The 56,489-nt window shown below is 64.9% G+C and carries 53 protein-coding genes and 2 pseudogenes (2 of these 55 cut by a window edge); 21 read left to right on the top strand and 34 right to left on the bottom strand.

The window, feature by feature from the left end:
* The 3 genes from CFB40_RS02510 to CFB40_RS02500 all read right to left on the bottom strand — a co-directional run.
* Window positions 1–1,582, bottom strand: the 5' portion of a protein-coding gene (locus CFB40_RS02510) for a M61 family metallopeptidase (RefSeq protein ID WP_089430554.1). The gene continues 218 nt to the left of window position 1, outside the view; only the first 1,582 of its 1,800 coding nucleotides appear in the window; its start codon is at window positions 1,580–1,582; its stop codon lies beyond the left edge, outside the window.
* Between the two features lie 103 nt (window positions 1,583–1,685).
* Window positions 1,686–2,414, bottom strand: coding sequence for a DsbC family protein (locus CFB40_RS02505; protein ID WP_089424391.1), 729 nt, complete (start codon window positions 2,412–2,414; stop codon window positions 1,686–1,688).
* A 94-nt stretch (window positions 2,415–2,508) separates the two neighbouring features.
* Window positions 2,509–3,687 carry a UbiH/UbiF family hydroxylase gene (locus CFB40_RS02500; protein WP_089424390.1) on the bottom strand — a complete coding sequence of 393 codons (1,179 nt, stop codon included), beginning with the start codon at window positions 3,685–3,687 and terminating at the stop codon, window positions 2,509–2,511.
* Window positions 3,688–3,933: 246 nt separating this feature from the next.
* Between CFB40_RS02500 and CFB40_RS02495 the strand changes: the two are divergent.
* Both CFB40_RS02495 and CFB40_RS02490 read left to right on the top strand, forming a co-directional pair.
* Window positions 3,934–4,035, top strand: a pseudogene (locus CFB40_RS02495) (GTPase); the annotation flags it as partial.
* A gap of 320 nt (window positions 4,036–4,355) precedes the next feature.
* Window positions 4,356–5,384, top strand: coding sequence for a site-specific integrase (locus CFB40_RS02490; protein ID WP_089430553.1), 1,029 nt, complete (start codon window positions 4,356–4,358; stop codon window positions 5,382–5,384).
* 199 nt (window positions 5,385–5,583) lie between these two features.
* Here CFB40_RS02490 and CFB40_RS02485 read toward each other — a convergent pair whose 3' ends face one another.
* The 12 genes from CFB40_RS02485 to CFB40_RS39465 all read right to left on the bottom strand — a co-directional run bounded on the left by CFB40_RS02485 (window position 5,584) and on the right by CFB40_RS39465 (window position 16,140).
* Window positions 5,584–6,831 carry a hypothetical protein gene (locus CFB40_RS02485; RefSeq protein WP_143329805.1) on the bottom strand — a complete coding sequence of 416 codons (1,248 nt, stop codon included), beginning with the start codon at window positions 6,829–6,831 and terminating at the stop codon, window positions 5,584–5,586.
* Between the two features lie 117 nt (window positions 6,832–6,948).
* Window positions 6,949–7,470 carry a hypothetical protein gene (locus tag CFB40_RS02480; RefSeq protein ID WP_143329804.1) on the bottom strand — a complete coding sequence of 174 codons (522 nt, stop codon included), beginning with the start codon at window positions 7,468–7,470 and terminating at the stop codon, window positions 6,949–6,951.
* A 125-nt stretch (window positions 7,471–7,595) separates the two neighbouring features.
* The gene (locus CFB40_RS02475; protein ID WP_089430550.1) at window positions 7,596–8,000 is read right to left on the bottom strand and encodes a hypothetical protein; all 405 of its coding nucleotides are present in this window, start codon (window positions 7,998–8,000) and stop codon (window positions 7,596–7,598) included.
* A gap of 79 nt (window positions 8,001–8,079) precedes the next feature.
* The gene (locus CFB40_RS02470; protein WP_089430549.1) at window positions 8,080–10,992 is read right to left on the bottom strand and encodes a glycoside hydrolase family protein; all 2,913 of its coding nucleotides are present in this window, start codon (window positions 10,990–10,992) and stop codon (window positions 8,080–8,082) included.
* A 69-nt stretch (window positions 10,993–11,061) separates the two neighbouring features.
* On the bottom strand, window positions 11,062–11,595 hold the full coding sequence (locus tag CFB40_RS02465; RefSeq protein ID WP_179255243.1) for a virion core protein, T7 gp14 family: 534 nt from the start codon (window positions 11,593–11,595) through the stop codon (window positions 11,062–11,064).
* A gap of 43 nt (window positions 11,596–11,638) precedes the next feature.
* The gene (locus CFB40_RS02460; RefSeq protein WP_089430547.1) at window positions 11,639–12,016 is read right to left on the bottom strand and encodes a hypothetical protein; all 378 of its coding nucleotides are present in this window, start codon (window positions 12,014–12,016) and stop codon (window positions 11,639–11,641) included.
* 242 nt (window positions 12,017–12,258) lie between these two features.
* Window positions 12,259–12,672 carry a hypothetical protein gene (locus CFB40_RS02455; RefSeq protein ID WP_089430546.1) on the bottom strand — a complete coding sequence of 138 codons (414 nt, stop codon included), beginning with the start codon at window positions 12,670–12,672 and terminating at the stop codon, window positions 12,259–12,261.
* A gap of 345 nt (window positions 12,673–13,017) precedes the next feature.
* Window positions 13,018–13,161, bottom strand: a complete 144-nt coding sequence (locus CFB40_RS38525) for a hypothetical protein (protein ID WP_179255242.1) — start codon at window positions 13,159–13,161, stop codon at window positions 13,018–13,020.
* Between the two features lie 88 nt (window positions 13,162–13,249).
* On the bottom strand, window positions 13,250–13,483 hold the full coding sequence (locus CFB40_RS02450; protein WP_256976511.1) for a transcriptional regulator: 234 nt from the start codon (window positions 13,481–13,483) through the stop codon (window positions 13,250–13,252).
* Window positions 13,484–13,676: 193 nt separating this feature from the next.
* Complete coding sequence (locus CFB40_RS02445; protein ID WP_089430545.1) at window positions 13,677–14,264, bottom strand: recombinase family protein; 588 nt, start codon at window positions 14,262–14,264, stop codon at window positions 13,677–13,679.
* 115 nt (window positions 14,265–14,379) lie between these two features.
* A complete protein-coding gene (locus CFB40_RS02440) occupies window positions 14,380–14,775 on the bottom strand; it encodes a hypothetical protein (RefSeq protein ID WP_089430544.1) in 396 nt (131 codons plus the stop codon).
* 240 nt (window positions 14,776–15,015) lie between these two features.
* Window positions 15,016–16,140, bottom strand: coding sequence for a tyrosine-type recombinase/integrase (locus tag CFB40_RS39465; protein ID WP_089430543.1), 1,125 nt, complete (start codon window positions 16,138–16,140; stop codon window positions 15,016–15,018).
* A gap of 161 nt (window positions 16,141–16,301) precedes the next feature.
* Between CFB40_RS39465 and ychF the strand changes: the two genes are divergently transcribed.
* Complete coding sequence (ychF, locus tag CFB40_RS02430; protein WP_089430542.1) at window positions 16,302–17,396, top strand: redox-regulated ATPase YchF; 1,095 nt, start codon at window positions 16,302–16,304, stop codon at window positions 17,394–17,396.
* A 141-nt stretch (window positions 17,397–17,537) separates the two neighbouring features.
* Here ychF and CFB40_RS02425 read toward each other — a convergent pair whose 3' ends face one another.
* The 5 genes from CFB40_RS02425 to CFB40_RS02405 all read right to left on the bottom strand — a co-directional run bounded on the left by CFB40_RS02425 (window position 17,538) and on the right by CFB40_RS02405 (window position 23,396).
* Window positions 17,538–18,599 carry a radical SAM protein gene (locus CFB40_RS02425; protein WP_089424388.1) on the bottom strand — a complete coding sequence of 354 codons (1,062 nt, stop codon included), beginning with the start codon at window positions 18,597–18,599 and terminating at the stop codon, window positions 17,538–17,540.
* Window positions 18,600–18,638: 39 nt separating this feature from the next.
* On the bottom strand, window positions 18,639–19,541 hold the full coding sequence (locus tag CFB40_RS02420; RefSeq protein WP_256976508.1) for an alpha/beta hydrolase family protein: 903 nt from the start codon (window positions 19,539–19,541) through the stop codon (window positions 18,639–18,641).
* 316 nt (window positions 19,542–19,857) lie between these two features.
* On the bottom strand, window positions 19,858–21,249 hold the full coding sequence (gene gabP / locus CFB40_RS02415) for a GABA permease (RefSeq protein WP_046544846.1): 1,392 nt from the start codon (window positions 21,247–21,249) through the stop codon (window positions 19,858–19,860).
* Between the two features lie 416 nt (window positions 21,250–21,665).
* Window positions 21,666–22,010: an MmcQ/YjbR family DNA-binding protein gene (locus CFB40_RS02410; protein ID WP_089424387.1), complete on the bottom strand. Its 345-nt coding sequence runs from the start codon at window positions 22,008–22,010 to the stop codon at window positions 21,666–21,668.
* An 81-nt stretch (window positions 22,011–22,091) separates the two neighbouring features.
* A complete protein-coding gene (locus CFB40_RS02405; RefSeq protein WP_089430541.1) occupies window positions 22,092–23,396 on the bottom strand; it encodes an MFS transporter in 1,305 nt (434 codons plus the stop codon).
* A 192-nt stretch (window positions 23,397–23,588) separates the two neighbouring features.
* On the opposite strand from CFB40_RS02405, the gene gcvA reads away from it, so the two are divergent.
* From gcvA to ettA, 3 genes are all read left to right on the top strand, one after another.
* Window positions 23,589–24,506, top strand: coding sequence for a transcriptional regulator GcvA (gene gcvA, locus CFB40_RS02400; protein ID WP_089430540.1), 918 nt, complete (start codon window positions 23,589–23,591; stop codon window positions 24,504–24,506).
* 80 nt (window positions 24,507–24,586) lie between these two features.
* Window positions 24,587–24,895, top strand: a complete 309-nt coding sequence (locus tag CFB40_RS02395; protein ID WP_089424385.1) for a DUF3761 domain-containing protein — start codon at window positions 24,587–24,589, stop codon at window positions 24,893–24,895.
* Between the two features lie 204 nt (window positions 24,896–25,099).
* On the top strand, window positions 25,100–26,767 hold the full coding sequence (gene ettA / locus CFB40_RS02390) for an energy-dependent translational throttle protein EttA (RefSeq protein ID WP_089424384.1): 1,668 nt from the start codon (window positions 25,100–25,102) through the stop codon (window positions 26,765–26,767).
* A gap of 138 nt (window positions 26,768–26,905) precedes the next feature.
* On the opposite strand, the gene CFB40_RS02385 is transcribed toward ettA, so the two are convergent.
* From CFB40_RS02385 to CFB40_RS02370, 4 genes are read right to left on the bottom strand one after another with little or no spacing between them, the layout of a single operon-like run.
* Window positions 26,906–27,529 carry an HAD family hydrolase gene (locus CFB40_RS02385; RefSeq protein WP_089430539.1) on the bottom strand — a complete coding sequence of 208 codons (624 nt, stop codon included), beginning with the start codon at window positions 27,527–27,529 and terminating at the stop codon, window positions 26,906–26,908.
* Window positions 27,526–28,077 carry a cysteine hydrolase family protein gene (locus CFB40_RS02380; protein ID WP_089424382.1) on the bottom strand — a complete coding sequence of 184 codons (552 nt, stop codon included), beginning with the start codon at window positions 28,075–28,077 and terminating at the stop codon, window positions 27,526–27,528. The genes CFB40_RS02385 and CFB40_RS02380 overlap by 4 nt, the downstream gene beginning before the upstream one ends.
* A gap of 44 nt (window positions 28,078–28,121) precedes the next feature.
* Window positions 28,122–29,936 (bottom strand): aminopeptidase P family protein, encoded by a 1,815-nt coding sequence (locus tag CFB40_RS02375; RefSeq protein WP_089430567.1) that lies wholly within the window; start codon window positions 29,934–29,936, stop codon window positions 28,122–28,124.
* A gap of 18 nt (window positions 29,937–29,954) precedes the next feature.
* Window positions 29,955–30,209: a hypothetical protein gene (locus CFB40_RS02370; protein WP_039352130.1), complete on the bottom strand. Its 255-nt coding sequence runs from the start codon at window positions 30,207–30,209 to the stop codon at window positions 29,955–29,957.
* Between the two features lie 312 nt (window positions 30,210–30,521).
* On the opposite strand from CFB40_RS02370, the gene CFB40_RS02365 reads away from it, so the two are divergent.
* The 7 genes from CFB40_RS02365 to CFB40_RS02335 all read left to right on the top strand — a co-directional run bounded on the left by CFB40_RS02365 (window position 30,522) and on the right by CFB40_RS02335 (window position 36,478).
* A complete protein-coding gene (locus CFB40_RS02365) occupies window positions 30,522–31,145 on the top strand; it encodes a response regulator transcription factor (RefSeq protein WP_256976507.1) in 624 nt (207 codons plus the stop codon).
* Window positions 31,146–31,171: 26 nt separating this feature from the next.
* A complete protein-coding gene (gene hemA, locus CFB40_RS02360) occupies window positions 31,172–32,470 on the top strand; it encodes a glutamyl-tRNA reductase (RefSeq protein WP_089424380.1) in 1,299 nt (432 codons plus the stop codon).
* 81 nt (window positions 32,471–32,551) lie between these two features.
* Entirely contained in the window at window positions 32,552–33,634 is a 1,083-nt protein-coding gene (prfA, locus tag CFB40_RS02355; RefSeq protein WP_089430537.1) for a peptide chain release factor 1, read from the top strand.
* A 7-nt stretch (window positions 33,635–33,641) separates the two neighbouring features.
* A complete protein-coding gene (prmC, locus tag CFB40_RS02350) occupies window positions 33,642–34,484 on the top strand; it encodes a peptide chain release factor N(5)-glutamine methyltransferase (protein WP_089430566.1) in 843 nt (280 codons plus the stop codon).
* Window positions 34,485–34,551: 67 nt separating this feature from the next.
* Window positions 34,552–34,863, top strand: coding sequence for a Grx4 family monothiol glutaredoxin (grxD, locus tag CFB40_RS02345; RefSeq protein ID WP_006477066.1), 312 nt, complete (start codon window positions 34,552–34,554; stop codon window positions 34,861–34,863).
* A gap of 16 nt (window positions 34,864–34,879) precedes the next feature.
* Window positions 34,880–35,476, top strand: coding sequence for a UbiX family flavin prenyltransferase (locus CFB40_RS02340; RefSeq protein ID WP_048251007.1), 597 nt, complete (start codon window positions 34,880–34,882; stop codon window positions 35,474–35,476).
* A 210-nt stretch (window positions 35,477–35,686) separates the two neighbouring features.
* Window positions 35,687–36,478: a DODA-type extradiol aromatic ring-opening family dioxygenase gene (locus CFB40_RS02335; protein WP_089430536.1), complete on the top strand. Its 792-nt coding sequence runs from the start codon at window positions 35,687–35,689 to the stop codon at window positions 36,476–36,478.
* Between the two features lie 112 nt (window positions 36,479–36,590).
* Here CFB40_RS02335 and CFB40_RS02330 read toward each other — a convergent pair whose 3' ends face one another.
* On the bottom strand, window positions 36,591–38,189 hold the full coding sequence (locus tag CFB40_RS02330) for an APC family permease (protein WP_089424377.1): 1,599 nt from the start codon (window positions 38,187–38,189) through the stop codon (window positions 36,591–36,593).
* A 420-nt stretch (window positions 38,190–38,609) separates the two neighbouring features.
* On the opposite strand from CFB40_RS02330, the gene CFB40_RS02320 reads away from it, so the two are divergent.
* Window positions 38,610–38,813: a cold-shock protein gene (locus CFB40_RS02320; protein ID WP_006477070.1), complete on the top strand. Its 204-nt coding sequence runs from the start codon at window positions 38,610–38,612 to the stop codon at window positions 38,811–38,813.
* A 99-nt stretch (window positions 38,814–38,912) separates the two neighbouring features.
* On the opposite strand, the gene CFB40_RS02315 is transcribed toward CFB40_RS02320, so the two are convergent.
* The 3 genes from CFB40_RS02315 to CFB40_RS02305 form a co-directional block, all read right to left on the bottom strand.
* Entirely contained in the window at window positions 38,913–40,163 is a 1,251-nt protein-coding gene (locus CFB40_RS02315) for an Hsp70 family protein (protein ID WP_089424376.1), read from the bottom strand.
* A 188-nt stretch (window positions 40,164–40,351) separates the two neighbouring features.
* The gene (locus CFB40_RS02310; protein WP_089430535.1) at window positions 40,352–40,957 is read right to left on the bottom strand and encodes a nitroreductase family protein; all 606 of its coding nucleotides are present in this window, start codon (window positions 40,955–40,957) and stop codon (window positions 40,352–40,354) included.
* A 165-nt stretch (window positions 40,958–41,122) separates the two neighbouring features.
* Entirely contained in the window at window positions 41,123–42,406 is a 1,284-nt protein-coding gene (locus CFB40_RS02305) for an MFS transporter (RefSeq protein ID WP_089430534.1), read from the bottom strand.
* Window positions 42,407–42,625: 219 nt separating this feature from the next.
* Between CFB40_RS02305 and CFB40_RS02300 the strand changes: the two genes are divergently transcribed.
* A complete protein-coding gene (locus tag CFB40_RS02300; RefSeq protein WP_089424373.1) occupies window positions 42,626–43,246 on the top strand; it encodes a TetR/AcrR family transcriptional regulator in 621 nt (206 codons plus the stop codon).
* Window positions 43,247–43,301: 55 nt separating this feature from the next.
* Window positions 43,302–43,874, top strand: a complete 573-nt coding sequence (locus CFB40_RS02295) for a DUF1415 domain-containing protein (RefSeq protein WP_041492730.1) — start codon at window positions 43,302–43,304, stop codon at window positions 43,872–43,874.
* Between the two features lie 83 nt (window positions 43,875–43,957).
* Here CFB40_RS02295 and CFB40_RS02290 read toward each other — a convergent pair whose 3' ends face one another.
* From CFB40_RS02290 to CFB40_RS02280, 3 genes are all read right to left on the bottom strand, one after another.
* On the bottom strand, window positions 43,958–44,848 hold the full coding sequence (locus tag CFB40_RS02290) for a class I SAM-dependent methyltransferase (protein ID WP_089424408.1): 891 nt from the start codon (window positions 44,846–44,848) through the stop codon (window positions 43,958–43,960).
* Between the two features lie 89 nt (window positions 44,849–44,937).
* Window positions 44,938–46,071: a methyltransferase gene (locus tag CFB40_RS02285; protein WP_089430533.1), complete on the bottom strand. Its 1,134-nt coding sequence runs from the start codon at window positions 46,069–46,071 to the stop codon at window positions 44,938–44,940.
* A gap of 138 nt (window positions 46,072–46,209) precedes the next feature.
* Complete coding sequence (locus CFB40_RS02280) at window positions 46,210–46,704, bottom strand: LEA type 2 family protein (protein ID WP_089424371.1); 495 nt, start codon at window positions 46,702–46,704, stop codon at window positions 46,210–46,212.
* Between the two features lie 643 nt (window positions 46,705–47,347).
* On the opposite strand from CFB40_RS02280, the gene CFB40_RS02270 reads away from it, so the two are divergent.
* Window positions 47,348–49,516, top strand: coding sequence for a M1 family metallopeptidase (locus tag CFB40_RS02270; RefSeq protein WP_089424370.1), 2,169 nt, complete (start codon window positions 47,348–47,350; stop codon window positions 49,514–49,516).
* A 123-nt stretch (window positions 49,517–49,639) separates the two neighbouring features.
* Here the strand turns inward: CFB40_RS02270 and CFB40_RS02265 are convergent, their stop codons facing one another.
* Entirely contained in the window at window positions 49,640–50,560 is a 921-nt protein-coding gene (locus tag CFB40_RS02265) for a LysR family transcriptional regulator (protein ID WP_089424369.1), read from the bottom strand.
* A 162-nt stretch (window positions 50,561–50,722) separates the two neighbouring features.
* Here CFB40_RS02265 and CFB40_RS02260 point away from each other — a divergent pair, with 162 nt between their 5' ends.
* Together CFB40_RS02260 and CFB40_RS02255 are read left to right on the top strand one after the other, a co-directional pair.
* Entirely contained in the window at window positions 50,723–51,700 is a 978-nt protein-coding gene (locus tag CFB40_RS02260; RefSeq protein WP_089430532.1) for a quinone oxidoreductase family protein, read from the top strand.
* Window positions 51,701–51,727: 27 nt separating this feature from the next.
* A pseudogene (locus tag CFB40_RS02255) lies at window positions 51,728–51,874 on the top strand (DUF1427 family protein); the annotation flags it as partial.
* A gap of 35 nt (window positions 51,875–51,909) precedes the next feature.
* Here CFB40_RS02255 and CFB40_RS02250 read toward each other — a convergent pair.
* Both CFB40_RS02250 and CFB40_RS02245 read right to left on the bottom strand, forming a co-directional pair.
* Window positions 51,910–52,935, bottom strand: a complete 1,026-nt coding sequence (locus CFB40_RS02250) for a transporter (protein ID WP_089424367.1) — start codon at window positions 52,933–52,935, stop codon at window positions 51,910–51,912.
* A gap of 208 nt (window positions 52,936–53,143) precedes the next feature.
* On the bottom strand, window positions 53,144–54,115 hold the full coding sequence (locus tag CFB40_RS02245) for a phage tail protein (RefSeq protein ID WP_089424366.1): 972 nt from the start codon (window positions 54,113–54,115) through the stop codon (window positions 53,144–53,146).
* A gap of 121 nt (window positions 54,116–54,236) precedes the next feature.
* Here CFB40_RS02245 and CFB40_RS02240 point away from each other — a divergent pair, with 121 nt between their 5' ends.
* Together CFB40_RS02240 and tssM are read left to right on the top strand one after the other, a co-directional pair.
* Complete coding sequence (locus CFB40_RS02240) at window positions 54,237–55,082, top strand: M15 family metallopeptidase (protein WP_069247001.1); 846 nt, start codon at window positions 54,237–54,239, stop codon at window positions 55,080–55,082.
* Window positions 55,083–55,383: 301 nt separating this feature from the next.
* Window positions 55,384–56,489, top strand: the beginning of a protein-coding gene (gene tssM, locus CFB40_RS02235; RefSeq protein WP_089424365.1) for a type VI secretion system membrane subunit TssM. Its footprint extends 2,839 nt past the window's final position; the window shows 1,106 of its 3,945 coding nt (coding positions 1–1,106); the start codon lies at window positions 55,384–55,386; the stop codon falls past the right edge of the window.

Raw genomic sequence — 56,489 nt, 5'->3', positions numbered from 1 at the left:
TCAGCGTGTCGCCGGCCGACAGCCCCGCGCGATGTGCGGCGCCGCCTTCGTAGACGGCCGCGAACGTGCAGTCCGCGCCGCCGCGCAGGCGCGCGCCGATCGTCGGCTTCGCGAGCGCGCCGTTCGCCACATCGGGCGCGAGCGTCACGCCGAACGGTGCGAGCAGTTCGGCGAGCGGCAGGTCGCGCGTGCCGTGCACGGCATCGGCGAACAGGCGGCCGAGCGCGACGCCCGTCGCCTCCTCGATCAGCGCCTCGACTTCGTTCTCCTCGACGCCTGCCTGCTTGCCGCGATAAAAATCGCGGCCGTAGCGCTGCCACAGCAGGCGCATCACGTCGTCGAGCGACTTCTTGTTGCGCGTCTGCGCGCGGATCGCGAGATCGAAGGCGAGCGCGACCAGCGAACCCTTCGTGTAGTAGCTGACGATTGCATTGGTCGCGTTCTCGTCCTGGCGGTAGTACTTGATCCACGCGTCGAACGAGCTTTCGGCGACGCTCTGCTTCAGGCGCCCCGTGCCGCGCAGCACGCCGCCGACCGTTCGGCCGAGCGCCGCAAAATATTCGTCCTGCGACATCAGCCCGCTGCGCACCAGCATCAGGTCGTCGTAATACGACGTGAAGCCTTCGAACAGCCACAGCAGCGACGTGTAGTTTTCCTTCGACAGGTCGTACGGCACGAACGCCGCCGGCTTGATGCGCTTCACGTTCCACGTATGGAAGTACTCGTGGCTGCAGAGCCCGAGATACGTGCGATAGCCTTCCGTCGTTTCGGGCCGCCCCTTCACCGGCAGGTCGGTGCGGTTGCAGATCAGCGCGGTCGACGCGCGGTGCTCGAGGCCGCCGTAGCCGTCGCTGACCGCCAGCGTCATGAACACGTAGCGGTCCATCGGCGCTTTCTTCGATTTCGGCTCGAACAGCGCGATCTGCGCTTCGCACACGCGCTTCAGGTCGGTGCGCAGGCGCTCCAGGTCGAGCTGCGTCACGCGCCCCGCGATCACGATGTCGTGCGGCACGCCGTGCGCGTCGAACGTCGCGAGCGCGAATTCGCCGATCGTCACCGGATGGTCGGAGAGCTCGTCGTAGTTCGCTGCGCGATATGCACCGAACCCGTAGCGCTTGGTGCCGCGCGCCTCGGGCAGCGACGTACCGACGCGCCATGCGCGGAACGCCGCACCGGCCGGCTTCGCGATGTCGACTTCACACGGCGCATCCTCGCGGCCCGCAACGCTCAGGAACACGGCCGTCGCGTTGAAGAAGCCGCCCGACTCATCGAGATACGCGGAGCGCACCGACAGGTCCCACGCATACACGTCGTAGCGCAGCGTCAGCGTGCCGTTCACGGGTGCGGCCTGCCACGTGTGCTTGTCGGTCTTCGCGATCCGCACCTTGCGGCCCGCGTCGTTGAAGGCGCCGAGCGTCACGATGTTGCGCGCGAACTCGCGCACGAGGTAGCTGCCCGGAATCCACACCGGCAACGAAAAGCGCTGGCCTTCGGGGTCGGGATCGGTGACCGTCACCGACACTTCGAACAGGTGCGCGGCAAGATCTTTCGGAACAATCGAATAGCGGATCGGCTGAGTCATCGTGGCAATCGGTCGGTCGAATACGGCGGCGGAAACGAAGAGAGGCGCCGGCAGATGCGGGCGCCCCTCGCTGGCCAGGCCATGCGGCCCGGCGGGTGGTCGGTTACTTGCTCGAGGCGAGCGCCTGGTTGAGCTGGTCGGCCGACACGGCGCCCGGCAGGCGGCGGCCGTCCGGCAGGAAGATCGTCGGCGTGCCCGTGACGTTCATCCCACGGCCGAGTGCGAGGTTCTTGTCGAGCGCGGTCGTATCGCAGGTACCGGCGCCGGACGGCGCGCGGTGGTCGAGCATCCAGCCCTGCCACGTTTTCGCGCGATCGGTCGCACACCAGATCGCCTTCGACTTCGCGGTCGAATCCGGCGACAGCACCGGGTACAGGAACGTGTAGACGGTCACGTTGTCGACCGACTGCAGCGTCGTCTCGAGCTTCTTGCAATACGGGCAGTTCGGATCGGAGAACACCGCGATCTTGCGGGCACCGTTGCCCTTGACGACCTTGATCGCATTCGCGAACGGCAGGCTCGCGAAGTCGATCTTGTTGATTTCGGACAGGCGCGCGTCGGTCAGGTTCTTGTGCGTCTTGGTGTCGACGAGATCGCCGAGCAGCACGTAATCGCCTGCCGCATCGCTATAGATGATCTGCGAGCCGAGGTTGACTTCGTAAAGGCCGGCGACCGGCGCTTTCGACACGCTCTTGATCGGCGCGTCGCTGCCGAGGCGGGCCTGCAGCGTTGCTTTCAGCTTGTCGGTGGTCTGGTCGGCCTGCGCGGTGCAGCCAAGCGTCGCCATCGTGACGGCCAGCGCCAGCGACGCGATGCGGATCGTTTTTTTCATCGAATTCTTCCTTCAGCTCAATCGGAGTGCACGGCACAGTGTACGCCGTAACGGAACCGTGTCCGACCGGCGAAGCGGCCGAAGGTTCGATCGATCAGCCGAGCGCGGCTGATACGAGCCAGCGCTTTACCAGCGGCTGCGCGCCGACGAAGGCCATGCCCGCGTTGCGCACGGCCTTCGCGAGCGAGCCCGGCACCGCGAATAGCCGCTGCAGCCCGTCGGTCGCGACCATCAGCGCGCGGATGTCTTCGCGACGCGAACGCTCGTAGCGACGCAGCAGCACCGTATCGCCGAGGTTGCGGAAGCTTTCCTTGCCTGCGATCGCGTCGGCAAGCGCCGCGACGTCGCGCAGGCCGAGGTTCATCCCCTGCCCCGCGAGCGGGTGGATCAGGTGCGCGGCATCGCCGACGAGCGCGACGCGCGGTGCGATCAGCTTGTCGACCGTCTGCAGCGCCAGCGGGAAGCCGGCAGCCGGCGTCACGCAGTCGAGCGTGCCGACCTGGCCGTGCGACACGCGCTCGACTTCGGCCGCGAGCTGCGCCGGATCGAGTGCGAGCAATTCGTCCGCATGCGCGGTGTGCGCGGACCAGACGAGCGACACATGGCCGTCCGGCAGCGGCAGCAGCGCGACGATCTCGCCTTCGTGGAACCACTGGTAGGCGGTCTCGCGGTGCGGCAGCGATGCCTTGAAGTTCGCGACGACGCCGGTTTGCCGGTAGTCGCGCCGCTCGACCTTGGCCCCCATTTGCGAGCGTACCCACGAATGCGCGCCGTCCGCGCCGACGACGAGGTCCGCTTCCAGCACCTGTCCCGACGACAGCGTGAGCACGGCCGCGTCGTCGCGCACGTCGAAGCCCTGTGCGCGCGCATCGAACCACGTGAGGTTCGGCTGGAACCGCAGCGCGGCGTCGAGCGACGCCTCGACCAGCGACGATTCGGCGATCCACGCGAGCTGCGGCACGGACGCCTGGTACGCGGAGAAATGCAGTTCCGCGTGCGCGTCGCCATACACGCGCATGTCGTAGACCGGCGCAAGCCGGCTGTGATCGAGCGCCTGCCAGACGCGCAGCCGCTCGAGCAGCGCCTGCGAACTGGAGGACAGCGCGTAGACGCGCGTGTCGAAGGCGAGATCGGCGGGGCGCGGCGTGGCCGGCTGGGCGAGCAAGGCTGTCTTGTAGCCGGACTGGGTCAGCGCGAGCGCGGCCGTCTTGCCGACGAGCCCGCCGCCGACCACGGCGACGTCGAAGGTGTGGTGGGCAGTCATGGCGGGCATTATAGCCGCGGGGCCAAACCCTTACGCGGCCGGACTTTGCGGGAAATCAGCAGAATCGCAGGCCGATGCGGCAGCGCGGCGGCCCGCCGCATCGGCCGTTCGGCGCCCGCCCGGATTCCGGGGCGTCGGCACGGTACAATAGCGACTTTGACCGTCGGCCCGCCGCGCCCCACGCGCCGGCCGCCCTTTTTTCCCGCGCCGCCGTGCCCTGTCCGGCCGCGCCGCCTTACCCGTCCGAAGGATTCCATGAGTCTCAAATGCGGCATCGTCGGCTTGCCCAACGTCGGCAAGTCCACCCTGTTCAATGCGCTGACCAAGGCCGGCATCGCCGCCGAGAACTACCCGTTCTAACAGCGGGGCTCGCTTCTTCCTTCGAATCAATCGGTTAGGCAACCGAGCAAAAAACCAGAGACAAAACTAGTACAAAATCTGGACGCACCTGCCGCCCTCTTAGCGGCCTCCTGATGATAGCGAATTGAGATGCTTTCGGAGCCGGCGCGTGTTGTTTTTTTTGGCTTCGTGAAGCATGCGGGAACCTGCGCACTGAGTGCTCCACTAGAGGATTGCTGCCCCAGCTCAAGCGGTTATCCACTGTACCCCACGGGGTTACGCAAGGCCCTATCCCATTGCTACCGTGCATCCCCTGACAATCAATCAGAGAGGCAGCAATGGAACACATCACCGAACTCCCTAGCGGGCGGTTTCAGGCCCGCATATCCTACTCGGACAGGAAGGTAAAGACGCGCAGCTTTGCCACTATTGAAGAGGCCGAGCAGTGGCTACAGGATCATCTTCCAGGAAAGATGCTCCCCGTTAGAACACCGATCAACCAGCAAGCGAAGGCGACCACGTCTGTCGTGCAGCTCCCAGCCCAGAGCAGCGACATCACGCTAAGGGAGGCCCTCAACAAATATGCGCAAGAGGTAACGCCGCTCAAGAAAAGCGCCCGTACCGAGATGAGCGTCATCAATCAATGGCTCAAGCATCCCCTAGCAGACCGCCCCTTTTACAGTATCAGGGGCGCAGACTTGACCGCGCATATGAATCAGCGCTTAGCGCGCGGCATCGCAATTGCCACCATACGCACCGAGATTGCATTGATCTCCCACTTATACGAAGTTGCGCGTACTGACTGGGGCTATGAGGACCTGCAAAACCCCAGGAAAGCCATGCGCAGAATCAAGCAGGGGAACGTTAGAGACCGCCGCCTTCGGCCCGGGGAGTTAGACAAGCTCATGGCGTGGTGCGACCGGAACGGAGACCAATGGCTCAAGGTCGCCATAATTGTCGCGGTGGAAACAGCGATGCGAAGTGGTGAGATAGCCACGCTCACTTGGCAGAACCTCAACCTGGATAGTCAGCTTGCATATCTCCCCGACACCAAGAATGGCACACCCCGCACGGTCCCTCTGTCACGTGCAGCAGTGGCAGCCCTCCGAACACTCCCAGTGAACCCCGACCGGTACGTATTTGACATCCTGAGGGGCAGCATAGCGCGGCGCTTCAAGCCAGCCCGCATTGCTTGCGACATGGAGGATTTCAAATTCCACGACTTCCGGCATGAGGCAGTATCTCGCCTATTCGAAAAGGGATTCAACATGATGGAGGCTGCGGCCATCAGTGGTCACAAGACTCTTCAGATGCTCAAGCGCTATACGCACCTGGACCCTAGGAGCCTGCTCACACGGCTCGGTTAGTGCCGCTCCTTACGCGCCCTACTAAGGTGGCTGAGGGTGAACTAATGATATAGGGAGAGAGGTGGGTGGGTGTGTGCTCGTGAGTATTGCCCATCACAGACCCACACTCAGTCAGCCCAGTGAAGCACGCCGCAGGGGCTTCAGTAGTCAGCCTGAAGATTGACCTATGCTCCGCTACTGGATTCCATGCGGTCGGCCATCAAGCAATGCTCACTGCTGCATCCAGCCCAGTATGGGCTTGAAACTCTTCTAGCATGATGGCCTTGGCCTCCCCCACACGACCGGCAGCCACGATAGCAGCATCGTGAACGGGTAATGCGACGGTGCCAGCGGCCTTCATGCGCAGCAACGCAGAGACCATAATCTGGCTTTCTTGGAACATGACCGCCAAACCTCTCTGTCTATGGAAGTGGTCAGCAATGGCCGGGTGGTGTCTCAGGATTGCGCTACACACGCTTGTCACCTTGGCTCCCCGTGGGAAGAGTTCCCGGGTCTTCGCAGGGAATCTGACGAGCGGAGCGCCGGTGTTGATCATCGCCGCGAATAGTTTCTTGATTCCATCTCGATTGGATTCGTAGCCGGGGACAGCATACGCATCGCGGTCCATCTTGGTCGCGGCCATGCCGTAAAGGATTCGCGGACCGACTTGGCTGAAGTCCAGCTCCACCGCCTGCTCTCCGTCGATAATCAAGCCCTTTCGCTCGGCCTTGGTCATTCCCTGCCAGAAACCGCCAAAGAGCCGTCCGCCCAGTTCAAAGCTGCCCGCGTTGAAATAGCGCTTAAGATACCGATTCCCTAGGTCTACGCCCTGCCCTGATACACCGGCCATCTTGATGTCAGCACTGCGCAACCATCCATTAATCTCGCGCACCTGCTCACGGTATCTGTTGGTCTCGTCGGTGTCCGCATACTCCAGTCGCTCCGGGTCACTCCAATGGTCTTCCCGTGCCTCTTTGAGGACAATGACCTCTTCCCCCTCCAGCCTGTCAAAATCGTCCCAACCAATGCCAAGGCGGAATGCCTGAGCAAGTAGTGCTTCGGAAGCTCTGAACGTCGTCTGCGGGCCTCGCGCGAATGCTGACGGCTCACCCTTGCGCTGCTCCAGAAGTCCCACTGAAGCCCCGGAAAGGGCATCCAGTACGGTGGCGATACTGGCTCGCAGCACGGGAGCCCGATAACGGCTTTCTTGTCCGAGCTTCGTTTTTGCTCTGGGGATTGTCACCCACTGCTCCGAAGCCTCCAGCTCGCGATAGATGGCCTCGCACACAAGCGCTTCAACCTGAGCCTCGAACATCTGCTGGTCCACCACGCGCCGTGCCCGCTTCCTCGGCATAGCCGCTTCGACTTTGCTCGTTACATCGCGAACAAGCTCATCCATTTGCTCACTTCCCGAAACCAGGAAGCCGCTGAAGTGCCGGTCGCGCGCCTCGGATTCATCGACCACCACGCCACCCATATCCATCCTCTCTAGAAAAACGAAAGCCCCCACCTAAGTGAGGGCTCAAATTGATTTGATGCCATTCGTTGCGCGCGCATCTTTCCTTGAAATTCAGGCGAATCTTGACTAGCCTGCTACCGGCAGGCTACGCAGCGACCGACGTTCATGAAGCGCTCCACGTCGCTGAATACATTCTTCGATGGTCTGGTCGAGCTTGGCCAGGACGGCCGGCTGACTTGCTACCAGTGCTGCCCTCTCTGCCTCCCGCTTATCCTTCGCTGCCTTGCGCGCCCTCTCCCGCCTCTTCTTTTGCTGAGGCGTAAGTGGCTGCTTAGTCAGAGCTTTGGTCAGCTTCCCGTCCCTCTTGAGCTGCTTGATTAGCTCCTGACCGGCTGGCGTGACATACAGCGCGTGGCCCCGATCCACCTTGACGCTACGAAACCACTCCGCATCGCCATACCTCCGGGAGCGCTGCTGATAGTGGCCCGCTCTGTGGGTCAGCAGGTCAGCGGCTAGAAGGTCCTTGAAGATGGCCACGCTGTTGAGTCCGCCCAGGCTGCGGACGAACGCGCTGATTTCCGGGAGGTCTGGCGGTGTGGTGTCGCTGGGCGCATCGGCATCGCATGCGGGCGTCTTCGCGGAGGCCATAGGCTGCACCTCAGCCTCTATAGGCCTCCCGCCGTTAGCTAAGCAGGCATGCTGAGCGGCCAACGCATGAGCCTTCGCCTCCACCAGCTCATCCTCCCCTTCCCACGGAAGCAGCCCTGCGTTACTCACGCGCCCTCCTTTGCTTCGCCGCTGTGCTCGATGAAGGCCACGTGACCCAGGCCCTCCAGCACCGCCAGTTCCCTGGCCAGTTCCTGCCGGTCAAATCCGGCCAGCGCCAAGAACTCATCAGAGATTCCCGTGTGCTTCCCGAACCCAGCCACCTGAAGCTCATCCCGATGCCTCTCCCAGCCAGGGAAGCCCCACGCCCAACGCGCTGTGCCTTCACGTTTCGCGATGGCCACGGGTGGGTTACTGCGGATAATTGATGCGAGCTCGAAGGGGCTCTGAGCTCGAATGGTTGTGCCGTCATCGTTGAACACTGCGGCCCCGTCCGTAGCCGTAGCGACTACAGACAGCAGCGGCGCAAAGGCTCCATCGAGAGCCATGAGGGTTTCGTTACGTTGGTTCATAGGTTTCCTGAGGTTGAAAAAGAAAAGCCGCCCTCACCATCACTGGCGGGGCGGCATGGGTGGGAGCGGATGGACAGGGCTATTTCGCAGTTCGCTTTGCTTCCGCGAGCCCCTGTGTCCAGGCTGAGATACCGTTAATCATCAGAGAACGAAGATTGTTCCTACGCTGATCTTCGCGGCGGGTGCCATCGTCAGCCAAGTAGGTGACTTTCAGCGCTTCGTTAAAGCCCCCGATGTCCTTCCGAGCAAGAGCTCCAATAGCCTTTTGGAATTGCCCCACATCTCCGACCTGATACGCCACATCAGTCAGTGCAGCACGCTGACCCGCACTAATCGTGTACCAAAGCCCCGGACGCGCGGCGTCTACAGCTTGCTTGGCTCGCTGCTCGTAACGCGGCAGTGATACCTCCAGGAGCCGCGCGGCCTGCTCAGGGGTAATCTGAACGGTGCCCGCCTTGATACCGTCGATGCGGTCGGTGGGAATGCCAGCGCGGCGGAAGTCTTCCCCGATGGTTGCGTCATTTGCCCTGAGGTTGTAGCCGTAGCCGACATTCAAGCCCGCCTTAGGGTTCGGGTCAGGCGTTGCCTTGAGTACCAGCCCCTCGCCCATAGCAGTAAGCGAAGCTGCCAAGCTGGTGGATTCGAGTGGATTGAGGCGATTGACGCTGAAGAGGAAATCTTCAGCCTGCTTCACCTGAATCTTCGAACCTTGGCCGGTGAGGCGAGAACCTGACAGCCCCGCAAAGCTCGCGGGCGTGGTCGGAAAGTTGAATACGTTACTCAGCGCTCCATTGAAAGCTCCCTCCCGAACCTTCGCAATTTGCCCACGCATCGTGTCGTTGATCTGGTTGAGGTTGTACGCCTTCGCGAGCACTGCGGAATTCTCGATGAGGTCCTGAGAAGTAGCCGTGTTGGTTACGAGTTTCTGATGCAGCATGGACATTACCGCACGCTCATCCTTCGTCAGGAGCTTGGTGTCAGCCGTCTCCTGCATGATCTGGCTGAACGTAACATCCGCCAGTTTGTGAACCGGCGCACCGTTGATGAATGCGGCCAGCGTGTACTTACCATCCTTGCCGTAGATGAGGCCGGGGCTGTTGTCTTCCCCGTACTTATCGCGCGCCTTCTCTAGATAGTTCGTAATGGCCTCCTGCGTCTTTTCATTCGCCTGATTCGGAGGGACTTGAAGGTCCATTTTGTTTACCGAGTCGTAAACGAAATTTGACTGAACCTGTTGCTGAATCCACGCCTTGGCTTGATCTTGCGTGGCGCTTGGGTTGCGCAAGTAGTAGTCGTGGAGCTGAAGGCGTGCCCATGTACTGGTTGCCTCTTCGTTTTGCGGTGAACCTCCGAAAAGCCTCCCGACGATCCAGACCCGCTGAAGCAGTCCGGTAGTTAGTCCGGATACATCTTTGGCCACCTGAGCCTTCCATTGCGGATCACTGGTGAGCTCATTCGCGCGCTTCTGCGCTTCAGGCGATAACGTCCGATACGCCGTCTCGTATGCCGTTCCATCTGACACACCAGCCGCAACCTGCTTCGTATATGTACGGAACAGATTGCTTGCCTTCTCGTCAAAATAGAGCGCCCGCATTTGGTCCGGTAGATGAGCATAAAGGGACGCGGCAATCCTAAACTGGCTGGAAATCCACCCGTCGCGCGTTGGGGCAGCATTGACCGTCCCATCAATGAGAGCCTTGAGCTTGCTGTTTGCGATGTCGCTGCGGCCGGACAGAGACGTAGTACGGATGATTTGATCTACCGCTTGCTCCACGGCTGGCACTCTTGAAAAATCCCCCGATTCGACAGCACTAGCAGCACCTAGCATGGCCCGCACTGCTGGCTCCTGGATTGAATCAAGCGCTGCCTGAGCCTCCTTTTGGCCTAGAGCCCAAGCGGTCCCCGTGCTAACCGCGCGCACTGCTTGCTGAGCCTGCAACGCGCTATCAGCCATGCTCTGAAGCCGTCGATACTCGCCCAGAGCCGCGCTTGCGCTCTTGAACTGATTCAGCGGGCCGATGCGGTTCACGAAGTCATTGATGTCCGGCTGCTTGCCCTGACTCGCTGCCTCTTCATCCGCCACGGTCCTCTTGAAGAAGTCCGTCTGCTGCGACTGCTCGATGCGCTGGTTCTGCTCTTCGAGAGCCCGATGCTGGAGGCGGGTGGCTTCAGATTGAATCTTCGGGTTCATCTGCTGGAGCGTCAGGCCCGTGTGAGGGTCCTTGAACTGCGTGAACAGGTCGAACAGTTCCGGCCGGCCACCGGCTTGCGAGGAAAGATTGTTGATCTTGTCCAGGAGCATGTCGGCCATCTCCGGGCGGGTCATCATGCCCATCTGACCACGCATCGGTTCCAGCGTCTGCTGAACCCCATCCCACATCTGCTGGAGGCTCTTGGTCGGGTCCAGGACGCCATCAGCGACGGCGGAGAAGTTGCCGAATGCGGTTTCCTTCAGACGCTGGAACTGGACCTGAGCGTAATCCTTGCGGACACTATCGGCCGTCGTAGCGACGCTTTTGGAGACCTGATCGACAATCGCGGGGTCAGTGAGGCCAGCTGTATGCTGCGCTACCTGCTCGTGGAGGAACTTCTCTGGGTCGAACCCATCCTGGTTCTTGTGCTCCTGATAGGCGCTCAGGATGTCCGTCTGTACCTGATTGCCAATCTTCAGACCGACCGCGTTGCGATAGCCCTGAGCGAACGTATCGGTGAACGCGGGGTCCACGCGGGAGTCAGCGGACGGAGGCGGAACCTTGATACCTCCGGTCTGCGCGTCGATGAGCCCAGCGTCACTGAGCTGGCCCGCTGAGGTGCCTGCTTTGAAGGCCTGAGTGGCGTCCTTCTGGTTCTCCAGGTTGACGTACTCCTGGAGTGCAGGATTGAACGTCTGGAGCCCCGTAAGGAGCCCGTGAAGGGTTGAGTCCTGCTGCGGTGCTGCGTAGGTATCGACAGGACGCTCTTGAGGCTGAGCGAAGACCTGACGGCCCGTCACGGGAACCTCAGGGCGGCTGGTGATGGACAGAGGGGGGTTTGGTGATTGCGGCATGGTGGGATGAGGTCGTTAGGTCGATGACCCAGGCATCTTGAAACCGTAGGTGTTGGAGCCTGGGACTCCGCCCGTAACGCGGTTCTTGATGGATTCCTGGGAGGTGTATGCGCTGAGTGCGCCACCGGCAATCTGGAGGCCTGTACCAATGAGGCTCGGCTGTTGGATGCTGGCCGTTCGTGAGACCGCTTGTGCGTAGCTGCCATTGAGCTGGCTGACCATCTGGCGCTGCTGAGAAAACGCGTTGGCCTGCATGGCCGCAATGTCCTGTCCAGCGTTGAAGTTCGCTTCGTTCGTCACGCGGTCATTGCTGCCGCCACCGTTGGTCCCAGAGTCAGCCGCTAGGGCCTGAAGGTGTCCCGTTTCGACCATCGCTTGGCGAGCTCGCTCAGACATCTGCTCGGCCGCTGCTTGACCCTGCTGGGTCATCTCGTTTCGGGTCTGCGTTACCTGCGAGTCGTAAGCAGCCTGGGCGGCGTCACCCTGGCGCTTCGCTGCTTGGCTCTGCCCCACATAACCGGCAATCGCAGTAGCCGCGCTGGCTGCCATGCTGGCCATAGTGAGGGTGGTAAGGCCGCTGATAGTCGCCGGTTCACACATGGCGCGGTGCCTCATAGAAGAATCGGAAGCTGCCCGGAGGCCCCTGGTTTGGTGCTGCATCGCCAATGACAAAGCCCAGGCGCTCCAGAAGCTTGTGAGCCTCCGTATTGCCTGAAGCCACGGTGTTGGCCAGCGGCACGTCAGTAACGCGGACGCTATCAAGCCACGCGCGCGCATGCGCCAACAGCTCGCGGGTATGACTTGCAACCGCAGCGGAACAGCGCATCCAAGGGACATTGACCAATGGGTAGCTGACGAGCCCAAACAGGGCCTCAATCTCGCCGTCGATCAGCAGCGCCCAGGACTCAGCCGATGTCCGGACGGATTCGGCCAAGCGCGCTTCCGGCGAACCGGCCCAGGTCAAGGACATCTCAGCGATGTCCGACTGGCGAAGCTTAGGGGCCAGCTCGGTGGCGTCTTCGGGAGTCGCTGGGCGGTACGTGATGCGGCCGGAAGGGGAAACCGGAGGCCAGCCGGATGGAGGTGTGGAGGTAGTCATATGGGGTCCTGAGGTGGGCAGAGGATGGACGCGACCAGCCCTGCCCGGTGGGCATGGAAGCGAGAGGGATGGGATTGAGGAAAGACCCCACGCAGAACACGCGGGGCGAGGGGCTAGATAGCAACTAGTTTGTTGACTTTTTTGGCCGTCTCGATGGTGAGCCGAGCGCGGGGCGCGGGGGAGGTTGACAGGTCAACTTCAGGGGCCGGGGGGGACGGCTCGTCCTTCGAACGGGTGCGGATGGCTGTGGGGTGCGTGTCTCCCGTTTTCCAATTGTTGGAAGACGACCAGTTAGCAGCCAGCCACATCGCATCGGAGCGAACACGGGCATCCATATCGAATCCCATCTCCACGCACCACTTACCGAACTCTTGGTTGCTGGTGTGCTCTTTTCGGCCAACCATCAGCGCCTCACCCACCTCCTTCCAGAGCTGGCGCTGTTCTGCTGCGGTTGCTTTGATTCGGCCCCAGGCCCGCTGTCCGCGAAGGACTACGGCTGAGGTGAGGGGGATGGGTAGGGTGTTCATGGTCGTTTTCAGGTGAGTGGCTGCTGGTTCAAAAAATAGGTGTGCTCAGCCACACGCTTGAACATTCGGGCGGGGCTACTCGCGAGAGTCTGGGTTTAGCCGGTGCTGGTCGTCCCGCCCCTCCAGCACGTAGGGCGAGAGTGAGTTTTTAGCGTGCGGGTTTAACCGTACATATCCTTGCGATGCCCCGCCGGGTATGGGTCAGAGCGTCTTGTAGAGCGAGAGTCGGTGTATAGGCGTGGGAATCAGCCTGTAGCCCTTGCCCAGCTTGGCATCCGGCCGATTGGAAACAAAAAAGCGCCAGCCGTTTCCGGGAGGCGCTTTTGCGATGAACTGCGGAGGTGCTCAGGAGATGTCGAATCCCCAGAAGCCACCATACCCACGGTCAGGGTGAATCCAGGTGAGCTCTCGACGCAGGATGCGGAGATAGAAGGTTCTCTGGTGCAGCTCAATGCTGAAGAATTTGGTGTCGATACTGAAGTCGAACATCTGAACACTCCTGGGAGCAAGTGCGCTTAGCGGGCTGCTTCGCGTCACGGTGATACCATAATACATACGCTGTATGTATCAAGTCAACTCATTTGCGGGCCTTGTATTCCGGATGCTCGCCCAGCTTGATCAGAAGTAACTCCCATGCAGCGAGGGGCATCGGCCGGTGATTCGAGCTACCCTCTGGTGCGCTCCAGGCGTGCCACGCGGTGATCGATGCGTGTACGAGCTGGGCTGCCTCCCCACGCGTTAGGCCGTGCCTCTTGATGGTCTCTCGCAATTGCTCAGGGCTGGGCTTGGTAATTTCGGTCATGGCGTTCATGCTGTTCGTGATGTGGAACCGAAAGTTTACGCGCCGGGGTAAACCGGTGTCACGGAATACCATAGCGAAACATCGGCATTGCCGTTGTTAGATGGGGTAGCGCGCCACCACCCCATGACCCCAAAAGCAAAAGGCCGGGAATCACTCCCCGGCCCCTCTCATCACGTCACGGGCTTGTATGCTTGCCAGTGTGTCAGGCACCGGCTGTAGCCTTCTCCCGAAGCCGCATGATGGTCTGACGGCTGGTCTTAAAGGCCCGCGCCAGGGCTGCTACAGCCTCGCCCTTGGTCAGTCGCTCAGCTACTTCCGCTTGCTGCTCTCTCGTCAGCGCTGAAGGCCTGCCGAACTGTTTCCCCTCAACTCGCGCGCGCTGGATGCCTGCGTTGGTCCGCTCAATCAGCAGGTCCCGTTCAAACTCAGCTACGGCGTTTAGCACCTGCATCGTCATCTTCCCTGCTGCGCTGGTCAGGTCTACCCCGCCCAGGGCAAGACAGTGGACCTTCACCCCCAGCCCCGCCAGAGCCTCCACGGTGGCCCGCACGTCCATCGCATTGCGGCCAAGCCGGTCCAGCTTGGTGACCACCAAGACATCGCCTGACTCCATGCGGTCCACCAAGCGCGTGAAGCCGGGGCGCTCGGAGGCAGCTACAGAGCCGCTAATGGATTCCTCAACGATGCGGCGCTTGTCGATAGCGAACCCTGCCCGCTCAATCTCTAGGCGCTGGTTTTCGGTGGATTGGTCATGGGTGGACACACGGCAGTAAGCGAAGACGCGGGACATAGCGGACACCTGTACGAAAGAGATGTACGAATCTTATGCTATGTCCGAATAGTTTACAAGCACACTTTCGTACATCCCTGACATCCCATGTCCGAAAGGGAACGGTTTTGGATGCTCAAAGTAAGCGGTGCTGCCGCAGCTCTTTCGCAACCGCATCACACCATCCGATCAAGTCATCGGGACATCGCTGAGGGCTGGTTAGAAGCATGTCCTCATAGCAGAGCGCTAGATTGCTGAGGTACGAGAGCCGTTCTGAGTTGACGGTACGCGTCAAGCTACTGGCAGTCATCACGGCAAAGGTGATGATGCTGCGCTGGCGGATAGCGCCAAGTGTTTTAACCGCCCCAGCCGATTGCTGGATCAGGTACAGAGCCGCCCCAAGTCTCTCCTTGAGCGCGCGCCTATCCGGAGCGTGATGAGATACCGCGCCCGCCAACTCTGCTGAAACCAGCAGCGTCGCCACGGCGGCGGTCTCTTGATGTGTGAGCGTGTTACTGACGAACAGTCCCATGGCTTCCCCGGAATCGGCTCTAGTGGCCCGAGGCACCATCCTACCGGACCCGGCCCCATCGTGCCCCTATTGTCGACCTAATGAGATGCGCGCGCCCGCATCAAGGTATCGCGCGGGTTACCTGATGCGCGTCAGAGGGGCTGCGCGTGTGACCTGCGCGCGGGAGGGCCACCGGGGGGAATTTCGCGGCGGGACTTTATCAGATACCCTCTCGGAAATTTCCGAAATTTTATTTGGACCTCATCGAGCACAATTTAGCGCTACCTGAACGGCCGTCAGTGCTCGTACAACGTCACGCGCTGCGAGACTCACATAGTGCCGATGCAGTACATCACCACGCTTCGGCGCATGTCCTAGGATTCGCCTGAGTACCGCATCTCCGATCCCCAAGCGAGCCCCCACACTGGCCAGCAGTTTCCGTAAGTCGTGCAGCGTGAATGTGGGAGCGCCGGTCCGCTCTGCCATCTCTGTTACGTGATCCGCTGAGACCCCATCAAACAGCATTGCGCCCGGCTCCAGCCCATCACAGCGGGTCTCCAGAATCTCCCTCATGAGCTCCGTTATCGGCAACGTGTGAGGCTTCCTCCCTTTGGTCTCGGGGATGTTGAGAACCCCTGCAACCAGATCCACGTCCTGCCGCTTGATCCCGGTCCCTTCATTCTTGCGAAGTCCAGTCAGCAGCATTAATCGTAAATAGTCCCGCTGGCGCTCGGGGAGCGTGGCCACGGCCTTATGCCAAAGCGGTAGGTCCCCCTCAGTCAACTTCCTCACCCTGGCCTCTGGACGCCCCGGTAACAAGCCAGCAGCCCCCAGCCTGACAAACGGGCTCTCGATGGTCACCCCATAAACCGCTCCTAGGTAGCTGGCGATTGACCCGATAATCGCGCGCCCCAGGTCCACCAGCGCCGCCCCCTTGCTCCGAGCGAACTTATGACAGTGATCCCCAAAGGCTGACTCACGCAGAGCGGAGACAGGCCTATCAAGCCACTCGTGGAAGTGGGTTCGTAGGAGCGACTCATACCGGGTCAGGCTGGACGGCTTCACCTTCTTCGCCCTCGCGTACTCCCCCAGCGCCTGCCGTAGGGTTGGCGATTGGACCCGTACCGCTGCTGCCGAGTATTCACCAGCACGGCACTTGCGAAGAATCGGAAGCGCCAGCTCACGGGCCTCAGCAACGGTAATCAGCGGCCACCGTCCCAGCGTCACCCTGACCTGCTGCCCTCGAACACTGGTCGCCACGCAGAAGGTCTGCACCCGCCTTCCGACTCGGACGCACAGTCCGCACAAAACTTTGTCTCTCAAGATGGTCCCAGGCTTACCCGCCTGCCTGCCAAGAAGCACGTCCGAAAGCGTTACAATTGACATTTTCGTGGGCAAAACTCGTACAAAATCGTTGGCGTAACGCCCAGATTTCTGTCCTTTGTCCCGTCCCCGGATTCGTCCAGCGGTTGCTACGCATGCCCCTACAGGAGCGCTTGAGGCAACTCACGGGACAGCCGTAACCTACTGAATTTCCGAAGGATTCCATGAGTCTCAAATGCGGCATCGTCGGCTTGCCCAACGTCGGCAAGTCCACCCTGTTCAATGCGCTGACCAAGGCCGGCATCGCCGCCGAGAACTACCCGTTCTGCACGATCGAGCCGAACGTCGGCATCGTCGAAGTGCCCGATACGCGCCTGAAGGCGCTCTCCGAGATCGTCAAGCCGGAGCGGGTCGTGCCGGCCGTCGTCGAATTCGTCGATATCGCAGGCCTCGTCGCGGGCGCGAGCAAGGGTGAAGGCCTCGGCAACCAGTTCCTCGCGAACATCCGCGAAACCGACGCGATCACGCACGTCGTGCGCTGCTTCGAGGACGAGAACGTCATTCACGTCGCCGGCAAGGTCAGCCCGATCGACGACATCGAAGTGATCAACACCGAGCTCGCGCTCGCCGACCTCGGCACCGTCGAGAAGGCGCTCACGCGCTATTCGAAGGCGGCGAAGTCGGGCAACGACAAGGAAGCGGCGAAGCTCGTCGCGGTGCTCGAAAAAGTGCGCGCGCAGCTCGACCAGGGCAAGGCCGTGCGCGGCCTCGAATTGTCGGACGACGAAGAGGCGCTGATCAAGCCGTTCTGCCTGATCACCGCGAAGCCGGCGATGTACGTGGCCAACGTGAAGGACGACGGTTTCGAGAACAACCCGCACCTCGACGCGGTCCGCAAGTACGCGGAAAGCGAGAATGCGCCGGTGGTCGCCGTGTGTGCGGCGATCGAGGCGGAAATCGCCGATCTCGACGACGCGGACAAGGAAGCGTTCCTCGCCGACATGGGCATGGAAGAGCCGGGCCTCGACCGCGTGATCCGCGCGGGGTTCAAGCTGCTCGGCCTGCAGACCTACTTCACCGCGGGCGTGAAGGAAGTGCGCGCGTGGACGATCCATATCGGCGACACGGCCCCTCAAGCGGCCGGCGTGATCCACACCGACTTCGAGCGCGGCTTCATCCGCGCGCAGACGATCGCATTCGACGACTTCGTCACGTACAAGGGCGAGCAAGGCGCGAAGGAAGCCGGCAAGATGCGCGCGGAAGGGAAGGAATATGTCGTGCACGACGGCGACGTGATGAACTTCCTGTTCAACGTCTGAGCGTTGCGTTATCGCTTCAGTGAAAAGCCCGCTTTGTGCGGGCTTTTTTCTTTTCGGCGCACCGGTTACGTCACGACCGGCGTTGGCCGTCCGATTTCGATCCGGCTATGCATGGCGGCATGGTGACCACCCAGTGCCGCCTCATTGCATTGCGCAATTCGACGTACGCGCCATACGGTTGCGCGGATGGTATTTCGACCAGACAAACTGACTGAAATAGCTTTCAGCAACCTCCGTCCATGTCCGAAGTCCGTCGTCTTCCTGCAGTACATGCCTCGCGTTAACCAGCAACCAGGAAATCACGGCCTGGCTGTCACGGCACTTCGCACATTCTCCTGATGTACAACAGCGCGCAAGCGAGACAAAGTCGGCACGATATGCATTGAACCTGGGCAGCGAGGGCCACCCCGATGCGAACCGATCCACGTTTTGCGGATGATCCTCGCTAACGCTCGGACAACTCGCACCATTGAATGCTCCCCAAGCTGTCTCGCCCCTCATCAGGGCCGCCAGATAATAGGGATGGCTTGCGACGGTTTCAGGGTATTTCACCTTTAAGTCGAGCAACACGTCCAGCAATCTCTCCTCGCCTCGCCTGCGTAACGGTCCGTCAACGTCGTAGGGGCTGTAGTAATTGAACAGCAAGCGATTCCCGTTATCTCGAATTTTACGCACCGTTTCCTCGATGTACGCGATACCGTCAATCGTCACTGCGTAGACAAAACCCGCACGTTCGTCGTCGCGATAGTTTGCCAGTGCCTTGTCAAACAAGCCGGTGAAGCGTTTTCCGTTCGGACCGATCGCACGCAATTCATCGTCGAGTGGCCCGCCGCCAAATACGGAGATCGCGATGGTGATGTCCTCGAATCCTTCATACGGGATTTTTCGAAGTCCATTCGTCGACACTGACACTTTCGGCATGTATTTCCGGAACATCCGTATCCGATCGAGGTGCAATGCAGGCTCGCCGCCAATCAATAGCGGCGCGTTGATCCCGCGCGCAGCTTCCTCCCTCACACGCTGCTCAAGGCGAATCGCATCGCTCAACTCTTGCGATGCCGTATCGAATTCGTTCTCGAAAAACCAGCAGCCCTTGCAACGTAGGTTGCATTGATTCGTGAGATGGTAAAGCGACGCGCGCGTCTCCTTCGCCTCATTTCTGACGGCCTTGAAGCGCAATTTCATTTCAATTGAATCATCCATCGTGGTCTCCTGATGCGAGGATGCAAACGACGCGCTCCGTCAGCGCAGCAACCCTCTGGTGAGTTCCGGCCACAGCGACGAATGCTCGCGGCGGAACATGCCGACGTGGCCAATTGCTCGGCCGTCGGGATTTTCTGGATGGATGAAGTGAACGTCGGACTTGGCTCTCGGCAACAGGCGCAGCCAGTCTGCAATATTGGCCGGCGTGGCAAGCGGGTCGTCGGTTGCGGCCACAACGGTGACGGGAGCGATAAATTCGTCGTAGTAGTGGCGTGCCACCCCTACTCCGAATTCGTTCGCCACATATCCCGGCCGACGGCACCATCGGGCCCACTGAAGTCCGACGCACGGCGGCAGATCATCACCCCAACCGAGTACCCTGGCCGGAACGTAACCGAGCAATCGAACGGAAATCGGCACGTACATATGCGCAAGCAGCAAGGCCGCGAAACGCTTTGGCCAGCGAATGTTGCCGACATACCCGGAAGACGCCGAGATGGCGCATAGCGAACGAATGGATGCGTGATTCGGCATCAGGCCGACCAGTTGTGCGCCTGCGCTATGCCCGATCAAATGTGCGCCGCGCACACCGGTTTCGCCAAGAAGCCAGTCGAGCGCCGCAGGCATGTCGAACTGCCCCCAGTCCTGTTTCCGCGCTCGGGACTGGCGGACGTGCTCCGTATCAAGCGACGCGCCGATTCCCCGATAGTCGAATACAAACGTCGAGTGGCCCTCTTTGCGTAGCCAGTCTGCAAACGGGAAATAAAAGGATTGCCGGATTCCTGTCGCAGGGCAGATGAGCACGGGGGAACGATCACCCTCGGCCGCCGGGAAATAGGTTCCCTTGAGCTGGAATCCGTCGCGGGCGGAGAAAGCTATGCCGACGCGAGCAGTCGAACGCTCAGTCATTGTTTCGACCTCGATACAGTCGACGAACGACAAGGCGTATCGATCGCGCAATTGGATATCAGGCTCTGCCCGATAATGCCGACCATCAACAAAGGAGGCCAAATTGATTTGCCCATCGATTCACCTCGGTAATCGAAGCAATCAATGTACGAGCATGTCTGTGTTGATGAAATCAGACGAGTTCGATTATTACGCGCTAGTTTCGTCTTGCTTCTTGCCCCCTCACACAAGATCGCGGTCCACATTTTCCGCCGCATTGGATAATGCCAAAAGCAAATGGCCCGACCGGCAAACGCCGATCGGGCCATTTTTCGTGACGCGGGCTTTCCGCCCGCCACACTTCACGCCATCACGTCGCCGACACGCGCCGCCCTTCGCTCGCCTGCGCGTCGCGACCACGCTTGTTCAGCCACGACGCCAACAACACGATCAACGCGAGTACAGCCGTCGCCCCCACTTCCATCCGGTGATCCTCGCTCACGAGCATCACGGTCAGCGTGCCGCAGATGAACAGGATCACCGCCCACGTGAGCCACGGGAACAACCACATCCGCAGCGTCAGGTCCGCGCCGGTCGATTCGAGCGTCTTGCGCATCCGCAGCTGCGAGATCGCGATCACGAGATACACGAGCAGCGCGATCGCGCCCGACGTCGCCAGCAGGAAGCCGAACACCTGCTCTGGCATCAGGTAGTTCGCGATCACGGTCACGAAACCGAACGCGGTCGACGCGAGCACGGCCGCGCGCGGCGTGCCGGTCGAATCGGTGCGGTGGAGGAACGCGGGCGCATCCTTGCGCTTGGACAGCGAGAACAGCATTCGCGACGCGGTGTACAGCGCCGAGTTCAGGCAGCTCGCGACCGACACCAGCACGATCACGTCGATGATCGCCTTCGCGTTCGGGACGCCGATCAGCTCCATCGCGCGCTGATACGAGCCGTGCTTCGGCAGCAGCGGGTCGTTCCACGGCACGATGGCCGCGACGACGAGAATCGAGCCGAGATAGAACAGCGTGATACGCCAGATCACCGAATTCGTCGCACGCACGATCTGGCGTTGCGGGTTGTCCGATTCGGCGGCCGCGATCGTCACGATCTCGGTGCCGAGGAACGAGAACATCGTCGTCAGCATCGCCGCGAGCACGGCGCCAGCGCCGTGCGGCATGAAGCCGTCATGCACGAACAGGTTCGACACGCCCGATACGGCCGGCGCCGGGATGATGCCGACGATCGCCGCCCCGCCGATGCACAGGAACACGACGATCGCGACAACCTTGATCAGCGCGAACCAGAATTCGAATTCGCCGTAGTTCTTGACCGAGAAGAGGTTGGTCACCGTCAGCACCAGCGTGATGCCGAGCGCGAAGACCCAGGTTGCAACGCCAGGAAACCATGCATTGAGGATGGTCGCGGCGGCAGTCGCCTCGATCGGGATCACGAGCACCCAGAACCACCAGTACAGCCAGCCGATCGAGAAACCGGCCCAGTGGCCGATCGCGCGATCGGCATAGGTGGAGAACGAACCGCTGTCCGGATGGGCGACTGCCATCTCGCCGAGCATGCGCATCACGAGCACGACCAGCACCCCTGCGATCGCATACGCAAGGATCGACGCCGGGCCGGCTTCCGCGATGGCGTGGCCGGAGCCGACGAACAGGCCCGCGCCGATCACGCCGGCAATCGACATCATCGTCACGTGCCGCTGCTTCAGGCCCGTACCAAGGCCTGTGTTGCTTCCACTCATCTGTCTCTCTCCAAAAAACGGTTCCGGTATGGCCGGGTATCGCGTGAAGGCAGCAACGGGGGATTGTCGTTCTTGAGCCGGGCCGGATGCGGCGCCTGCATGGGTGCAGGCGCGCAGCCGGATCGGGGGCCGTTCCGGAACGGGTCGCGACGCAGTCTGCGAAGCTGCGGGTGCGATGCGGCACACGGGGCGCCGGCGCATCGCGTGCGCCCTTTCCGTCGGCTTTCGTCAGCTGCCTTCGAAGCGAAGGAGTGTAAGCACCAAACGGTTCTTCACTAAGAACCAATTGAAGAATTTCGATGGAACCACTTGTTGCATCGACATCGATCGATGCAACGCTTGTACCGTCCGTGGCGACTCGCGAGCGCCGAAAGCACCTGGCGACACCGGGTCAGCCAGTCGCAACCGGCGGCGCGTCAGTGCGTGCCGTTCGCCATCTCGTCACGCCATTTGGCGGGGACGACGGCCTGCCATTCTCGCAGAAGCAGGTTTTTCACGGCGTCCGGATGGGCCGCCGACAGTCGCACCAGCACGATCGGCCAGCCGACGTAGTGATCCGTCACGTAATACACGTCGGGTTCCGATTCGATCAGCCACGCGCGCTCGTCGGGGCCGACGCCTTTTACGACGAGCGTGTCGCCGTCCTCGCGCAGCCGCGCGAGCATCTTGCCCTTCACCTTGAGTGCGGGCGTGCCGTATGACGTGCCTTCCTCGACGCCGCGCCAAGCCAGTGCGATCTGCCGAACTTCGTCGAATGTCACGGGGCCTCCCGGCTGGATGCCTTCGGTTCACGATCCGGCCACCGTACCGGAATTCGCGAAGCCGTGCCGTGGGAAGTGCGCTTATCCGCGCGCCGCATGTGCGGCCGTCGACGCGCCCCCCGTCGTCGCGACGATCGCGAACGCGATCGCATTCGCGGCGGCACTGGCCAGGATCGGCACGAGATAGCCGCCTCCCGCGTCGTAGATGAAGCCGGCCGCGGTCGGCCCGATCAGCGTGCCGAATGCGACGCTGGTATAGAGCACGCCGATGATCCCGCTCACGTTGCGGCCGCCGAAATAGTCCATCACCACCGCCGGCAGCACCGCGACCCAGCCGCCGTAGAACACGCCGAAGACGAGTGCGAACGCGGCAAGCGTGGCGACGGTGCCGGCGCCGGCCCATGCGACGAGCGCGACGGCCATGCCCGCGAACATCGCGAGCAGCGAGGTGCGGCGGCCGAAGCGGTCGGCGAGGCCGCCGAGGAAGAAGCGGCCGGCCGTGCTGCCGACGCCGATCGCGCCGAGCAGCAGCACGGCCGTCGATGACGAGACGCGATGATCGAGCGCGTACGGCACGAGATGAACGAACGGGACGAACACGCCGAACGAGCAGATGAGGCATGCCGCGTAGAGGCTCGCGAACGAGCGCGACGTGACGGCTTCGCGCACCGTCGCGCCGGCAGCCGGCTTGCGACTAGCGGCCGCACCGGACACCGAAGGCCCCGCATCGCGCGCGGTGGCCTTCGCGCCGCCGCCCTCGACGGGCTCATGCGCCGCCTCTCCGTCCGGCAGCAGCCCCCGCCCGCGCGGATCGTTTTCGATCAGCAACGCCATCCCCGCGCCGATCACGACCGCGATCACGGCCAGCGTGAAATACGCGCCGCGCCAGCCGACGTGCGCGATCAGCGCGGACGCGAGCGGCGGCATCACCAGCGTGCCGACGCCGATCCCGGCGACCGCGAGCCCCGACGCGAAGCCGCGCCGGCGCACGAACCATCGCTGCACGGCGCCGACAGCCGGCACGTACGCGCAGCCGACGCCGAGACCGACACCGAGCCCGTACGCGACGTAGACCTGCACCAGCGTATGCGCGGCGCCGGCAGCCGCGAGCCCGATGCCCGCCAGCAACATCCCGGCGACGGCGAGCCGCCGCGAGCCGAAGCGGTCGGCCAGCGGCCCGCTGACGATGCCGAAACCGAAATACAGGAAGCCGGCGAGCGAAAACACGAGCGAGATCTGCCCGCGCGACGCGGCAAAATCCCGCTGCAGCGACTCGACGAAGGCGCTGAACGTGTATGCGCTGCCGAAACCGACGAACGTGACGGCAAACGCGGCCGCCACCACGTACCAGCCGTAGAAAACGCGCGATGCGCCCGGGCGGTTCATGACGATGCTCCTCTCAGGTTCCCCGGCCGCCGGTCGGCGTCCGGATTGCCTCTTGGATATAGTTGAACTATGTTGATCGCATCGGCTGCCGACAGGCAGTCGCGCAGCATGCGATCCGATGCGTCAACGGTACTCGCGCATATGCATCGTCTCAAACGATATTTCGTCGGACTTTCGATTTAGAAAAACTGAATGAACCGTTCCCGCTTGCCGCCTCTCAACCCGCTGCGCGCATTCGAAGCGGCCGCCCGCCACCTGTCGGTGAAGGCGGCCGCCGAGGAGCTGTCGGTCACGCCCGGCGCGGTAAGCCAGATGATCCGCACGCTCGAGACGCATCTCGGCGTACAGCTGTTCGAGCGCGTCAACCGCGGCATCCTGCTCACGGCCGCCGGCCGCGACTACCTGCCGCCGGTGCGCAACGCGTTCCGGCAGATCGCCGATGCGTCGCAGCGCGTGTCGGGTGCGGCCGACAGCGGCGTGCTAACGGTGAGCGTCACGCCGTTCTTCGCATCCGCGTGGCTCGTCCCGCGCCTCGCGCAGTTCCGGGAGGCTTGCCCGGACGTCGACCTGCAGGTCGTCACGAGCCATGCACTGGCGGACTTCTCGCGCGACGGCGTCGACGTCGCGATCCGTCATGGCCTCGGGCGCTACATCGGGCTGTGCAGCGAGCGCCTGCTGACGGTGGAGATCGTCGCGCTCGCATCGCCCGAACTCGTCGCGCGGCTCGGCATGCCGGCGACGCCGGCCGAGCTCGTCGGCTGGCCGCAGTTGCACGACGCCGAGCGCAAGGGCTGGCGCATCTGGTTCGGCGCGCAGCGGATCGACGATTTTGGCCCGCCGCGCGGCCCCGCGTTCGACGACTCGGGCCTGTTGCTGCAGGCGATCGTCGCCGGCCAGGGCGCCGGGCTGCTGCCGGCCGCGATGGTGCGCGGCGAGCTGGCAAGCGGCCGGCTCGTGCAGCTCGCCGACGTCGCGTGGCTCGACGATTTCGCGTACTACCTCGTCTATCCGCCGCATCACGCGGAACGGCCAAAGGTTGCCGCCTTTCGCCGATGGATCCTCGACGCCGCACTGGCCGACGGTGCGGCATCGATGTCCGGCGCGGCGTAGCGCCCTGCGTCACGGCGCGCTTCCTCTGCCGATCGGCTAACATGCGGCCCGGCACCGATAACAATAGACCGAGAGAGACCATGCCCGCCCTGCTCCGCCGCGCGACACGCGTCGCGACGCTGTCCGCCGCATTTTTCGTCGCGTGCGCCGCGCTGCCCCTTCCGGCACACGCGTATCGCGCACCGACCGGCTACAGCAACGAAGCCGATCTCGACCGCCACGACACGTATCGCAACCGCGACGGCGAAACCGTGCACGCCCCCGCGCATTCGAAGTCGGGCCGCGTGCCCGACGGTGCGAGCGCGCGCTGCCGCGACGGCACGTACAGCTTCAGCCGTCACCGCCGCGGCACGTGCTCGGGGCACGGCGGCGTCGCCGCGTGGCTGTAGCCTCGGCCGAATGGCCAATCCGGACCGCTGCAGCACTCCGCCGCTGTCAGCGACACTCGGCGGCGAAGTACAATAGCCGCTCGCGCCGCCCACACGCGGCGACGCCGCCGCGCCTCGCGCGGCACGCTCCGTACCGAATCACCCGACGCCGCCACGCCCACGCGCTGCGCGGCAGTCTCAACCACTTCTGACTTTCACACCGAAATGGCCCAATACGTTTTCACGATGAACCGGGTCGGCAAGATCGTGCCGCCCAAGCGCCAGATCCTGAAGGACATCTCGCTGTCGTTCTTTCCCGGCGCGAAGATCGGCGTGCTCGGCCTGAACGGCTCGGGCAAGTCGACGCTGATCCGCATCATGGCGGGCGTCGACAAGGACATCGAAGGCGAAGCCACGCCGATGCCGAACCTGAACATCGGCTACCTGCCGCAGGAGCCGCAGCTCGACCCGACGAAGACGGTGCGCGAAGCCGTCGAGGAAGGCCTCGGCGACCTGTTCCAGGCCAACAAGAAACTCGAGGAAATCTACGCGGCGTACGCAGAGCCGGACGCCGACTTCGACGCGCTCGCAGCCGAGCAGGCGAAGTACGAAGCGATCCTCGCGTCGAGCGACGGCGGCAGCCCCGAGCAGCAGCTCGAAGTGGCCGCCGACGCACTGCGCCTGCCGTCGTGGGACGCCAAGATCGAACACCTGTCGGGCGGTGAAAAGCGCCGCGTCGCGCTGTGCAAGCTGCTGCTCGAAAAACCCGACATGCTGCTGCTCGACGAGCCGACCAACCACCTCGACGCGGAATCGGTCGACTGGCTCGAGCAGTTCCTGGTGCGCTTCCCGGGCACCGTCGTCGCGGTCACCCACGATCGCTACTTCCTCGACAACGCGGCCGAGTGGATTCTCGAACTCGACCGCGGCCACGGCATTCCGTGGAAGGGCAACTACAGCAGCTGGCTCGACCAGAAGGAAGAGCGCCTGAAGCAGGAAGAAGCGTCGGAATCGGCGCGCCAGAAGGCGATCAAGAAGGAACTGGAGTGGGTGCGCCAGAACCCGAAGGGCCGCCAGGCGAAGTCGAAGGCGCGTATCGCGCGCTTCGAGGAGCTGAGCAGCCAGGAATACCAGAAGCGCAACGAAACGCAGGAAATCTTCATTCCGGCCGGCGAACGCCTCGGCAATGAAGTGATCGAGTTCAAGAACGTCAGCAAGTCGTTCGGCGACCGTCTGCTGATCGACAATCTGAGCTTCAAGATCCCGGCCGGCGCGATCGTCGGCATCATCGGCCCGAACGGCGCCGGCAAGTCGACGCTGTTCAAGATGCTGACCGGCAAGGAACAGCCGGATTCGGGCGAAGTCGTGATGGGGCCGACCGTGAAGCTCGCGTACGTCGACCAGAGCCGCGACGCGCTCGACGGCACGAAGACGGTGTTCGAGGAAATCTCGGGCGGCGCCGACGTGCTGACGGTGGGCAAGTACGAAACGCCGTCGCGTGCGTACATCGGCCGCTTCAACTTCAAGGGCGGCGACCAGCAGAAGATCGTCGGCAACCTGTCCGGCGGTGAACGCGGCCGCCTGCACCTCGCAAAGACGCTGATCTCGGGCGGCAACGTGCTGCTGCTGGACGAACCGTCGAACGACCTCGACGTCGAAACGCTGCGCGCGCTGGAAGACGCGCTGCTCGAATTCGCGGGCTCGGTGATGGTGATCTCGCACGATCGCTGGTTCCTCGACCGGATCGCGACGCACATCCTCGCGTTCGAAGGCGATTCGCAGGTCACGTTCTTCGACGGCAACTACCAGGAGTACGAAGCCGACAAGCGTGCACGCCTCGGCGAGGAAGCCGCGAAGCCGAAGCGCCTGCGCTACAAGCCGATCAGCCGCTGACCGGCACGGCACGGGTGCCCGGCGCCGCGGCAACGCGGGGCCGGTCGCCGAGGGGGGGCCGCTTCAGGAAGCGTGACAACAAAAAAGCGGGCCGCTGGCCCGCTTTTTTTATCCGATGGCGGGCTGCTCGCCCGCCGCTTACGCGAGCGCGCCCAGTTCGCGCAGCCGCGCCTCGGTCGTCGCCGCACTCGTGTGATGAATGCCGTGCCAGCCGAGCGCCGTCGCGGCCGCGGCGTTCTTCGCGTTGTCGTCGATGAATACGAGTTCGTGCGACGCGATGCCCGGCAGGTGCGGTTCGATCCGCGCATGCATCTCGCGGTAGATCGCCGGATCGGGCTTCACGAGCTTCACACGACCCGACACGACGATCTCCTTGAAACGCCGCAGCACCGGGAAGTTGTCCCACGCATACGGAAACGTCTGCGCGGACCAGTTCGTCAGGCCGAACAGCGGCATCCCCTGCGCTTCAAGTCGATCGACGAGCGCGGCGCCCTCTTCGAGCACGCCGCCGATCATTTCGTGCCAGCGCGCGTAGAACGCGCGGATCAGCGCCTCGTGCTCCGGAAACTTCGCGACGAGCTCGGCCGTGCCTTCCTCGATCGTCTGCCCGCCGTCCTGGCGGATCACCCAGTCCATCGCGCACACATGCGTGAGAAACCAGCGACGCTCCGCGTCGTCGGGAATCAACTCCCGGTAAAGGTACTCGGGGCTCCAGTCGATCAGCACGCCGCCGAAATCGAACACCACGGCCTTGATCGTCATGCGAACTCCGTCGAAAGGACGTCCGCGAGCGGACGCGGCGTCACCGGGTTACCCGACAGCGAATTGCTTTGCCATACGAAGTGATGGTGCGCGACGATCTGCGCGGCCGACAGGTGCGTGCGCTCGTTCGTCGTGTGCAGATCGGACACGACCGTCGTCCGGTAGCCGAGCAGCGCCGCGCGGCGCGCGGCCGAATCGACGCAGAACTCGGTCGCATAACCGCAGATCAGCACCGAACGGATGCCGTGGCGGTCGAGTTGCGCCGCGAGCGGCGTGTCGTGAAACGAATCGCTCACCTGCTTGCGCACACGCCAGTCGTCGTTCCCGACAACCAGCCCCGCATGCAGCTCCCAACCCGGCGTGCCGGGCACGATGTCGTCGTCCGCATCGCCGTCGTGCTGCACGAAGCACACGGGCGCGTTCGCCGCACGCGCCGCCGCCGTCAGCCGGTTGATGCCCGATACCACATCGTCGAGCCGGTAAGCGGGCCGCGCCCGCTCCACCAGCCCGCGCTGCATGTCGACCACGATCACTGCGGTGTCCGCCATTGCCTGCCCTCGGTTGTGTCGTTCGGCCGTTATCGCGTGTCGTGTCAGATCGGCTGCGTGCGCGCGTCGAGCCACGCCTTCGCATCGCCGCTCAGGTGCCGGCCGACACGCTCGCGCACCGTCGCGTGATACGTGTTCAGCCATGCGCGCTCGTCGTCGTGCAGCATCTCGATCAGCACGCAGCGCGTGTCGATCGGGCACAGCGTCAGCGTCTCGAATGCGAGGAAATCGCCGAATTCCGTCTGCCCGGCCGCGCGGTTCACGACCAGGTTCTCGATCCGGATGCCCCACTGGCCGGGTCGATACACGCCCGGCTCGATCGACGTGATCATGCCCTCTTCCATCGCCGTGTGCGGCTCGGCCGGCGCGTAGTGCGAGATCACCTGCGGGCCTTCGTGCACGTTCAGGAAGTAGCCGACGCCATGCCCCGTGCCGTGGCCGTAGTCGAGCCCGGCCGCCCACATCGGTGCGCGCGCGATCGCGTCGAGCATCGGCGAGCGGATGCCGCGCGGGAAGCGTGCGCGCGACAGCGCCATCATCGACTTCAGCACGATCGTGAAATCGCGCCGCTGCAGGTCGCTGAGGGTGCCGACCGGCACGACACGCGTGATGTCGGTCGTGCCCGTCACGTACTGGCCGCCCGAATCGATCAGCAGCAGGCCGTCGCCGGCGATCGTCGCGTGCGACGCCGGCGTCGCGTGGTAGTGCGGCATCGCGCCGTTCGCGTTGAAGCCCGCAATCGTCGCGAAGCTCGCCGACACATAGCCGGGGCGCCGGGCGCGGGCGGCCGTGAGCTTTTCCTCGATCGTCAGCTCGGTGATCGTCTCGCGGTTCACCGCCTGCTCGAACCACGTGAAGAATTCCGCGAGCGCGGCGCCGTCGTGTTCCATCGTCACGCGCACGTGCTCGATCTCGGCGGACGTCTTGCGCGACTTCGCGAACGTCGACGGATTCACGGCCTCGACGAGCTTCACGCCGGCCGGCACGGCCTGGAGCGTGCCGAACGTCACGCGGCGCGGGTCGATCAGCAGCGTCGCGCCGTCCGGCAGCGACGCGAGCGCGGCGCGCGCGGCGTCGTAGGCGCGCACGTCGACACCATCCTTCGCGAGCGACGCGGCCAGCGCCGGCGACACCTTGCCGTCGGCGACGAACAACGTCGCGCGATCAGCGCCGATCATTGCGTGCGCAACGAATACGGGATTGAAGTTGACGTCGGCGCCGCGCAGGTTGAACAGCCATGCGAGATCGTCGAGCGTCGACACGAAATGCCATTGCGCACCCTGCGCGTCCATCGCGCGGCGCACTTCGGCCAGCTTGCTCGCGCGCGTCGTATCGGCCTGCGGCGCCGCGTGCTCGAACACCGCATCGCCGGGCAGCCCCGGCCGCTCGGGCCAGATCGCGTCGAGCAGGTCGAGATCGGTGCGCAGCGCGATGCCGCGTGCGTTCAGCGCGCCCGTCAGCCCGCGTGCGGCCGCGACACCCAGCACGGCGCCGTCGACGCCGACCGTCGCCCCTGCCGCCACGTTCTGCGCGAGCCAGTCGACGTGCGGCGCGCTCTGCTGCCCGCCCGTCATCTTCATCAGTTGCACGCCCGTGCCGGCCAGTTCGGCATCGGCCTGTACCCAGTAGCGGCTGTCGACCCACAACCCCGCGAAATCCGCGGTCACGACCAGCGTGCCGACCGAGCCCGTGAAGCCGGACAGCCAGCGACGAGCCTGCCAGCGCTCCGGCAGATACTCGGACAGATGGGGATCGGCGGACGGCACGAGATAGGCGGCCAGGTCCTCGCGGGCCATGGCGCCACGCAGCAGCGCGAGGCGGGCCGGCACCGGCGAGACTTCGGGAAGACGGGCATTCATGATTTCACCTGAGAACATTCAGCGACGGGCCGACAGCGTAACCGTCACGGCTACGACGAGGAACGCGACACCGGTGCAGACCGGCCATTCGAGCGTCTCGCCATCGTAAAACAGTCCCGAGAGATTGCCGGCCATGCGGGCCGCGCCCGCGCCGACGATGCCGGCGAGCACCGCGATCCACCATGCCGGCCGGCCCGTGCGCCGCATCGGGTGCAGCCATCGGCCGAACAGCCCGACGGCCGCTCCCAGGACAAGGATTCCAAACCAGTTCATTCGACGCCTTCTATAAATTCAGATTCGTCCCATAGGCGTGAACGTTGCCAGCGGCTAGCATCGATTCATCCATCGAACCCGAGACCAGCCGGGTGCCGCCAACATTCGAGTGTAGGGGCCGACTCGACGTTATGGCAAGCGCGCGCCGGCTGCCGTATTGAAGAAATTCTCATGCGAATCGCTCTGATCGATCCGGACGCGCGCCATGCCGCGCTCCTGAACCGCCTGCTCTTTGCGGGCGGTCATGTGTGCCACGCGTTTCCGTCCAGCGCGGCGTTGTTCGAGTGGCTCGCCACCGACAACACGTGCGACATGCTGATCACCGGCCACTGGGCCGGCGACCAGCCGGCCGAGGAAGTCATCCCGCGTGCGCAGACGGTCCTGCCGGGGCTGCCGGCCATCGCCGTGATGCTGCTGCCGCGCGAGAGCGAAATCGTATCGTGCCTGCACGCGGGCGCCGACGATTGCCTCGTACGCCCCGTGAGCGGGCCCGAGCTGCTCGCGCGCGTCAACGCGCTGAGCCGGCGCGCCGGCGTCCGCCGGCCACCCAACCGCTCGCGCGAAATGTATGGCGAATACGCTTTCGACGCCACCCACTGCCTCGTTCGCTTCGACGACGCAATCGTTTCACTCACACCGAAGGAGTTCCGGTTCGCGCAGCTGCTGTTCACGAACCTGTCGCGGCCGGTGTCGCGCGCCCATATCCTCGAAACGGTGTGGGCGCGCCGCCGCGACATGAAGTCGCGCACGCTCGATACCCATGCGTCCCGGCTGCGCAGCAAATTACGGCTGCTTCCGGAGCGCGGCTACCGGCTGCTGCCGCTCTACGGCTACGGCTATCAGCTCGACCGCGTGCCGATCGAGCCCCCAAATTCCCGGCCCCGCCACGCTGATGCCCGGTATGCGGCGAGTGAGGAAATCGCTGAAACGCTATAATATGGGGCTAAACGATAGCCCTCGATATGCAACTCCTCACGATCGGAATCAATCACCACACTGCGCCTGTCGCCTTGCGCGAACGCGTGGCGTTTCCGCTCGAGCAGATCAAGCCGGCTCTCGTCACGTTCAAGAACGTGTTTCTCGGCCCCCAGGCGCCCAATACGCCCGAAGCGGCGATCCTCTCCACCTGCAACCGCACCGAACTGTATTGCGCGACCGACGATCGCGCGGCACGCGAAGGCGCGATCCGCTGGCTGTCGGAGTATCACCGGATCCCGGTCGACGAACTCGCGCCGCACGTCTATGCGCTGCCGCAGTCGGAAGCGGTCCGGCACGCGTTTCGCGTCGCATCCGGCCTCGATTCGATGGTGCTGGGCGAAACGCAGATTCTGGGCCAGATGAAGGACGCCGTCCGCACCGCGACGGAAGCCGGCGCACTCGGCACCTATCTGAACCAGCTGTTCCAGCGCACGTTCGCGGTAGCGAAGGAAGTGCGCGGTACGACCGAAATCGGCACGCAGTCGGTGTCGATGGCCGCCGCCGCGGTGCGCCTCGCGCAACGGATCTTCGAAAAGGTGTCGGATCAGCGCGTGCTGTTCATCGGCGCCGGCGAAATGATCGAGCTGTGCGCGACGCACTTCGCCGCGCAAGGCCCGCGCGAACTCGTCGTCGCGAACCGCACGGCCGAACGCGGCCAGCGGCTCGCCGAACGCTTCAACGGCCGTGCGATGCCGCTCGCCGACCTGCCGACCCGCATGCACGAATTCGACATCATCGTGTCGTGCACGGCGTCGACGCTGCCGATCATCGGCCTCGGCGCAGTCGAGCGCGCAGTGAAGGCACGCCGCCACCGGCCGATCTTCATGGTCGACCTCGCGGTGCCGCGCGACATCGAGCCCGAAGTCGGCAAGCTGAAGGACGTGTTCCTCTACACCGTCGACGATCTCGGCGCGATCGTGCGCGAAGGCAATGCCTCGCGCCAGGCTGCGGTCGCGCAGGCCGAAACGATCATCGAAACGCGCGTGCAGAATTTCATGCAATGGCTCGACACGCGCAGCGTCGTGCCGGTGATCCGTCACATGCATACGCAGGCCGACGCACTGCGCCGGGCCGAAGTCGACAAGGCGCAGAAGCTGCTCGCGCGCGGCGACGATCCGGCCGCCGTGCTCGAAGCGCTGTCGCAAGCGCTGACCAACAAGCTGATCCACGGCCCGACGAGCGCGCTCAACCGCGTGAACGGCGCCGATCGCGATTCGCTGATCGACCTGATGCGCGGCTTCTACCAGCACGCCCCGCGCTCGAACGACCAGTCCGGCCACTAGCGCCGCCAATCGCCCTGCCGCCGGCCGCGCGCCGGCCTATCCTTTCCGAATACCCCTTGCCCGGGAGCGCCGCTCCACACCATGAAGACGAGCATGCAACGCAAGCTCGACCAGCTGTCCACACGGCTGGCCGAACTGAACGACCTGTTGAGCCGCGAAAACGTCACGGCCGACCTCGACCAGTACCGCAAGCTCACGCGTGAACATGCGGAACTCGGCCCGGTGGTCGAACAGTACGCGCTGTGGCGCCAGTCGCGCAGCGACGAGACGGCTGCACAGGAACTGCTCGGCGATCTGTCGATGCGCGACTTCGCGGAAGACGAAATCCGCAGCGCACGCGAGCGCATGACCCGCCTCGAGACCGAGCTGCAGAAGATGCTGTTGCCGAAGGATCCGAACGACGACCGCAACATCTTCCTCGAAATCCGTGCGGGCACGGGCGGCGACGAATCGGCGCTGTTCGCCGGCGACCTGCTGCGCATGTACCTGCGCTTCGCGGAACGCCAGCGCTGGCAGGTCGAAATGATGTCGGAGAGCGCGTCGGATCTCGGCGGCTACAAGGAAGTGATCGTGCGGATCGCGGGCCAGGGCGCGTATTCACGCCTGAAGTTCGAATCGGGCGGCCATCGCGTGCAGCGCGTGCCGGCCACCGAAACGCAGGGGCGCATCCACACGTCCGCGTGCACGGTCGCGGTGATGCCGGAAGCCGACGAAATCGGCGAGGTCGAGATCAATCCGGCCGACCTGCGGATCGACACGTTCCGCGCATCCGGCGCGGGCGGCCAGCACATCAACAAGACCGATTCGGCGGTGCGCGTCACGCACATTCCGACCGGGATCGTCGTCGAGTGCCAGGACGACCGTTCGCAGCACAAGAACAAGGATCGCGCACTGAAGGTGCTCGCCGCGCGCATCAAGGACAAGCAGTATCACGAGCAGCACGCGAAGGAAGCCGCGACGCGCAAGAGCCTGATCGGCTCCGGCGACCGCTCGGAGCGGATCCGCACGTACAACTTCCCGCAGGGCCGGATGACCGACCACCGGATCAACCTGACGTTGTACCGGCTCGAAGCACTCATGGACGGCGACCTCGACGAACTGATCAGCGCGCTGGTCAGCGAACACCAGGCCGAACTGCTCGCGTCGCTCGGCGATGCCGACTGAGGCCGCGATGCCCGACACCACCGCCGACGAACTGCTGCGCGCGTCGCCGCTCGACGCGGTCGATGCGCGCGTGTTGCTCGCGCACGCGCTCGGCTGGACCCGCACGCAGTTGATCACGCGCGGCGACGCGCCGCTCGACGCGGCCGCGGTCGAACGCTACCGCGCGCTCGAGGCGCGCCGCCTGGCCGGCGAACCGGTCGCGCAGCTCGTCGGGATGCGCGAATTCTTCGGCCGCCCGTTCGACGTGACGCCCGACGTGCTGATCCCGCGTCCTGAAACCGAACTGCTCGTCGAAGCCGCACTCGATGCGATCGACGGGCTGCCGCATCCGGCCGTGCTCGATCTCGGCACGGGCAGCGGCGCGATCGCCGTATCGATCGCCGCCGAGCGTCCCGATGCACGCGTGTGGGCGCTCGACCGTTCGCCGGCCGCCCTTGAGGTCGCACAACGCAACGCCGGCAAGCTGCTCGACGCGCGCCGCCCCGGCGGCCCGCTGCACTGGCTGCAGAGCGACTGGTACGCCGCGCTCGATCCGGCGCTCGCATTCGACGCGATCGTCAGCAACCCGCCGTACATCGCGCAGCACGATCCGCACCTCGAGCAGGGCGACCTGCGTTTCGAGCCGCGCGGCGCACTGACCGACGATGCCGACGGCCTCAGCGCGATCCGCACGATCGTCGTGGGCGCCGGCTCTTATCTGAAACCGGGCGGCACGCTCTGGATCGAGCATGGCTACGACCAGGCCGAGGCCGTACGCGCGGTGCTCGCCTCGCACGGCTTCGTCGCGGTCGAATCGCTTGCCGATCTGGCCGCCATCGAACGCACGACAGGCGGGCGCCTGCCGGGCTGATGCCCGGCCCGCCCGGTTGAAATCCGCTATCATTTCGATCTAACGCCCCGCTAACGCAAGGTCAGTCATGGACACCCAACAACGCATCAAGCAAATCGTCGACGAAAACCAGGTCGTGCTCTTCATGAAGGGCAACGCACAATTCCCGATGTGCGGCTTTTCGGGCCGCGCCGTCCAGGTGCTGAAAGCCTGCGGCGTCGACCAGTTCAAGACGGTCAACGTCCTCGAAGACGACGAGATCCGCCAGGGCATCAAGGCATTCTCGAACTGGCCGACCATCCCGCAGCTCTACGTGAAGGGCGAATTCATCGGCGGCTCGGACATCATGATGGAGATGTACCAGTCGGGCGAACTGCAGCAACTGTTCGCCGCCGCGTAATACGCCCCTCCTTTCGATGGCATCTCCCAGCGCGCCGCCACGCCGGCTGATCGTCGCGATCACCGGCGCCACCGGCGCGATCTACGGCGTCCGGCTGCTCGACCTGCTGCGCGCCGCCGGCGGCGTCGAAACGCACCTGCTGATTTCGAACGCCGGCTGGCTCAACATCCAGCACGAACTGAAGCTGTCGAAGGCGGATGTCGAAAGCCGTGCGGACGTCGTGCATTCGGTGCGCGACGTCGGCGCGACGATCGCATCGGGGTCGTTCGCGACCGACGGCATGGTGATCGCGCCCTGCTCGATGAAAACGCTCGCGAGCGTCGCGCACGGGCTGTCCGACAACCTGATCACGCGCGCAGCCGACGTCACGTTGAAGGAACGCCGCCGCCTCGTGCTGATGGTGCGCGAAACGCCGTTCAACCTTGCGCATCTGCGCAACATGACGGCCGTCACCGAAATGGGCGGCATCGTCTTCCCGCCGCTGCCCGCGTTCTACGCGATGCCGAAGACGATCGAGGAACTCGTCGACCAGACCGTCACACGCGTACTCGACCTGTTCGCGCTCAGCGCACCGCTGACGACGCCGTGGGCCGGTATCCGGCACGCGCAGTAAGCGAGCACCCTACGATCCGTTCGTCGCACATCCGCGCCGATTTTCACTGAAATTTACTCAATTTCGTGCATACAGCGTCCAGCTGCCGTGAAGCGCACGGCGCCGCCCGGATTATCAACAAACAAGCGTCAATCAAATTCCAGAACGCGGATTTATCAATATCCGGTGCGCGCCTATAGTCACAGGCAAATCCCTCTGCAGGCCACCACCATGAACCGCTTGCCTTCGCTCTACCTGTCCCACGGCGCCCCGACGCTGCCGATCGACCCGACGCTGCCGTCCGGCGCGTTCACGCACCTCGCCGCCGAATTGCCGCGCCCGCGCGCGGTGCTGATGCTGTCCGCGCACTGGGGTACGCAACGCCCCGTCGCCAGCATCGCCGCGCACCCGGAAACGATCCACGATTTCTACGGCTTTCCGCAGGCGCTGTACGACATCCGCTACCCGGCGCCCGGCGCGCCCGAGGTCGCCGAACGCGCGGCTGGGCTCCTGAATGCGGCCGGCATCGAGACCGCGACGACCGAGCACGGCCTCGACCACGGCGCGTGGGTGCCGATGCTGCTGATGTTCCCGGAAGCCGACGTGCCGGTGGCGCAGCTGTCGATCCAGCCGCGCGCGGATGCCGCCCACCACTTCGCGCTCGGCCGCGCGCTGCGACCGCTGCGCGACGAGGGCGTGATGGTGATCGGCTCCGGCCAGATCACGCACAACCTGCGCGCCGCCGATTTCGGTGCGGCACCGGAGGATGCGGACCCGCGCGTCGCGGAATTCACCGACTGGTTCGAGGCGAAGCTGGCCGCGCGCGACGTCGACGCGCTGCTCGACTACCGCCGGCAGGCGCCGCACGCGGCGCTGATGCATCCGACCGACGAGCATCTGCTGCCGGTGTTCACGGCACTCGGCGCGGCGGACGACGACTACCAGCTCGGCATCCAGTCGCTCGGCACGTACCAGCGCGTGCTCGCGATGACGAACTACGTGTTCGCCGGCACGACCGCCTGAGCGGTCGGGCGGCAGCCGCCGACCGCCCAACAAAAAACCCGCCCGAGCATCGCTCGGACGGGTTTTTTTACGCTGCTTGCTGCCGCCGCCGAATCCGGCGGCAGGTCACGCGTCAGGCACCGACCCCCTCGAGGATCTCGTCGTGCGATTCACGCTCGTCGAGATACTTGGTCCGGTAGCCGGTATTCACGCCCCAGAAGTAGAACACCAGCGAGATCGCCGCGACGACCACCATGTCCCAGCCGTACGGCAGCACGCCGTGGCCGCCGAACTCCTTGCTGCCGATCAGCGACAGCACGGCCATCGTCGGCAGGTACGCGACCAGCCACCAGGCAGCCTTCAGGTCGTCGCCCCAGCCGGTCCAGCCCGACTTCGCCTGGAAGTAGAAGTACACCGGCAGCGCGACGATCATCAGCAGGATGATCTCGCCCGTCAGCGGCCACTTCGCCCAGTACAGGATCAACGACGCGCAGACGAATGCGAACGGGGCGATCAGCTTCATCAGCGGAATCGACAGCGGACGCTCGATGTCGGTCGCCGAACGGCGCAGCGCCATCAGGCTGATCGGGCCGGTCAGGTACGAAATCACCGTCGCCACCGAGATCACTGCCGCGAGCGAGCTCCAGCCGCGGAAGAAGAACAGGAAGATGAACGACACGAGCAGGTTGAACCACATCGCCTGGCGCGGCACGCCGTAGATCGGGTGCACGTTGCCGAACATCTTCGGCATCGTGTTGTTGCGCTCCATCGCGTAGATCATGCGGGTGGTCGTCGCCATGTAGGTCGTACCGGTGCCGCTCGGGCTGATGAACGCGTCGACATACAGCAGGATCGCGAGCCAGTTCAGGTTCAGCGCGATCGCGAGTTCCGCGAACGGCGACGAGAAGTTGAAGTGCGCCCAGCCCTTCGCAACGTCGGCCGGATTCACCGAGCCGATATACGCCATCTGCAGCAGCACGTAGATCACGAGCGCGAGCAGGATCGACGTGATCACCGCGAACGGCACGCTGCGCGACGGGTTGCGCGCTTCACCGGCCAGGTTCACCGGGCTCTGGAAGCCGTTGAACGCGAACACGATGCCGCTCGTCGCGACCGCGGTCAGCACCGCCGACCAGCCGTACGGCGCAAAGCTTGCATTCGATGCCGTGCCGAGGTTCTCCGAATGGAAGCTCGTCAGCATCAGGCCGAGGATCGTGAGGCCGGGGATCAGGAACTTGAAGATCGTGATCGCGGTGTTCGCCCGCGCAAAGGCCTTGACGCCCCAGTAGTTCAGCATGAAGTAGATGACGACCAGCACGGCCGACAACAGCAGGCCGAGCGTCTGTAATTCGCCGTTCACGAACAGTGCGTGCGCCCACGGATACGGCCACGTGCTCATGTACTGGATCGACGCTTCGGCCTCGATCGGGATCACGGATACGATCGCGATCCAGTTCGCCCACGCACTGATGAAACCGACCAGCGAACCGTGCGAGTAGCGCGCGTAGCGCACCATGCCGCCCGACTCGGGGAACATCGCGCCCAATTCCGCGTAAGTCAGTGCAATGGCGAGAATCACGACAGCGCCGATGATCCATGCGCAGATCGCCGCCGGACCGGCAATCTTCGCGGCCTTCCAGGCGCCGAACAGCCAGCCCGAGCCGATAATCGAACCCAGCCCCGTCAGCATCAATGCAAACGGGCCGATGTTCCGTTGAATAGAACTCTTCACATCCTCTCCTGTGTCTCAAAAAGCATGGTCGGCCCGCGGTCCGGGATCGGCTCGGACAGCACCGCGCACGCAATTTTGGGGGGGCGTGTCACCCGATCGGGGCAACCCGTCCACGCGGCGCGTAGTTTAACGGTTGCACCTCAAACGTGGCGCCAAAATCGTTCGGCCCCTACAAAAAATTCGCATCGTTTGCAAGCTTTGTAAACCTGATCTCCGCAATAACCCTGAGTCCATGGAAATACGGTTGACCACGCGGTTGATAAGCCGTATAAAGGACTTCGCAGGATTTCAAGTGGCGAGTGAATTGGTTCTTTCGTAGTTCGCCCATCAACGGTACTCCGGTTGGTCCTATTACCCCTTCCTTGATTTTCCGCACCCCATGGGCCTCGGCCCCGTTTTATCTTTTTAGGAACAAGTAACATGGCAACCGGTACCGTCAAGTGGTTCAATGACGCAAAGGGCTTCGGCTTCATCACCCCGGAAGGCGGCGGCGACGATCTGTTCGCGCACTTCTCGGAAATCCGCGTCGAAGGCTTCAAGACGCTGCAAGAAAACCAGAAGGTTGAATTCGAAGTGAAGACGGGCCCGAAGGGTCTGCAAGCTGCGAACATCCGTCCGGTCTAAGCTTGGCGCGATAATTCGTGAAAAAAAGCCCCGCTTCGGCGGGGCTTTTTGTTTTTCGGCGCCGGTCGACCGGCATCGCGGCCTTTCAGCCGCCCGCATTCAACCGAACAATCGCTGCGCGTGAATGCCGAGGCCCGTCGCGACACTCGCGAGACGGTCGCCGAATACCGGTTGCGCATCCGGGAATGCACCTGCGAGCGCGCCCGACAGGAACGCGAGCCCCGTCGAGCCGCCGGTGAAATACAGGGCGCCGACATCGCGCGGCGCCACGCCCGCCAGCCGCACCGTCTCGCGCGCGGCGTCGACGATGCGTGCGGTGTCGTCGCGGCTCGCGTCGACGAGCCGGTCGGCATCGAATGCGATCTGCAGATCCTCTTCCACGTCGTTCAGGTCGATCATCGTCTCCCCGCCCGCCGCGACGCCGATCTTCGCTTCTTCCGCACGCGCCATCAGCGCATGCCCGAGCCGCTGCTCGACCACGCTCGTGAGCCGGTCGTACTGCTGCACGTCCCGGTAAAGGTGCTTCATCAGCTTCAGCTCGCCGAGCCGCTTCGGCGTGTAGACCGTGTTGATCAGGTGCCAGGTGGCGAGATCGAAGTAGATCTTGTTCGGCAGCTCGCGCCCTTCGGGGTCGAGCGAACGGTAGCCGAATGCGGGCAGGATCGCCGCCAGCTCGACACGCCGGTCGTAATCGGTGCCCGCGACGTGCACGCCGTGGTGGGCCAGCACGTCGTCCTTGCGCTCGAGCCGCGCCATCCGTTCGGGCCCGACGCGCACCAGCGAGAAGTCGGACGTGCCGCCGCCGATGTCGGCGACGAGCACGAGGCGCTCCGCCTGCTGGCGCGACTCGTAGTCGAACGCGGCCGCGATCGGTTCGTACTGGAATTGCACGTCCGCAAAGCCGACCGATCGCGCGGCGGCCTCGAGCTGGTCCTGGGCGAGGCGGTCGGCGCGCGGATCGTCGTCGACGAAGAACACCGGCCGGCCGAGCACCGCACGGCCGATCGGCGCGCCCGCGCGGGCTTCGGCCTTGCGCTTCAGGTGCGTCAGGAAGCGCGCGATGATTTCGGTGTACGCGATCGCGCTGCCGTCGCCGAGATCGGTCGTCGTTTCCGCGAGCGGCGAGCCGAGGATGCTCTTCATCGAGCGCATCAGCCGGCCGTCGAAACCGTCGATATAGGAAGCCAGCGCCGCACGGCCGTATTCGACCGTCTCTTCGTCGTTGTTGAAGAAGATCGCGGTGGGCAGCGTCAGGTGGTCGCCCTCGACGGGCGCGAGGCGCATGCCGTCGCCGTCGGGCAGCGCCACGGCGGAATTGGACGTGCCGAAATCGATCGCGCAGTAAGTCATGGGAAGTTGCCGCAGCAGGGCCGGCGCGAAAACGGAAAGGACGGGCTTTTTAACATGAAGCCCGCGGGATCACAACCGGGGCCGGCCACCAGTCCCGCGCAATGGGCCCTGGAGGCGGCGGCGCGCAACCTGGCGCGCCGGAGAGCGATGCGGGCGGGATGCGCGACGCAGCCCGTCCGCCAGGCAGGTCAGGCTACCGCGTCGAAACCCTTCTTCCACGCGCCCGCATAGACGACCTCGCCGATCGCGTGGCGCGTGCGCGGCGCCTTCTCGCGATCGCGCAGCACCGGATCGAGCTTGTCGACGTTGCCGTAGTGACCGAGCGAGATGATCGACGGAATCGCGACGTCGGCCGGAATCGCGAACGCGTCGCGGAACGCCTTCGCGTCGAAGCCGCTCATCTGGTGGGCGGCCAAGCCCAGTGCGTGTGCCTGCAGCACCAGCGACATCGCGGCGGCACCCGCGTCGTACAGCGCGGTGGGAGCCGGCTCACCCTTCGGCGTGAGCGTGTGCGCGGTCACCGCGATCAGCACGGGCGCCGGCGCATTCCAGCCCTGGTTGAACGGCACCAGCGTCGCGAATGCGCGTTTGAACGCGTCTTCGTCCTGCGTGCGGTCGAATACGATGAAGCGCCACGGCTGCGCGTTGTAGGCAGACGGCGCCCAGCGAGCGGCTTCGAGCACCGCGTGCAGATCGCCGGCGCTGACGGCTTCATCCGAATACGCGCGCGGGCTCCAGCGGCCCGCGATCAGGTCGTGAATCGAAACAGTGGTGGGAGCAGGTTTGACGGACATGCGGTTCCTCGCTGACATCGATGAAGGGGCGCGAACGCCCTGGCGAACCGCAAGCATACCCGCTTGAGCCGATGCGCGCCCGATCCTCCCGCGCTATGCAAATCGCCGTGCGTGCATTGCCCGGCCATCCGTCGCACGGCCGGCCGGGCCATCGGATTGCCGCGCTCAGGCCGCCTGCGCGGCTGCCCGCGACGGGCCGCGGTTGATCCTCAGCACGATCAGCGCGCCGACGATGCACAGCCCGCCCGAGATCATCGACGCGATCGTGTAGGTGCCGAGGCTCGCGCGCAGCAGCCCCGCGCCGAGCGCCGCGAACGCCGCGCCGAGTTGGTGGCCGGCGACGATCCAGCCGAACACGACGGGCGCCGCGGCCTTGCCGAACACGTCGGTCGCGAGACGCACGGTCGGCGGCACGGTCGCGATCCAGTCGAGCCCGTAGAACATCGCGAACAGCGGCAGCCCGAAGAAATCGACCCCGAACGCGTGCGGCAGGTAGATCAGCGACAGCCCGCGCAGCCCGTAGTACCAGAACAGCAGCACGCGGTTGTCGTAGCGGTCGGACAGCCAGCCCGACAGCGTCGTGCCGAACAGGTCGAACACGCCCATCGCCGCAAGCAGCGACGCGCCCTGCACTTCCGTCATCCCGTAGTCGCTGCACATCGCGATCAGGTGCGTGCCGACATAACCGTTGGTGCTGGCGCCGCAGATGAAGAAGCTGAAGAACAGCAGCCAGAAATCGCGCGAACGGCTCGCGGTCAGCAGCGTGCGGAACGCGACCGTGAGCGGGTTCTCCTTCGTCGCCTCGGGGGCGGACGGCGCATCGGCCGGTTCGCCGTACGGGCGCAGCTGAACGTCGGCCGGCCGTTCGGGCAGCAGGAATGCAACCAGCGGAATCACGATCGCGGCCGCGACCGCGACGACCAGCACGACCGGCCGCCAGCCATGGCGCTGCGCGATCGCCGCGAGCATCGGCAGGAACACGAGCTGGCCGGTGGCCGTGCTTGCGGTCAGGATCCCCATCACGAGGCCGCGCCGCGCATGGAACCAGCGCGTGACGAAGGTCGCGGACAGCGTCAGCGCGACGACGCCCGTCGAGCAGCCGACCATCAGGCCCCAGATCACGACCATCTGCCAGCTCTGCGTCATCATCGACGACAGCGCGACGCCCGCGCTCATCGTCACGAGCGCGGTGAGAATGGTCGGACGCAGCCCGAAGCGCTGCATCGCGGCAGCCGCGAACGGGCCCGTCAGTCCGTACAGCGCGATATTCACCGAGATCGCCAGCGAAATCGCCGCGCGGCTCCAGCCGAGCTCGCGCTCGAGCGGCACCATCAGCACGCTCGGCGTCGCGCGCGTGCCGGCCGCCGCCAGCAGGATCAGGAATACCACCGCCGCCGCGAGCCATCCGTAGTGGAAGCGCCCGCCGATTCGTGTCACCGCCCAGTTCATCTTCGCGTTCTCCAGTTGGCGGCTCCGGTGCCTCCGCACCCGCGCCGCTCGCCCTGCCAGGCCTCCTCCGCCGCACGCTGCATCGGCTGACCCGGGCCGACGCTTGGCATTTGTCTGTCGATCCGGTCGGCTTTGTTACCGACCGGTCACAAGTGTGTTGCGATCGTAGTGACCAATCGGTAACATGTCAAGCAATCCAATATGCAGTCGAGGGTCATCATGTCGGGCATCGAGATCGCCAAACCGCTGCCGCGCCGCACGCGCCGCCCGATCGACGGCGCCACCGCGCAGGAGCACCTGCTGCGCGCCGCCGAGGAGCTGTTTTACAAGGAAGGCGTTCGGACGGTGGGCGTCGAGGCGGTGGTGGAGCGCGCGGGCGTCAACAAGATGAGCCTGTATCGCCAGTTCTCGTCGAAGGACGAGCTGATCCTCGCGTACCTGGAGCGGATGGATGCGTGCTTCTTCGACCGCTTCAACACGAGCGTCGCGAAGCACCCGGGCCAGCCGAAAGCGCAGCTGATCCAGTATTTCGTCGATCTCGCCGAGCGCGCGACGCAGCAGGATTACCGCGGCTGCCCGTTCGTCAACGTCGCCGCCGAATTCCCGGATGCGTCGCACCCGGCGCGCGAGCGCGTCGCGCAGAACAAGGAACAACTGATGAAGCGGCTCGTCGCGCTGTGCGAAGACGCCGGCGCGCGGCAGCCGCAGGCGCTCGCCGACTCGCTCGCGCTGGTGATCGAAGGCATCTACGCGGCAAGCCAGACCTACCGGCACGGCGAAACGCCGATCGGCGTCGCGCCCGCGCTCGTCACGCAGTTGATCGAAGCCGCCTGCGCGTGACGGCACGCCCGCTACAATGCGGCCCTTGCCGCCCTTCCGCCCGACTGGTTTCACGATGACCGACACCCGCCCCGAATCGCACGACGACATCCTCGCCGCCACGCGGCACTGGCTCGCGCGCGCGGTGATCGGGCTCAATCTGTGCCCGTTCGCGAAAAGCGTCTATGTGAAGGAACAGGTGCGCTACGCGATCAGCGAAGCGACGACGCTGGAAGACGCGCTCGCCGAACTCGAAACGGAACTGCGCGCGCTCGACGCGGCGGACCCGCAGCAGGTCGACACGACGCTCGTGATCTTCCCGCATGCGTTCGCCGATTTCATCGACTACAACGATGCGCTGTTCTTTGCCGACCGGCTGGTGCGGCAACTGCGGCTCGACGGCGTGCTGCAGATCGCGAGCTTCCATCCGGACTACCGGTTCGAGGGCAGCGAGCCCGACGACATCGAGAACTACACGAACCGCGCGCCGTACCCGATCCTGCACCTGCTGCGCGAGGACAGCATCGCGCGCGCGGTCGACGCGTTCCCGGACGCGTCCGCGATCTACGAAAAGAATCAGGAAACGCTGCGGCGCCTCGGCCATGACGGCTGGCGCGAATGGATGCGCCGGCCGGGCGACGACGTCTGACGCGACGTGCAACGGACGGCGTGTAACGTGCGACGGGCGGCGTACAACGTGCGCCGCACGCGACGCGCCCGCCTACGCGCAGATCAGCCGGCGGCCGGTTCGACGACCTCGCCGCCCGCGGCCGCAGCCTCCGGCACGAAGAAGCGTGCGTTCAGCTCGGCCAGCCCGAACATCCCGAGGATCTCGTTCAGCCGCTCGCCGGGCCGCCGGCGCGGCAGGTTCTTGTACTGCGCGATGATCAGCTCGTTCTTCATCGAATGCTCCCAGCCGACCAGCTCGGTCACGCTGACCTGGTAGCCGTGTGCTTCGAGTTGCAGGCAGCGCAGCACGTTGGTGATCTGGCTGCCGAATTCGCGCGTATGCAGCGGATGCCGCCACACTTCCGTCAGCGCGTTCGCGAGCGACTTGCCCTTGTTCTTGCGCAGCACGCCCGCGACTTCCGCCTGGCAGCACGGCACCAGCACGATGTGCTGCGCTCGCTTCGCGAGCGCGAAACGGATCGCGTCGTCGGTCGCCGTGTCGCACGCGTGCAGCGCGGTGACGACGTCGACCGTTTCAGGCAGTTTCGGCGACGTGATCGAATCGGCGACCGACAGGTTCAGGAACGACATGCCGCCGAACCCGAGCCGCGCGGCAAGCTCGGCCGAACGCGTGACGAGCTCCTCGCGGGTCTCGATCCCGTACACGTGCGACGCGAACGCCGGCGTGCCGTGCCCCGGCTGCTGCTTGAAGAACAGGTCGTACAGGATGAAACCGAGATACGACTTGCCGGCGCCGTGATCGACGAGCGTCACGCTGCCACGCTCGGCCTGCACGCCGGCGAGCAGCGGCTCGATGAACTGGAACAGGTGATAGACCTGCTTCAGCTTGCGGCGGCTGTCCTGGTTCAGCTTCCCGTCGCGGGTGAGGATGTGCAGTTCCTTCAGCAGCTCGACGGATTGCTCCGGGCGGATTTCGTGGGTCTTGTTCGACATCGTGATGCGGCGCCGGGCCACGGTCGGTCGACCACGGCCCGGCGGCGGGAATTCGTGAGGAATGGCGACAGTTTACCGAAAATGCGCGGTCAGGCTCGTGCACCGAGCCGCCAGAGCGACGTGACCTCGGCCTGGCGTGCCGCGTGCAGCGGATCGTCGGCGTCCATCGCCTTCGGGTGCGCGGGACGGATGTCGTCGCGGCCAAGCACGACGAGGCCGGCTTCGTCGATCCATTGCAGCAGCGTGTCGCGCGGCCGCAGGCCGAGATGCTCGGCGAAATCGGACAGGATCAGCCAGCCTTCGCCGCCCGGCTCGAGGTGCGCGGCGAGCCCTGCGAGGAAACCGCGCAGCATGCGGCTGTCCGGATCGTAGACCGCGTATTCGATCGGCGCGCTCGGCCGGGCCGGCACCCACGGCGGGTTGCAGACCACGAGCGGCGCACGGCCGGCCGGGAACAGGTCCGCCTCGACGACTTCGACGCGATCCGCGTGGCCCAGCCGTTCGACGTTCTCGCGCGCACAGGCGAGCGCGCGCGGATCCTGGTCGGTCGCGACGACACGCTCGACGCCGCGCGACGCCAGCACGGCCGCCAGCACGCCGGTGCCGGTGCCGATGTCGAACGCGAGCGACGTCGCCGGCAGCGGCGCGCGCGCGACGAGTTCGACGTATTCGCCGCGCACCGGCGAGAACACGCCGTAGTGCGGATGGATCGGCGCGCCGCCGAGCGCCGGGATCGGCACCCCTTTCTTGCGCCATTCGTGCGCACCGACGAGGCCGAGCAGTTCGCGCAGCGACACGACCGACGGCGCGCCGCCGGGCCCGTACGCCTCTTCGCATGCGGCACGCACGTCGGGCGCGCGGCGCAGCGGAATCGTGTAGTCGGCCTCGAGCGGGATCAGCAGCATGCCGAGCGTGCGGGCGCGCTGCGACTGCGCGAGACGATGCAGATTGAACGCGTCGACGCCGGCCGCGGCTTTCGCCTTCTTCGGCTTGCGCTCGACACGGCGCGCCATCGCCTGCACGAGCTGGCGCGCATTCTGGAAATCGCCCTGCCAGACGAGCGCGGTGCCCTCGCAGGCGAGACGGTAGGCCGCGTCGGCGGTGAGGCGGTCGTCGGCAGGCACCGCGCGCTTCGGCGGTTGCACACCGGCTTCGGAGCGCCAGCGCACGGCATGATCGGCGCCGTCGGCGTCGGTCCAGTGGAAAACAGGGAAATCGGTCACGCGAACTCGGTTACGGTTGGCTTCAACGGGCAGCGCGACGGTATGGCGGGCGCCGCGCGGCTCACACCATACCGCGCTTTGCCCGCGCGGCAAAGCGCGGGGGCCGGCCCGCGCCGCGCGCCGCCGTGCTCGCCGGGTTCAGCCGCCCCACCCCGGCATCGCGGGCAGGCGCAAAGTGCCCGCATCGTTGAAGTGCACGGTGCCGAGCACGCCGCCCGCGAGCCGGCCGCGCAGCGCATACGGCAGCGCGCCGTTCGCGGCCGCGCCGGGCAGGTTCCACGCCTGCCGCGCGGCGGCGAAGGCCGACACGGAAACCGGCACGTCGAGCACGGCCTCGCCGAAGCGCGGCACGGTGCCCGAGCGATCGCTGACGCCGCTCGCGAACGGCGTGCCGTTCAGGTCGAGTGCGACCGAGATGCCGTCGTAGTCGATCGGCGCGTCGTTCGGGTTCTGCACGCGCAGCTTCAGGCTGAAACGCATCTCGAGGCCCTGCCCGACGAGCGGGTCGAGCCCGGCGACCGTCACGCGCACCGGGTCGCGCGTCAGCCCCGCGCAGCCGCCGAGCAGGAGCACGGCGGCGAACAGCAGCAGCACGGCGCGCAGCGGCGCGATACGGAACAAGGTGCGTGGCATGGGAGAACCTCCTCGCGGCAATCGGTGAGCGGATCGTCGCTGCATTGTACCGAGCCCACCCCGGTACGCCGGGTTTCGTAGTTTTCGCAGCCACGCGAGATCGTTAATAGATTAAAACTACGAAAACAAATGCCAAACGGAAAGCGCATTAATGCTCCCCAGCATTCAATGAAGCACGACGAATTCAATAGATGCAATTTCTAAATTTTTCGTTTCCTTTACCTAAAACCATCAAGTATATTTACGCATCCTTCGAGCAAGCCGACAAACCTTGAAGCCGCATGACGGTGATTTTACGGAACGGCGACACGCCTTCCTGCCATCCTGCGACGAGGCCCGGCCAGCCCCGTAGGTCGTCTGTTCAAAGGGGAAAGCACGCCCGCCCAGGGCGTGCGGCTCCGTGTCGTGCGCGCGAAATCAATTCAGTACAACACGCGCCCGGCCATTTTGAACCGGCAAGTTAACCGACATCCGGAAATCCAGAGGGGGCAGTAAACCATGATTACCTTCACGTAGTCGGCCGCCGTCTTTTCGAATAATCCGTCATTGGCATTTTCATCGCTGTTGATTAACGGCGAGGGGATTGTTTTTGCCGGCGTTTTCGCAGCACTGAACGATTCTTTCAACAATCGAGGTTTCAGTCATGTCGATCAACATTCGCAAGATGCGTTATCTGCCGATCGTCGCCGCGCTCGCGCTAGCCGGGTGCGGCGGCGACGACGGCGGCGTGGGCTCGGCGTCCGCGCTCAGCTCCGCCGGCGCGCCGCACTCGGGCTCGTCGCCCACCGTCACCGCGCCGCCGAGCGCATCCAACGTCGACAAGAGCGTCTCGCCTGTCGAGTTGCCGGACACCGTGGTACCCGTGAACTACCGGCTGTGGTTCCGCCCGAACGACGCGCTGAACGCGTTCGACGGCCGTGCCGACGTCGAGATCAAGGTGCTGAAGCCGGTCAACAACATCGTGATCGCCGGCCACCGGATCAAGTTCACGAACGGCCGCATCACGCTGCAGCCGGGCAACATCCAGCTGATCGCGACGCCGCAGGACAAGGGCGACTTCTACCAGCTGCGCCCCGTGAGCGGCACGATCTCGCCGGGCAACTATTCGCTGCACATGGAATGGTCGGGCATCATCAACTTCAAGTCGTATGACGATCCGGTCAACCACACCGGCGGCAGCTGCGGCAACGATCCGTACCCGGGCTGCTCGGCCGCGGAAGGCGTCTTCCGCGTCGACCTGAAGGGCACCGACGGCAAGACGAGCGGCGCGATCCTCACGCAAGGCGAAACCAACCTGTCGCGCCAGTGGTTCCCGGGCTGGGACGAGCCGGCGTTCCGCCCGACCTATGAAGTGACGGCCGAAGTGCCGCAAAGCTGGCGGGTCGTGTCGAACGCGGCCGAGAAGCCGTCGACCAACGTCGGCGGCGGCTACAAGCTCGTGCAGTTCGAGAAGACCCCGCCGATGCCGTCGTACCTGCTGTTCTTCGGCGGTGGCCTGTTCGACACCTACGAGGACGACTTCACGAGCCCGCTGCCGGGCGGCAAGGGCGGCCTGCACCTGCGCGTGTTCACGCCGCCGGGCATGAGCGACTGGGCGAAGCCGGCGATGGACCGCACCAAGCAGGCGCTCGACTTCTACTACCGCTACACGGGCATCGCGCTGCCGCTCACGAAGTTCGACACGGTGGCCGCGAACGACGCGTTCAAGGAGCAGAAGGACCTGAACTTCGGCGGGATGGAGAACTGGGGATCGATCCTCGAGTTCGCCGACGACATCCTGCCGCAGCCGGGCCAGCCGATGTCGCACTACGGCAACGAGGTGCTGACGCACGAAGTCGCCCACCAGTGGTTCGGCGATCTGGTCACGGCCGACTGGTGGGACAACGTGTGGCTCAACGAGTCGTTCGCGACGTTCTTCGAGACGAAGACGACGATCCAGTTCTTCCCCGACGAGTTCAGCTGGCTCGACCAGGTGAAGAACAAGTACCGCGTGATCAATCGTGACATCGGCCCGAACGCGTTCCCGGTCGCACCGAACTTCAACGGCTGGGCGTCGAACGACTTCGTGCTGAGCGCCAGCGCGTTCACGTACGACAAGGGCGGCCATGTGCTGAAGACGCTCGAGAACTATCTCGGCGAACAGACGCTGCGCAAGGGTCTGCAGCAGTACCTGGTCGACTACTCGTTCGGCAACGGTACGCCGAAGCGTCTGTGGGATGCGCTGTCGAAGGAAAGCGGCCAGGCGATCGGCGCGATCGGCGACAGCTACGTCCGCCAGACCGGCGTGCCGCTGATCTCGCTCGACACGCAGTGCGACCTGACGAAGAACCAGACGGTCATCACGCTGAAACAGCAGCCGTTCCCGAACAAGAACGCGTATCCGGGCCTGCAATGGACGGTGCCGATCACGCTCGCGTACGGCCAGGGTCTCGCGAAACGCACGACGCTCGCGCTGAAGGACACGCAGACGCAAACGCGCGTCGACGGCTGCTCGGGCGTGGTCGCCGACCCGAGCGGGCTCGACTACTACGTCGTGAACTACAGCGACGCGGCCTGGAGCGGGCTGCTCACGCAGGTCAACGGCTCGACCGATCCGGTCCTGCTCGCGAACCTGAAGAGCGAGGCCGCACTGCTCGTCGCGAACAACCTCGCGCCGGCCTCGCGCTCGACGTCGATCGGCTCGGTCGCTTCGCCGGCCGCGATGAAGCTGCGTCAGACGCCGACCTTCGGCGGCCTCGAGCCGGTGACGAAGGAACGCCCGGCACTGCACTACCAGGGCATCTTCAAGCCGCGCAAGGTAGTGACGCAGTAACGGTGCGCCTCCGGCCGGCGCCGCGCAGCCTGCGGCTGCCGGCCGGCGTACCGGTTTCTCCGACCTTTGACGGGCCTCGCATGCGAGGCCCTTTTTTCTTTCGGCACGGGCACCCGCCCGCCGTCATGCCCACGCGGCATCCCATGCCGGCTGCGCGAACCACGTCGCGAGAAACGCGACGAGCCGCGACGCGCGCGCGGTGCCGCGCGCCTGCTGGCGCAACACGTGGATCGTCGCCGGCTCCGGCGCCGCCGCGAACTGCGGCAGCACCGCGCGCAAGCGCCCGTCGCGCAGCGCGTCGCCCGCGAGCCAGGTCGGCAGGTGCGCGAGACCGAGCCCGTCGATCGCGGCTTCGAGCAACGCTTCCGAATGATTGCTGCGAAACCGCGGCTGCGCCGGCACGTGACGGCGCTCGCCGAAGCGCCATGCGCCCGGCGGCGGCGCACCGTGCCAGGCGAGGCAGTCGTGGCCGGCGAGCGCGTCGGGCGACTCGGGCTCGCCGCGCCGCGCGAGATACGCCGCGCTCGCGCACAGCACGCGCCGCTGCGGCGCCAGCACGGTCGCGACGAAGCGCGTGTCCTCGAGCGGGCCGATGCGCACGGCGAGATCGACGTCGGAGCCGAGCCGCGCGCCTTGCAGGTCGACCATGCTGTCGGTCAGCACCAGGTCGACCTGCAGCGCCGGATGACGCTGCATGAAGGCAGCCAGCGCGGCCATCAGATGCCGGCGGCCGAACGGCGCCGGACAGTCGACGCGCAGCAGCCCGCTCGGCTCGTCGTGCTGGCTGTGCAAGTCTTCCTGCAGGCCGCGCAGCTCGGCCAGCATCCGCGTCGCGCGCCCGTACAGCAACTGCCCGGCCTCGGTCGGCCGCAACGCATGCGTGGTGCGATGCAGGAGACGGATGCCGAGCTGCGTCTCGAGCCGGTCGATGCGCCGCGTGACCGACGACGCGGCGACACCCAGCCGGCGCGCGGCCGCCGAGAAGCTCTGCTGGTCGACCACGTCGACGAACAGCGCCAGATGCGGGGAAAGAAAGTCGTCCATTCGGTGCCTTCGAAATTGGCTATGCGTTTAACGCAAAGCAATCATCCGCCTTTGCGCGTTTCCGCGTCAAACCGGGCCGACTAGACTGCATGCATCCTTTCCACTCGCTGCACGCACCGCCCCCATCGGGCCGCGCGACAGCCATCCGCCACGGAGATCATCATGCGCAGCATCCGCTTCGACGCCCCCGCCGCCGACATCGAGTCGCTCGACGCGCGCGTCAGGGAAATCGACCCGCCCGTCCCGGCCGACGGCCAGATGCTGATCGAGGTGCGCGCGGCCGGCGTGAACCCGAGCGACGTGAAAGCCGCGCTCGGCCGCATGCCGCACGCGGTATGGCCGCGCACGCCCGGGCGCGACTGGGCCGGCATCGTGCGCAGCGGCCCGGACGGCTGGATCGGCGCGCCGGTGTGGGGCTCGGGCGGCGATCTCGGCGTGCATCGCGACGGCTCGCATGCGGAATGGCTCGTGCTCGACGCGGCCCTGGTGCGCCGCAAGCCCGCCGTGCTGACGCTCGACGAAGCGGCCGGCGTCGGCGTGCCGTTCGTCACCGCGTACGAAGGCTTGCGCCGCGCCGGCATGCCGACGGCCGGCGACGTCGTGCTCGTGTTCGGTGCGAACGGCAAGGTCGGCCAGGCGGCGATCCAGCTCGCGAGCGCGCACGGCGCGACCGTGATCGGCGTCGAGCGCAGCGCCGGCGGCTATCGCGGCCATGCATCGGGGGACGTGCACATGATCGACGCGTCGAAAGAACCGGTGGCCGACGCGGTGCGCGCGGCAACCGGCGGCCACGGCGCGGACATCGTCTACAACACGGTGGGCAGCCCGTACTTCGAAGCGGCGAACGCGTCGATGGCGATCGGCGCGCGGCAGATCTTCATCTCGACGATCGACCGCAGCGTGCCGTTCGACATCTTCACGTTCTATCGCGGCCAGCACACGTTCGTGGGCGTGGATTCGCTGCAGCTCGGCGGCGCCACGGTCGCGCAGATCCTCGACACGCTCGCGCCCGGCTTCGGCAACGGCACGCTGCGCCCATTCCCGATCGGCGACGACTACGTGTACCCGCTCGAGCGCGCACACGACGCGTATCGCGCCGTGCTGGCCGGTGCGCGCGAGCGCGTCATCCTCAAGCCCTGACGCCGGACCACACGGGAGACTGCCATGATGGATTACGTGACTTCGCTCGCGGTGGGCCTCGGCGTCGGCGTGGTGTACGCACTGCTGCACGTGCGCTCGCCCGCCCCGCCGCTCGTCGCGCTCGTGGGCCTGCTCGGGATGGTGATCGGCGAACGCGCGATCGCGCTGCTGCGCTGACGTGTCGATGCGTCGATACGGCGCCGATGGTGCTAGCGGTCGTCGCGCCGACGGAACGCCCACCACGCGGCGAGCGCCGTGAAACCCGCGACGAGCAGCACCATCAGCCAGAAGCCGTGCTTGTTCTCCGAGAACGGCACGCCGCCGACGTTCATCCCGAAGAAGCCGGCGACGATGTTGATCGGCAGCGCGATCACGGTCACGAGCGTCAGCGTGAACAGCGTCCGGTTGTTCTGCTCGTCGAGACGCGAACCGATCTCTTCCTGCAACAGCTTGATCCGCTCGTTGAGCCCGGCCAGATCGGCGAGCACCAGCGAGAACTCTTCGGTGGATTCGCGCAGCTCCTGCACGTCTTCGAGATGCAGCCACGCGGGCGGCTTCGCGAGCAGCCGGAAGATCGACCCGGGCTCGGGCGCGAGCATGCGCTGCAGGCGCGTCAGCGTGCGGCGCATCGCGCCGAGCTCGATGCGGCTCGACGTGAGCCGCTGCGACAGGAAGCGATCCTCGATGCGGTCGACGTCGACGCTCGTGCGCCGCATGATCTGGATCAGCAGGTCGGCCTGGTCGCGCAGCAGGTGCACGAGCAGTTCCGCGGGCGACCTGAACTGCTCGCCGTCGCGCACGCACGCGCGCAGCGTGTCGACCGAGCGCAGCGGCTTGAGCCGCGCGGTGACCATGATGCGCCGCTCGACGTGGACGAACAGCGTCGCGATCTCCGACGGCGTCAGTTCGAGGTTGAACATCACGTCGTTGACGATCGCGCGCAACGCGCCGTCCTCCTGCTCGATGCGCGTCGAGCGCGAGCCTTCGTGGAGGAATTCGAAGAAGCTGTCGGGCAGCTCGAGATGCGTGCGCATCCAGCGCTCGCTCGCGCCGTGCGCGAGATTGAAGTGCAGCCAGACGAAATCGTCCGACGCGGCATCGTGCGCGCGGCACGTGCGCAGCCACGCGGCAGCCGCGTCCGCATCGAGCGTCGCGCCGGAGCCGCCGGGAACGAAGCGGAATCCGCACACCATGCCGGACGTATCGGCGCCGTAAGTCTGTACGATCAGGTCCATCGTGTCGAAGGTCGTGCTGCACACGGCGCGCCGCGCAAAACGGGTCGCGCACCCGCGCCGGAAATGGAAAGGAGACGTATGCCCGATGGGCATGACGCGCCGGTGACAGCGTCACGCCGCATCATACCGTCCGGTTCCGCGGCCCCCAAAAGCAACGCGCCGCCCAACGGGCGGCGCAGGTGCGGCGGGTCGACACGCGCAGGACGCGTTACTGCCGCGTCTCCGACTGCGCGGCGCTCGGGCACGCGGGATCCTTGCCCCAGTGACCATCGCAGACGCGCCAGCGGCACAGTTGATCCTCGAAGAAACCGCGCTCCGAACACTCCTTCACGCGCGACGCCAGCGAGCCGGTCGTCGCGGCCGTCTTGGTCGGCACGGCCTGCGCCTTCTGCGCGGCGAGCTTCTTGTCGGCCGGCTTCGTGCGCGCGACGAGCGCCGCGAGCAGGTCCGCATCCGGATCGTCCTTGCCGCCCGCCTTCGCGGTACGGGCCGGCGTCGCGTCGCGATGCTTCTTCGCCTGCGCGAGCTCGGCCTGCTGTTCCTTGTGACGCTTGCGGGCCTCGGCTTTCGTGTCGGCCTTCGTATCGGTCTTGCCGTGCGCGGCGATCTTCGCGCTCTTCGCGGCGTCGCCCTTCGCGGCGTCGGCCTTCGCGGTTTTGGTCGTCGCGGCAGCAGCAGCGGCGGCCGCACCGGCCGTGGCCGCACCCGATGCGTCGTCGGCGCCATTGGCGAGCGCTCGCGACAGGCGGCTGTTGTCCGCGGCGGACGCGGACGATGCGGATGCAACGGTTCGGGAAGCTGCGTCGTCGTTGACGATCGTGGCCGGTTGCACGGCGGATGCGGCGGACGCGGCATTCTGCGCGACCTGCACGGCGGCATCGCTGGCCGCTGCGGCCTTCGCCGGCGCAGCGGCTGCCGGCGCAGCCTCGGCCGTGACGGCGGGGGCCTGCTCGCCCGCATGCTGCATGCGCCATGCGCCCCAGCCGCCGACGGCGACCACCAGGGCCACGACGGCGGCGATCGGCGCCTTCAGCGAACGGCGCGGCGCCTCGGCCGGCGGCGTGACACGTCCTTCCAGATTCGCGAGAATGCGCGACTGCTGAGCTCCGTCGCCTGCCGGTTTGGTATCGGACAGCAGGCTGGGCGGAGATTTCGAATTTGAATTTTCCGGCGCACTCATTCAGCGTCTCATTGAATCCTGGTTTAATTCACCGCGATAATATAGCCCGGCCTCTCGAAGCAGCCTGATTCTAAGAGCAAGCATTGCAAAACACAATCAATTCCAATTTCCGGGGATTTCTTTGATTGCCGTCGCACTCGTCGCCTATTTCGCCCTTGCCGTAGCGGTTGCGGCACTGTTGCTTTTACCGGGTATCCGCGCGACCGTATTCGAATCCGTCGCCCAGTTTCACGGCCGTCTAACGCGCCGCGCGAACGATCGCGCCTCGCGTACGCGAAGTCAGATTGTTAAATCGGCAAGCGCTACGCGCGGTGCTTTAAACGACGTGCAAAATTTACTGGTTCGCCGGCGCTTGATGATTATGGTCTCGGCAGGTATTCTTGCGACGCCGCCATTGGTCGCCATTGCGTTACGCGGCCGGCAATTGTTCCAGTACGACGACACGGCGCGCGTGCCCGACGAGAAGATCGCCGCGCTGCTGCAGGGCGAACAACTCGTGCCGCCCCCGCCGCTGCCGCCGGAAGTCTTCGCCACCAAGGAAGTCGAACAGGTACGCCCGGCGCTGAAGGATGCGAGCCGCGACTGGAACCTGCTGGATCCGGATTTCCGTACGCGTTTGCTGCTGGTCTACAAGATCATGCACGAACAATATGGTTATGAAATGGCGTTGCTGGAAGGTTATCGGAGCCCGGAACGGCAGAACCGGCTGGCGCAGATGGGCACCAACGTGACCAACGCGGCCGCCTTCCAGAGTTATCACCAATTCGGGCTGGCGGCCGACAACGCATTCCTGCGCGACGGCAAGCTGGTCATCTCCGAGAAAGATCCGTGGGCGATGCGCGGCTACCAGTTGTATGGCCAGGTCGCCGAACAGGTTGGCCTGACCTGGGGGGGCCGCTGGAAAATGATGGATCTCGGGCACGTGGAATACCATAAACCCGGTTTTAAACTGGGACGCGGCAGCTAGCCAGGGCTGCCGGACAGGAAATAATGAGGGCGGCATGGGGCTTTTTAATATCCCGGCAGGAAACGATATGGGCGGCGCAAAAAATCATGCATTCCGGTGCGCGAATTTTTCCGGCCGCCGCTTCCGTTTTAAATCTCACAGCGTCCTTTCGTTAATGCGCGCGCCTTCTCCGATGCCGCGGGCGCATTGATGCCAGCCCCCTTCATCCCGTTTGACAGCATGGCGACACATCGCGGCGCCACCCTTGCCGCTCGGCGCGCCTGCGTCGCCTCATCGAATCGCACCGGAACCTGAACGTCCTATGCAACGCATCCTCAACGTGCTGACTCATCCGCGTACGCTCTCGATCGTCGGGATCGTCGCGCTAGCGGCCATCCTCTTCATCGTCGCCGACATGCTGCAGCTGCCGCTCCTGTGGGCGGCGATCGCCTTCGCGGCGATCCTCGCGCTGTGGCTCGTCGTCGCGCTGTGGCGCCGCTGGCGCGTGAAGCGCGCGAACCAGCAGCTCGGCCAGGTGCTGGAAGAGCAGGCGGAAACCGGCAAGATCGCCGCGCCCGCCGCCGCCGCGCTCGCCCCCGACGCGAAGACGGCCGACCTCGACGTGCTGCGCACGCGCCTGTCGGATGCGGTGAAGACGATCAAGACGTCGAAGATCGGCCAGGTGTCGGGCGGCTCCGCGCTGTACGAACTGCCGTGGTACATCGTGATCGGCAACCCGGCCGCGGGCAAGAGCAGCGCCGTGCTCAATTCCGGCCTGCAGTTCCCGTTCGCGGACAAGAACAGCGCCGTGATCCACGGCATCGGCGGTACGCGTAACTGCGACTGGTTCTTCACGACCGAGGGGATCCTGCTCGATACGGCCGGCCGCTATTCGGTGCACGAAGAAGACCGCAGCGAGTGGCTCGGCTTCCTCGGCCTGCTCAAGCGCTACCGCCCGAAGGCGCCGATCAACGGCATCATCGTCACCGCGAGCATCGCCGAACTCACCGGCAACCGCCCCGAATTCGCGATCAACCTCGCGAAAAACCTCCGCCAGCGCGTTCAGGAGCTGACGGAGAAGCTCGAAGTGTTCGCGCCGGTCTACGTGATGTTCACGAAGGCCGACCTGATCACCGGCTTCACCGAATTCTTCAGCAGCAGCGACAAGCACGAGTACGACCGCGTGTGGGGCGCCACCCTGCCCTACGAACCCGACGACAAGCGAGACGTCGTCGCGCAGTTCGACACGCACTTCGAGGAACTCTACGAAGGGCTGAAGGAGATCAGCGTCGCGCAGCTGTCGCTGTCGCGCGGCAACCAGCTGTCGCCGGGCCAGTTGAGCTTCCCGCTCGAATTCTCGACGATCAAGCCGTCGCTGCGCGCGTTCCTCGCGACGCTGTTCGAGAACAACCCGTTCCAGTACAAGCC

This window comes from Burkholderia sp. AU31652 (assembly GCF_002223155.1).
Classification (GTDB): domain Bacteria; phylum Pseudomonadota; class Gammaproteobacteria; order Burkholderiales; family Burkholderiaceae; genus Burkholderia.
The sequence above is the reverse complement of the archived record's forward strand: the minus strand, read 5'-3'. Positions and strand labels throughout refer to the sequence as shown.

What these genes read in the sequence shown, in the direction of transcription:
- CFB40_RS02320 (WP_006477070.1), top strand. Translation starts at nt 38,610, where the DNA reads ATGGCAACCGGTACCGTCAAGTGGTTCAATGACGCAAAGGGCTTCGGC.
- CFB40_RS02310 (WP_089430535.1), bottom strand. Translation starts at nt 40,957, where the DNA reads ATGTCCGTCAAACCTGCTCCCACCACTGTTTCGATTCACGACCTGATC.
- CFB40_RS02260 (WP_089430532.1), top strand. Translation starts at nt 50,723, where the DNA reads ATGCGCAGCATCCGCTTCGACGCCCCCGCCGCCGACATCGAGTCGCTC.
- grxD (WP_006477066.1), top strand. Translation starts at nt 34,552, where the DNA reads ATGGACACCCAACAACGCATCAAGCAAATCGTCGACGAAAACCAGGTC.
- CFB40_RS02340 (WP_048251007.1), top strand. Translation starts at nt 34,880, where the DNA reads ATGGCATCTCCCAGCGCGCCGCCACGCCGGCTGATCGTCGCGATCACC.
- CFB40_RS02380 (WP_089424382.1), bottom strand. Translation starts at nt 28,077, where the DNA reads ATGGCGGACACCGCAGTGATCGTGGTCGACATGCAGCGCGGGCTGGTG.
- CFB40_RS02395 (WP_089424385.1), top strand. Translation starts at nt 24,587, where the DNA reads ATGCCCGCCCTGCTCCGCCGCGCGACACGCGTCGCGACGCTGTCCGCC.
- prfA (WP_089430537.1), top strand. Translation starts at nt 32,552, where the DNA reads ATGAAGACGAGCATGCAACGCAAGCTCGACCAGCTGTCCACACGGCTG.
- CFB40_RS02370 (WP_039352130.1), bottom strand. Translation starts at nt 30,209, where the DNA reads ATGAACTGGTTTGGAATCCTTGTCCTGGGAGCGGCCGTCGGGCTGTTC.
- CFB40_RS02375 (WP_089430567.1), bottom strand. Translation starts at nt 29,936, where the DNA reads ATGAATGCCCGTCTTCCCGAAGTCTCGCCGGTGCCGGCCCGCCTCGCG.
- CFB40_RS02385 (WP_089430539.1), bottom strand. Translation starts at nt 27,529, where the DNA reads ATGACGATCAAGGCCGTGGTGTTCGATTTCGGCGGCGTGCTGATCGAC.
- CFB40_RS02250 (WP_089424367.1), bottom strand. Translation starts at nt 52,935, where the DNA reads ATGGACCTGATCGTACAGACTTACGGCGCCGATACGTCCGGCATGGTG.
- CFB40_RS02505 (WP_089424391.1), bottom strand. Translation starts at nt 2,414, where the DNA reads ATGAAAAAAACGATCCGCATCGCGTCGCTGGCGCTGGCCGTCACGATG.
- CFB40_RS02465 (WP_179255243.1), bottom strand. Translation starts at nt 11,595, where the DNA reads ATGGCAGCCAGCGCGGCTACTGCGATTGCCGGTTATGTGGGGCAGAGC.
- CFB40_RS02290 (WP_089424408.1), bottom strand. Translation starts at nt 44,848, where the DNA reads ATGTCGAACAAGACCCACGAAATCCGCCCGGAGCAATCCGTCGAGCTG.
- CFB40_RS38525 (WP_179255242.1), bottom strand. Translation starts at nt 13,161, where the DNA reads ATGTTCGACTTCAGTATCGACACCAAATTCTTCAGCATTGAGCTGCAC.
- CFB40_RS02245 (WP_089424366.1), bottom strand. Translation starts at nt 54,115, where the DNA reads ATGAGTGCGCCGGAAAATTCAAATTCGAAATCTCCGCCCAGCCTGCTG.
- CFB40_RS39465 (WP_089430543.1), bottom strand. Translation starts at nt 16,140, where the DNA reads ATGTCAATTGTAACGCTTTCGGACGTGCTTCTTGGCAGGCAGGCGGGT.
- CFB40_RS02405 (WP_089430541.1), bottom strand. Translation starts at nt 23,396, where the DNA reads ATGAACCGCCCGGGCGCATCGCGCGTTTTCTACGGCTGGTACGTGGTG.
- CFB40_RS02460 (WP_089430547.1), bottom strand. Translation starts at nt 12,016, where the DNA reads ATGTCCTTGACCTGGGCCGGTTCGCCGGAAGCGCGCTTGGCCGAATCC.
- CFB40_RS02445 (WP_089430545.1), bottom strand. Translation starts at nt 14,264, where the DNA reads ATGTCCCGCGTCTTCGCTTACTGCCGTGTGTCCACCCATGACCAATCC.
- CFB40_RS02265 (WP_089424369.1), bottom strand. Translation starts at nt 50,560, where the DNA reads ATGGACGACTTTCTTTCCCCGCATCTGGCGCTGTTCGTCGACGTGGTC.
- CFB40_RS02425 (WP_089424388.1), bottom strand. Translation starts at nt 18,599, where the DNA reads ATGGATGATTCAATTGAAATGAAATTGCGCTTCAAGGCCGTCAGAAAT.
- prmC (WP_089430566.1), top strand. Translation starts at nt 33,642, where the DNA reads ATGCCCGACACCACCGCCGACGAACTGCTGCGCGCGTCGCCGCTCGAC.
- CFB40_RS02335 (WP_089430536.1), top strand. Translation starts at nt 35,687, where the DNA reads ATGAACCGCTTGCCTTCGCTCTACCTGTCCCACGGCGCCCCGACGCTG.
- gcvA (WP_089430540.1), top strand. Translation starts at nt 23,589, where the DNA reads ATGAACCGTTCCCGCTTGCCGCCTCTCAACCCGCTGCGCGCATTCGAA.
- CFB40_RS02280 (WP_089424371.1), bottom strand. Translation starts at nt 46,704, where the DNA reads ATGCCACGCACCTTGTTCCGTATCGCGCCGCTGCGCGCCGTGCTGCTG.
- CFB40_RS02295 (WP_041492730.1), top strand. Translation starts at nt 43,302, where the DNA reads ATGACCGACACCCGCCCCGAATCGCACGACGACATCCTCGCCGCCACG.
- CFB40_RS02455 (WP_089430546.1), bottom strand. Translation starts at nt 12,672, where the DNA reads ATGAACACCCTACCCATCCCCCTCACCTCAGCCGTAGTCCTTCGCGGA.
- ettA (WP_089424384.1), top strand. Translation starts at nt 25,100, where the DNA reads ATGGCCCAATACGTTTTCACGATGAACCGGGTCGGCAAGATCGTGCCG.
- CFB40_RS02365 (WP_256976507.1), top strand. Translation starts at nt 30,522, where the DNA reads ATGCTGATCACCGGCCACTGGGCCGGCGACCAGCCGGCCGAGGAAGTC.
- CFB40_RS02440 (WP_089430544.1), bottom strand. Translation starts at nt 14,775, where the DNA reads ATGGGACTGTTCGTCAGTAACACGCTCACACATCAAGAGACCGCCGCC.
- CFB40_RS02475 (WP_089430550.1), bottom strand. Translation starts at nt 8,000, where the DNA reads ATGAACCAACGTAACGAAACCCTCATGGCTCTCGATGGAGCCTTTGCG.
- CFB40_RS02490 (WP_089430553.1), top strand. Translation starts at nt 4,356, where the DNA reads ATGGAACACATCACCGAACTCCCTAGCGGGCGGTTTCAGGCCCGCATA.
- CFB40_RS02500 (WP_089424390.1), bottom strand. Translation starts at nt 3,687, where the DNA reads ATGCCCGCCATGACTGCCCACCACACCTTCGACGTCGCCGTGGTCGGC.
- CFB40_RS02300 (WP_089424373.1), top strand. Translation starts at nt 42,626, where the DNA reads ATGTCGGGCATCGAGATCGCCAAACCGCTGCCGCGCCGCACGCGCCGC.
- gabP (WP_046544846.1), bottom strand. Translation starts at nt 21,249, where the DNA reads ATGAGTGGAAGCAACACAGGCCTTGGTACGGGCCTGAAGCAGCGGCAC.
- hemA (WP_089424380.1), top strand. Translation starts at nt 31,172, where the DNA reads ATGCAACTCCTCACGATCGGAATCAATCACCACACTGCGCCTGTCGCC.
- CFB40_RS02305 (WP_089430534.1), bottom strand. Translation starts at nt 42,406, where the DNA reads ATGAACTGGGCGGTGACACGAATCGGCGGGCGCTTCCACTACGGATGG.
- ychF (WP_089430542.1), top strand. Translation starts at nt 16,302, where the DNA reads ATGAGTCTCAAATGCGGCATCGTCGGCTTGCCCAACGTCGGCAAGTCC.
- CFB40_RS02270 (WP_089424370.1), top strand. Translation starts at nt 47,348, where the DNA reads ATGTCGATCAACATTCGCAAGATGCGTTATCTGCCGATCGTCGCCGCG.
- CFB40_RS02450 (WP_256976511.1), bottom strand. Translation starts at nt 13,483, where the DNA reads ATGAACGCCATGACCGAAATTACCAAGCCCAGCCCTGAGCAATTGCGA.
- CFB40_RS02315 (WP_089424376.1), bottom strand. Translation starts at nt 40,163, where the DNA reads ATGACTTACTGCGCGATCGATTTCGGCACGTCCAATTCCGCCGTGGCG.
- CFB40_RS02480 (WP_143329804.1), bottom strand. Translation starts at nt 7,470, where the DNA reads ATGGCCTCCGCGAAGACGCCCGCATGCGATGCCGATGCGCCCAGCGAC.